The 56,908-nt window shown below is 63.8% G+C and carries 51 protein-coding genes, 1 tRNA gene and 1 pseudogene (2 of these 53 running past the window's edge); 19 read left to right on the forward strand and 34 right to left on the reverse strand.

What is annotated here, in order from left to right; translation table 11 throughout:
- A protein-coding gene (locus KUV26_RS17320; RefSeq protein ID WP_222509281.1) for an NAD(P)/FAD-dependent oxidoreductase crosses the window boundary here: on the forward strand, positions 1-688 show its 3' portion. The gene continues 653 nt to the left of window position 1, outside the view; only the last 688 of its 1,341 coding nucleotides appear in the window; its start codon lies off the left edge, out of view; it ends in the stop codon at positions 686-688.
- 330 nt (positions 689-1,018) lie between these two features.
- Here the strand turns inward: KUV26_RS17320 and KUV26_RS17325 are convergent, their stop codons facing one another.
- From KUV26_RS17325 to KUV26_RS17355, 7 genes are all read right to left on the reverse strand, one after another.
- Positions 1,019-1,930: a LysR family transcriptional regulator gene (locus KUV26_RS17325; RefSeq protein ID WP_222509282.1), complete on the reverse strand. Its 912-nt coding sequence runs from the start codon at positions 1,928-1,930 to the stop codon at positions 1,019-1,021.
- A gap of 96 nt (positions 1,931-2,026) precedes the next feature.
- Positions 2,027-2,353 carry a hypothetical protein gene (locus KUV26_RS17330; RefSeq protein ID WP_222509283.1) on the reverse strand — a complete coding sequence of 109 codons (327 nt, stop codon included), beginning with the start codon at positions 2,351-2,353 and terminating at the stop codon, positions 2,027-2,029.
- 59 nt (positions 2,354-2,412) lie between these two features.
- Complete coding sequence (ampC, locus tag KUV26_RS17335) at positions 2,413-3,567, reverse strand: class C beta-lactamase (RefSeq protein WP_222509284.1); 1,155 nt, start codon at positions 3,565-3,567, stop codon at positions 2,413-2,415.
- 265 nt (positions 3,568-3,832) lie between these two features.
- Positions 3,833-4,567 (reverse strand): SDR family NAD(P)-dependent oxidoreductase, encoded by a 735-nt coding sequence (locus KUV26_RS17340; protein WP_222509285.1) that lies wholly within the window; start codon positions 4,565-4,567, stop codon positions 3,833-3,835.
- The gene (locus tag KUV26_RS17345) at positions 4,564-5,298 is read right to left on the reverse strand and encodes an SDR family NAD(P)-dependent oxidoreductase (protein WP_222509286.1); all 735 of its coding nucleotides are present in this window, start codon (positions 5,296-5,298) and stop codon (positions 4,564-4,566) included. The genes KUV26_RS17340 and KUV26_RS17345 overlap by 4 nt, the downstream gene beginning before the upstream one ends.
- Positions 5,299-5,314: 16 nt before the next feature.
- Positions 5,315-6,418 (reverse strand): mandelate racemase/muconate lactonizing enzyme family protein, encoded by a 1,104-nt coding sequence (locus KUV26_RS17350; protein ID WP_222509287.1) that lies wholly within the window; start codon positions 6,416-6,418, stop codon positions 5,315-5,317.
- 66 nt (positions 6,419-6,484) lie between these two features.
- Entirely contained in the window at positions 6,485-8,041 is a 1,557-nt protein-coding gene (locus tag KUV26_RS17355) for a trimethylamine methyltransferase family protein (protein WP_222509288.1), read from the reverse strand.
- Between the two features lie 212 nt (positions 8,042-8,253).
- Here KUV26_RS17355 and KUV26_RS17360 point away from each other — a divergent pair, with 212 nt between their 5' ends.
- A complete protein-coding gene (locus tag KUV26_RS17360) occupies positions 8,254-10,191 on the forward strand; it encodes an FAD-dependent monooxygenase (RefSeq protein ID WP_222509289.1) in 1,938 nt (645 codons plus the stop codon).
- Between the two features lie 1,011 nt (positions 10,192-11,202).
- Here the strand turns inward: KUV26_RS17360 and KUV26_RS17365 are convergent.
- On the reverse strand, positions 11,203-12,339 hold the full coding sequence (locus KUV26_RS17365; RefSeq protein WP_222509290.1) for an acyl-CoA dehydrogenase family protein: 1,137 nt from the start codon (positions 12,337-12,339) through the stop codon (positions 11,203-11,205).
- Positions 12,336-13,508 (reverse strand): CaiB/BaiF CoA transferase family protein, encoded by a 1,173-nt coding sequence (locus tag KUV26_RS17370; RefSeq protein ID WP_261399959.1) that lies wholly within the window; start codon positions 13,506-13,508, stop codon positions 12,336-12,338. The genes KUV26_RS17365 and KUV26_RS17370 overlap by 4 nt, the downstream gene beginning before the upstream one ends.
- Positions 13,509-13,608: 100 nt before the next feature.
- Here KUV26_RS17370 and KUV26_RS17375 point away from each other — a divergent pair, with 100 nt between their 5' ends.
- Positions 13,609-14,493 (forward strand): LysR family transcriptional regulator, encoded by an 885-nt coding sequence (locus tag KUV26_RS17375; protein WP_261399960.1) that lies wholly within the window; start codon positions 13,609-13,611, stop codon positions 14,491-14,493.
- Positions 14,494-14,726: 233 nt separating this feature from the next.
- Here KUV26_RS17375 and KUV26_RS17380 read toward each other — a convergent pair whose 3' ends face one another.
- The 6 genes from KUV26_RS17380 to KUV26_RS17405 are packed head-to-tail and all read right to left on the reverse strand — an operon-like array spanning position 14,727 to position 20,152.
- Positions 14,727-15,500 carry a LamB/YcsF family protein gene (locus KUV26_RS17380; protein ID WP_222509293.1) on the reverse strand — a complete coding sequence of 258 codons (774 nt, stop codon included), beginning with the start codon at positions 15,498-15,500 and terminating at the stop codon, positions 14,727-14,729.
- A gap of 9 nt (positions 15,501-15,509) precedes the next feature.
- Entirely contained in the window at positions 15,510-16,526 is a 1,017-nt protein-coding gene (locus tag KUV26_RS17385) for a biotin-dependent carboxyltransferase family protein (protein ID WP_222509294.1), read from the reverse strand.
- A complete protein-coding gene (locus KUV26_RS17390) occupies positions 16,523-17,269 on the reverse strand; it encodes a 5-oxoprolinase subunit B family protein (RefSeq protein ID WP_222509295.1) in 747 nt (248 codons plus the stop codon). Before KUV26_RS17390 ends, KUV26_RS17385 begins: the two co-directional genes overlap by 4 nt.
- Positions 17,269-18,564 (reverse strand): TRAP transporter large permease, encoded by a 1,296-nt coding sequence (locus tag KUV26_RS17395; RefSeq protein ID WP_222509296.1) that lies wholly within the window; start codon positions 18,562-18,564, stop codon positions 17,269-17,271. Before KUV26_RS17395 ends, KUV26_RS17390 begins: the two co-directional genes overlap by 1 nt.
- A 9-nt stretch (positions 18,565-18,573) precedes the next feature.
- On the reverse strand, positions 18,574-19,122 hold the full coding sequence (locus tag KUV26_RS17400) for a TRAP transporter small permease (protein WP_222509297.1): 549 nt from the start codon (positions 19,120-19,122) through the stop codon (positions 18,574-18,576).
- A 58-nt stretch (positions 19,123-19,180) separates the two neighbouring features.
- Positions 19,181-20,152, reverse strand: a complete 972-nt coding sequence (locus KUV26_RS17405; RefSeq protein ID WP_222509298.1) for a TRAP transporter substrate-binding protein — start codon at positions 20,150-20,152, stop codon at positions 19,181-19,183.
- Between the two features lie 168 nt (positions 20,153-20,320).
- On the opposite strand from KUV26_RS17405, the gene KUV26_RS17410 reads away from it, so the two are divergent.
- Positions 20,321-20,842 (forward strand): winged helix DNA-binding protein, encoded by a 522-nt coding sequence (locus tag KUV26_RS17410; RefSeq protein ID WP_222509299.1) that lies wholly within the window; start codon positions 20,321-20,323, stop codon positions 20,840-20,842.
- Between the two features lie 323 nt (positions 20,843-21,165).
- Positions 21,166-21,759 (forward strand): ester cyclase, encoded by a 594-nt coding sequence (locus KUV26_RS17415; RefSeq protein WP_222509300.1) that lies wholly within the window; start codon positions 21,166-21,168, stop codon positions 21,757-21,759.
- 13 nt (positions 21,760-21,772) lie between these two features.
- Here the strand turns inward: KUV26_RS17415 and KUV26_RS17420 are convergent, their stop codons facing one another.
- Complete coding sequence (locus tag KUV26_RS17420) at positions 21,773-22,666, reverse strand: LysR family transcriptional regulator (RefSeq protein WP_222509301.1); 894 nt, start codon at positions 22,664-22,666, stop codon at positions 21,773-21,775.
- Positions 22,667-23,073: 407 nt separating this feature from the next.
- A complete protein-coding gene (locus KUV26_RS17425; protein ID WP_261399961.1) occupies positions 23,074-24,456 on the reverse strand; it encodes a YfcC family protein in 1,383 nt (460 codons plus the stop codon).
- A gap of 210 nt (positions 24,457-24,666) precedes the next feature.
- Between KUV26_RS17425 and KUV26_RS17430 the strand changes: the two genes are divergently transcribed.
- Positions 24,667-25,335, forward strand: coding sequence for a GntR family transcriptional regulator (locus tag KUV26_RS17430; protein ID WP_222505352.1), 669 nt, complete (start codon positions 24,667-24,669; stop codon positions 25,333-25,335).
- A gap of 316 nt (positions 25,336-25,651) precedes the next feature.
- Here KUV26_RS17430 and KUV26_RS17435 read toward each other — a convergent pair whose 3' ends face one another.
- Entirely contained in the window at positions 25,652-26,539 is an 888-nt protein-coding gene (locus KUV26_RS17435; RefSeq protein ID WP_222509408.1) for an AraC family transcriptional regulator, read from the reverse strand.
- Positions 26,540-26,808: 269 nt separating this feature from the next.
- On the opposite strand from KUV26_RS17435, the gene KUV26_RS17440 reads away from it, so the two are divergent.
- Positions 26,809-27,273 (forward strand): (2Fe-2S)-binding protein, encoded by a 465-nt coding sequence (locus KUV26_RS17440; RefSeq protein ID WP_222505351.1) that lies wholly within the window; start codon positions 26,809-26,811, stop codon positions 27,271-27,273.
- A gap of 1 nt (position 27,274) precedes the next feature.
- The gene (locus KUV26_RS17445; protein ID WP_222509303.1) at positions 27,275-29,452 is read left to right on the forward strand and encodes a xanthine dehydrogenase family protein molybdopterin-binding subunit; all 2,178 of its coding nucleotides are present in this window, start codon (positions 27,275-27,277) and stop codon (positions 29,450-29,452) included.
- 260 nt (positions 29,453-29,712) lie between these two features.
- On the opposite strand, the gene arsB is transcribed toward KUV26_RS17445, so the two are convergent.
- From arsB to KUV26_RS17500, 11 genes are all read right to left on the reverse strand, one after another.
- Positions 29,713-30,747, reverse strand: coding sequence for an ACR3 family arsenite efflux transporter (arsB, locus tag KUV26_RS17450; protein WP_222509304.1), 1,035 nt, complete (start codon positions 30,745-30,747; stop codon positions 29,713-29,715).
- Positions 30,744-32,033, reverse strand: coding sequence for an organoarsenical effux MFS transporter ArsJ (gene arsJ / locus KUV26_RS17455; RefSeq protein ID WP_222509305.1), 1,290 nt, complete (start codon positions 32,031-32,033; stop codon positions 30,744-30,746). Before arsJ ends, arsB begins: the two co-directional genes overlap by 4 nt.
- The gene (locus tag KUV26_RS17460) at positions 32,030-33,028 is read right to left on the reverse strand and encodes an ArsJ-associated glyceraldehyde-3-phosphate dehydrogenase (RefSeq protein ID WP_222509306.1); all 999 of its coding nucleotides are present in this window, start codon (positions 33,026-33,028) and stop codon (positions 32,030-32,032) included. Before KUV26_RS17460 ends, arsJ begins: the two co-directional genes overlap by 4 nt.
- A gap of 42 nt (positions 33,029-33,070) precedes the next feature.
- A complete protein-coding gene (locus KUV26_RS17465; RefSeq protein ID WP_222509307.1) occupies positions 33,071-33,901 on the reverse strand; it encodes a helix-turn-helix domain-containing protein in 831 nt (276 codons plus the stop codon).
- A gap of 195 nt (positions 33,902-34,096) precedes the next feature.
- Positions 34,097-35,470 (reverse strand): aspartate aminotransferase family protein, encoded by a 1,374-nt coding sequence (locus KUV26_RS17470; protein WP_222509308.1) that lies wholly within the window; start codon positions 35,468-35,470, stop codon positions 34,097-34,099.
- Between the two features lie 79 nt (positions 35,471-35,549).
- Positions 35,550-37,025 carry an NAD-dependent succinate-semialdehyde dehydrogenase gene (locus tag KUV26_RS17475; RefSeq protein ID WP_222509309.1) on the reverse strand — a complete coding sequence of 492 codons (1,476 nt, stop codon included), beginning with the start codon at positions 37,023-37,025 and terminating at the stop codon, positions 35,550-35,552.
- A gap of 114 nt (positions 37,026-37,139) precedes the next feature.
- Positions 37,140-37,619, reverse strand: coding sequence for an Lrp/AsnC family transcriptional regulator (locus tag KUV26_RS17480; RefSeq protein ID WP_222509310.1), 480 nt, complete (start codon positions 37,617-37,619; stop codon positions 37,140-37,142).
- Between the two features lie 13 nt (positions 37,620-37,632).
- On the reverse strand, positions 37,633-38,625 hold the full coding sequence (gene doeB / locus KUV26_RS17485) for a N(2)-acetyl-L-2,4-diaminobutanoate deacetylase DoeB (RefSeq protein WP_222509311.1): 993 nt from the start codon (positions 38,623-38,625) through the stop codon (positions 37,633-37,635).
- A 3-nt stretch (positions 38,626-38,628) separates the two neighbouring features.
- Entirely contained in the window at positions 38,629-39,816 is a 1,188-nt protein-coding gene (gene doeA / locus KUV26_RS17490; RefSeq protein ID WP_222509312.1) for an ectoine hydrolase DoeA, read from the reverse strand.
- 20 nt (positions 39,817-39,836) lie between these two features.
- Entirely contained in the window at positions 39,837-40,073 is a 237-nt protein-coding gene (locus KUV26_RS17495) for a hypothetical protein (RefSeq protein WP_222509313.1), read from the reverse strand.
- A 145-nt stretch (positions 40,074-40,218) separates the two neighbouring features.
- Entirely contained in the window at positions 40,219-41,613 is a 1,395-nt protein-coding gene (locus KUV26_RS17500) for a PLP-dependent aminotransferase family protein (protein WP_222509314.1), read from the reverse strand.
- A 307-nt stretch (positions 41,614-41,920) separates the two neighbouring features.
- Here KUV26_RS17500 and KUV26_RS17505 point away from each other — a divergent pair, with 307 nt between their 5' ends.
- The 10 genes from KUV26_RS17505 (at position 41,921) to KUV26_RS17550 (ending at position 51,699) form a co-directional block, all read left to right on the forward strand.
- Positions 41,921-43,261 carry a serine/threonine protein kinase gene (locus tag KUV26_RS17505; protein ID WP_222509315.1) on the forward strand — a complete coding sequence of 447 codons (1,341 nt, stop codon included), beginning with the start codon at positions 41,921-41,923 and terminating at the stop codon, positions 43,259-43,261.
- Positions 43,262-43,272: 11 nt separating this feature from the next.
- A complete protein-coding gene (locus KUV26_RS23720; RefSeq protein ID WP_261399962.1) occupies positions 43,273-44,586 on the forward strand; it encodes an FHA domain-containing protein in 1,314 nt (437 codons plus the stop codon).
- On the forward strand, positions 44,570-45,517 hold the full coding sequence (locus KUV26_RS17515) for a PP2C family protein-serine/threonine phosphatase (RefSeq protein WP_222509316.1): 948 nt from the start codon (positions 44,570-44,572) through the stop codon (positions 45,515-45,517). The genes KUV26_RS23720 and KUV26_RS17515 overlap by 17 nt, the downstream gene beginning before the upstream one ends.
- Entirely contained in the window at positions 45,514-46,698 is a 1,185-nt protein-coding gene (locus tag KUV26_RS17520; protein ID WP_222509317.1) for a hypothetical protein, read from the forward strand. Before KUV26_RS17515 ends, KUV26_RS17520 begins: the two co-directional genes overlap by 4 nt.
- Before the next feature lie 55 nt (positions 46,699-46,753).
- Entirely contained in the window at positions 46,754-48,814 is a 2,061-nt protein-coding gene (locus tag KUV26_RS17525) for a dynamin family protein (protein ID WP_222509318.1), read from the forward strand.
- Positions 48,811-49,746, forward strand: a complete 936-nt coding sequence (locus tag KUV26_RS17530) for a dynamin family protein (RefSeq protein ID WP_222509319.1) — start codon at positions 48,811-48,813, stop codon at positions 49,744-49,746. The genes KUV26_RS17525 and KUV26_RS17530 overlap by 4 nt, the downstream gene beginning before the upstream one ends.
- 60 nt (positions 49,747-49,806) lie before the next feature.
- Positions 49,807-50,184: a hypothetical protein gene (locus KUV26_RS17535; RefSeq protein ID WP_222509320.1), complete on the forward strand. Its 378-nt coding sequence runs from the start codon at positions 49,807-49,809 to the stop codon at positions 50,182-50,184.
- On the forward strand, positions 50,184-50,951 hold the full coding sequence (locus tag KUV26_RS17540) for a hypothetical protein (RefSeq protein WP_222509321.1): 768 nt from the start codon (positions 50,184-50,186) through the stop codon (positions 50,949-50,951). Before KUV26_RS17535 ends, KUV26_RS17540 begins: the two co-directional genes overlap by 1 nt.
- A gap of 153 nt (positions 50,952-51,104) precedes the next feature.
- Complete coding sequence (locus tag KUV26_RS17545; RefSeq protein WP_222509322.1) at positions 51,105-51,587, forward strand: GNAT family N-acetyltransferase; 483 nt, start codon at positions 51,105-51,107, stop codon at positions 51,585-51,587.
- Between the two features lie 35 nt (positions 51,588-51,622).
- A tRNA-Arg gene (locus KUV26_RS17550) sits at positions 51,623-51,699 on the forward strand.
- 163 nt (positions 51,700-51,862) lie between these two features.
- On the opposite strand, the gene KUV26_RS17555 is transcribed toward KUV26_RS17550, so the two are convergent.
- Positions 51,863-53,743: a TniQ family protein gene (locus KUV26_RS17555; RefSeq protein ID WP_222509323.1), complete on the reverse strand. Its 1,881-nt coding sequence runs from the start codon at positions 53,741-53,743 to the stop codon at positions 51,863-51,865.
- Between the two features lie 204 nt (positions 53,744-53,947).
- Positions 53,948-54,139, reverse strand: a complete 192-nt coding sequence (locus KUV26_RS17560) for a hypothetical protein (protein WP_222509324.1) — start codon at positions 54,137-54,139, stop codon at positions 53,948-53,950.
- Between the two features lie 144 nt (positions 54,140-54,283).
- On the opposite strand from KUV26_RS17560, the pseudogene KUV26_RS17565 reads away from it, so the two are divergent.
- Positions 54,284-54,445: pseudogene (locus KUV26_RS17565) on the forward strand (arsenical resistance protein ArsH); the annotation flags it as partial.
- A 101-nt stretch (positions 54,446-54,546) separates the two neighbouring features.
- On the opposite strand, the gene KUV26_RS17570 reads toward KUV26_RS17565, so the two are convergent.
- The 3 genes from KUV26_RS17570 to KUV26_RS17580 all read right to left on the reverse strand — a co-directional run.
- Positions 54,547-55,713, reverse strand: a complete 1,167-nt coding sequence (locus tag KUV26_RS17570; protein WP_222509325.1) for an MFS transporter — start codon at positions 55,711-55,713, stop codon at positions 54,547-54,549.
- A gap of 12 nt (positions 55,714-55,725) precedes the next feature.
- Positions 55,726-56,121 (reverse strand): GlcG/HbpS family heme-binding protein, encoded by a 396-nt coding sequence (locus KUV26_RS17575; RefSeq protein ID WP_222509326.1) that lies wholly within the window; start codon positions 56,119-56,121, stop codon positions 55,726-55,728.
- A gap of 105 nt (positions 56,122-56,226) precedes the next feature.
- Positions 56,227-56,908, reverse strand: the 3' portion of a protein-coding gene (locus KUV26_RS17580; protein ID WP_222509327.1) for an IclR family transcriptional regulator. The gene runs 35 nt beyond the window's last position; the window shows 682 of its 717 coding nt (coding positions 36-717); its start codon lies off the right edge, out of view — the gene reads right to left on this strand; it ends in the stop codon at positions 56,227-56,229.

The raw sequence follows: 56,908 nt of genomic DNA on the forward strand, positions 1-56,908 counted from the left end.
CACAGAGTTTGAAAAACAGGCGGATGGCTGGCTCGTCAGCACCCCCAAGGGGCGCATCAGCACCGCCCGCGTGGTCCTGGCCAACAACGGCCACCTGGAAAGCTTCGGCTTCTACCAGCGCCGCCTGATGCACATTTGCCTCTATGCCTCAATGACCGAGCGGCTGACGCCGGAGCAGATCAAACGGCTTGGCGGCGCGCCGCGCTGGTCGGTCACCCCTGCGGACCCGATGGGCACCTCCGTGCGGCGGATTTCCGGCTCCTACGGCGACCGGATCCTAATCCGCACCTGCTCCAGCTTCCATCCCGCCATCGAGACCAGCGACATGCGCCTGCGCAACGCCGGATGGGTGCATGACCGCAAGTTCAAGGAGCGCTTTCCGCATCTGGGGGACGTGCGAATGGAGCACCGCTGGGCCGGCATGCTCTGCCTCAGCCGGAACGGATCTGCGGCTTTCGGGGAGCTGGACCAAGGTGTTTATTCCGCCTGCTGCCAGAACGGCCTCGGCATCGCCCGCGGCACTTTGCAGGGTATGGGCATTGCCGAATTGGTTCTACAGGGGGGATCGGAGATCGCCAGCCACTTCCTGGCCCAGCCGATGCCGCCCAAACTGCCTCCGGAGCCATTTGCCTCACTGGGGGCCAACACCTTCCTGATGTGGAAAGAATGGCGCTCCGGGAAGGAATAGAGGCGGAAGAGGGGCGTCAGGTGCCAGCGAAGCTGACATACGTTAATTTTGTCTGCCGAAAACCGAACTGAGAGCAGCTGTGGCGTTAGCACCGGTACCGCTGCCAGCGCAGGCAGTTTGAATTTGCGTTGGAACCCGATCTTCAGTGCCCAGAGTTTTCTGTGGTATCACCAAGGAAGCACCATTTGCCCAAGCTCCGTTGATCTTTTTCCGTATTCACCCGACCAAATGATGAAGCGGTTTCAGGCGTGGTAAAAAAGATGCGCCGCGCAAAAGATCAGTGGTTGGCGCGGCACCTGGCTCCCGTAATCCGGAAAAACAAGATTACTTCTACGTCGCGACCGGGCCTGCCTTTGGGACTGACAGGCTGGGGTCCTTGGAAACACGCTTGAGAAGCCACTCCTGAAAGCTGAGCATGGCCGGAGTAGGCGGCTTATGCGCGGCGTGCGTCAGCCAGTAGCGACCGGTTTCTATCCGAGCGGGAAATGGTGCCGCCAGCCGCCCAGCCTCCAACCGGTCGCCGAACATCGCCGGGGACAGCAGCGCAACTCCACCCCCTGTTTCGGCAATGTCCGCCATGGCGATCGAACTGTCGAAAATGGGGCCACACAGGTTGGGACAGACAGCGCCGGCCTTCTCAAACCATGACGGCCACTCATCCGCACGGTAGGAGCGCAAAAGGAAGTGGCCATGTAAATCGGCAGGCTTTTTCAGGTTTTCCGCGAGCCGGGGGGCGCAGAGCGGCGTCAAAGGAGCTTCCATGAGCGGAACAGCCTCCATCCCGCTCCAGCGCCCGGCACCGAAACGGATTGCCATGTGCAAACCTTCTTTGGAAATGTCCACCCGGTTGTTGTTGGTCCAGATACGCAAGTCGATCCGCGGATGGGCGCTGCGAAAGGCGGTTAGCCGCGGCATCAGCCAGCCAACGGCAAAAGTTGTGACAACCCCCACATGCAACGTCTCCTGGTAACGGCCGTCCAGGAAACCGTCGAGAACCCGTCCAACCCGGTCCAGACTTTCATTGATCACGGGGAACAGCGCTATGGCTTCGTCCGTCAGAAGCAAACCCTTGGGCGTACGGGTAAAAAGCTGAACGCCCAGCAGGTCTTCCAGCCCCTTGATCTGGTGGCTGACTGCGGCTTGGCTGACCCGCAGCTCGATCGCCGCTTGGGTAAAGCTCCCTTGCCGAGCGGCGACTTCAAAGGCGCGCAAGGCGTTCAATGGCAGGTTGGGGCGGTCCATGCGGCGGCTTTCCTAGCTTCCGGGTCGACTGGGCAGACAGCGGCAGCCTCGCCTTTCCGGTCTGCGACTGCAATACCGACGGCCCCGCGGCGGGTGTCAGTGGCCTGCAGGAAAATGCCCGCTGCAAGCGAATGGAAGGAACGAGCCCGGCGCGCCCTCCATGACCATGATCAAGCTGAGCTGATCGGCAGTTTCGAGTTCAGTGCCACTTGCGGGGCAAGCTGATACCCGGGCCTGGCAGCCGCTCGCGATGAACGCCTCGTTTGACGCCCGGAACCTTTCGCTGAGGTCCGGGAGACCAGCAGCATAGCTGCGCCAAGCCTTGCTGTAGATGCTGCATTTTTCGAGGGACCAGGCGTCGAGTGCCGCAAGCGGGGCGGCGCAAGCCAGTTGCAGGACAGTCCCGGCAAGCAACTTTTTCATTCATGAAACCCTTCAGAATAGGCGCCGCCGCGCAACGGTTGCACGGCGGTGCAGTAACCTTACCGCTGCTCTGCAAGCACACGCTGAATGAAAGCGTATGTCGCCCGGATGCGGGCTTCGTTGGGAATGTTCCGGTTAGCGAGAACAGCCACACCCAGATCTTCGCCAGGCAGGAGAGCTACATAGGCGCCAAAACCATTGGTTGCCCCGGTTTTGTTGAGGATAACATTCTCCTCCGGCGGCAAAGGCGGATCGAGCTTCTCCATCGGCTGCGGTTTTAGGATGTAGGCGTAGCTGTTGCCCTTGATCATCTGCTCCAGTTTGACTGGCCATGGATATTGCTCCCAGATCATGTTCTGCACATAGGCATCTGTCCGCGCCAGCCCCTGCCGCGTTCTTTTCAGAGCATTTCTGAGGTCGTCCGAAGCATCCGCGTGTCCCAAATGAATCTCCAGAAACCGCACCATGTCACGCGCACTGGATTTCACACCATAGGCTTCACTGTCCAGAACCCCGGGACTGACTCGGATCGGGCGGTCGGTCTTTCGGTCGTAACCATATGCGTAGCTTTGCACGGCCTCTTCCGGGACATTTACCCAAGTGTTTTCCAGCCCCATTGAATGAAACAGATACTGTTCTAACGTATCCGCATATCCCTTGCTCAGGACTTTTGCTGTAACATGCCCCAAGAGGCCGATGCTAATGTTCGAATAGCTTCGAGCATCTGGCACGTCCGGCTGCCAGCCAGCCAGCCAGTCCACGAGCTCTTCGGTGTTGGCAGCTGTTTCAGGCACCTGCAGGGGCAGCCCGCCGGAGTGGTGCGTTGCGAGATCCATCAGCGACAGGTTCCCGAACGCGGTACCTTCAAGGTCCGGCAACTGCTGCGAAACCTGCGCCCCGAGATCCATTTCGCCACGCGTTTCAGCCAGAGCGGCCAAGCTCACGTTGAACAGCTTGCTCACTGAGCCAAGCTCGAAAAGCGTATCCGGAGACGCGGCAATGTTATCCTCGCGGGAGGCTAGGCCTGCCGCATAGAAGTAACTCTGCCCCCGGTGCGTCATACCGACAACCAGCCCGGGCACATCATACTCCTCAATCACGGAAGCGAAGCTGCTCTCGGCCAGCTCCTGCATTTGCGCGTCGGTCCAGGGTGCGGCGGAAAGCGCCGCCGGGAATGACAGCAGCGCCACCGCTGCGACTGTAGGAAAATTCATGTCTGCCTCGTAATTTGAGCCCCCAAACGGGCAGAAACGGCTCTACATCCACCGAATACAGCGCTCAAACGAGAAATTGTTACTCCAAATATTAGATTTTCTAAATCCCTAGTGCTGTTGAACTTGGCCCCGAGGCTGACTTGCAGAAGTGTAGAAAGCTGCGCGCTCTAGGATTTTAGGTTTCCAGGCAGCACATGGTTTGTTTGCGTTGGAAGCAAACGTGCTGTTCCCGCGCTCGGCACTGGAGAGCTAGCTCCCTTTCATTTTATGGCAGACTCAGCTTGGCCATCCTTCCGCCATCGACCGTATAGACCTGGCCGGTGATGAATCCCGCATCCTCGGACGCGAGGAAAGCCACTAGCGCCGCCACTTCTTCCGGTCTGCCGGTACGCGCGACCGGGTGGATGCGGGCGATATCGCGGCGGAAGGCCTCAGGGTCGGGCATCGCCTCAATGAAGTCCAAGTTCAGGTCGGTGTCGATCCACCCCGGCGCCACCGCGTTGCAGCGGATGCCCTCTGCCCCGTGATCCACCGCCACGGCGCGGGTGAGGCCATGGAGCCCGGCCTTAGAGGCACAGTAGGCGGCATGGCTGGAGTTACTGCCCAGCCCTTCGATGGAACCTGTGTTGACGATGCTGCCGCGGGACTTGCGCAAGTGCGGCAGTGCCGCCTGAATCATCAGGAAAGGCGCAGTGAGGTTCACCGTCAGGTTGCGCTGCCAGTCGGCCAGAGACATCTCCTCGACACGCGCCTCCTGCATAATGCCTGCGTTATTTACCAGAATGTCCAGGCCGCCTGCCCGTCCGGCCGCTTCCGCTACGACCTGCGCCGGGCTGTGCGGATCGGTGAAATCCGCCGGGATTGCCTCGAACTCCGCGTCCGCACCGCGCTGTGCTGTAAACACCCGCGCGCCCTCGTCGCGCAGGCGGCGGGCAATGGCCTGGCCAATGCCGCTGCGCCCGCCGGTGACCAGCGCAACCTTGCCTTGGAACCGCATCATGACACCGGTTTCCCGCCATTGACCTCGACCAGCGCGCCGCACATGTAGCGGGCGGCATCAGAGGCCAGAAACATCACCACATCGGCAATATCCTCCGGCTCGGCAATCCGGCCCAGCGGCACTGACTTGCCCAGTTCTGCCACTGCGGTATCCGGATCAAAGCCGCGTTTGGCAAAGCCGGAGCGCAGCATCGGCGTGTTCACCTCATTCGGGCAGACGGCGTTGATGCGGATGCCCTGATGGGCGTGGTCCATCCCCATGCACTGTGTCAGGGAGGCAATTGCCGCCTTGGTCATGCAATAAATCGCATGGTTCGGTCCCGGGTTTTTGCTGCCCCAGCAGGACGAGGTGTTGACGATGGCACCTCCGCCCGCACGCGCCATGATCGGGATTGCAGCGCGGCAGATGCGGAAAGGGGCCTCGACATTCACCCCAATCGACAGGTGCCAGTCGGCGTCCGAGGTCTCGGTCACCGGGCCGCGGGTGATGACACCGGCGTTGTTGATGACGATGTCCAGCCCGCCAAGCGCCAGCTGCGCGGCCTGCGGCAGCGCGTTGGCATAGTCCGGCTCCAGCAGGTCGCCCGGCAGATGCGCCTCGGCCTCTATGGTGCGGGTATCGCGGTCGGCGACCGCCACCTTGGCCCCCGCTGCCCGCAGCCGCTGGACGATAGCGGCACCAATACCGCCCGTTGCGCCGGTGACCAGCGCGCATTTTCCTTGAAATTCCATAGCTTTCGTTCTCCAGTCAGAAGGATGCCACCGGCGCGCCGAACAGGCTTTCATCCGGGGTGATGCCCAACCCCGCCCCTTGCGGCAGCGCGATATGGCCGCCTTCGAGGCATATGCCGCTTTCCGCGTCGTAGTTGCCTTCGATATACGGCGCGGCCAGCCAGACGCCCTCCAGCAGGTCCGATTTCACGGTGGCGCCGATATGGGTGCAAGCGGCCGCGATGATGTCGCCGCCCCAGCTGTCATCGCAGGTATGCGGCAGGTTACGGGCCTCGCAAATGTCGCGGAAAGCGCGCATTGGGTGCAAGCCGCCGATGCGGGTGACCTTCATGCCAAAGCCATCGACCAGTCCGGTACCGGCGGCGGTAATCACCGTGTTCAGACTGGTGCTGTTTTCATCCATATAGAGGCCATGGGCGATCTGCGGACGGATTTTCTGCAGATCTTCCAGCGTGTTGCAGGGCTGCTCCATGATGAAGGGAATCTGGGGGCATTCGCGGCTCACGCGCAGCGCATCCCGCGTGGTCCAGCCGCGGTTGCCGTCCACCGCCAGCCGCATCCCCGAGCCGCCGACCTTCTCCCAGACCTTGCGGATGGTCTCGATATCCAGCTCCACCGACCGGCCCCCGACTTTGACCTGCAAGCGCGGATAGCCCTCCGCGAGCTTCTCGGCGGCCAGCCGGGCGATGTCGTCCGGCGCGCCGACGCCGGTGGCGTAATAAGAGGGCACCCGGTCGGTCGTCGCACCGCCTAAGAGGGTGGAGACACTGACGCCCAGATGCTTGCCCAAGAGGTCATGCGCAGCAATGTCGATGGCGGCCTTGGCGTAGTTGTGGCCGTTCAGCAGCCTGTCCATCCGCCGGTGCAGGGTCACCGGTGCCACCTCGGCCCCGATCAGCCCCTCCGCCATCGCAATCAGCGCCGCGCGGGCGCCTGCGGCGTGGGATTCGGCGTAGGTCGGACCGACCGGGCAGGTCTCGCCCCAGCCCGTCTGGCCGTTGTCGGCCACCAGTTTCACCAGCGTCGTGTCCAGCGCCCAGACCTCGGCATTGGCCATGGTATAGGGCCCGTTTTTCACTGGCAGATCATGCTGATAGATATGGATTTCCGCGATTTTCATGTTCTGTGCCCTGTTGGAAAAAAGGCCCGCCCTCTATCGCAGGGCGGGCCAGTCGGGGAGGAGAGATCAGTAGCTCTGATTCAGCTCATCCGCCGCGGGAATTTCGCGCTCGCGCCGGGCGATGTAGTCGAGCAGTTCCTCGTTCTTCGCCTCGTCCAGCTTGGGCTCCTGGTATTCCGCCAGCAGCTTCTTGGCGCGGGTCAGGGCGCGTTCGGTGATCTCGACGCTGCCTTCGGCCTGCCATTGCTCGATCGAGTTGTTGTCGAACAGCTCCGGCATGAAGAAGGCTTCCTGGAAGTTCTCCTGCGTATGCGGGTGGCCGAGGTAGTGGCCGCCAGGGCCGACATCGGGAACCGCCGCAATGGCCTGGTCGAAGTCGTGCCATTTCGGGCCTTCCGCCATCCGGTAAGCCATCGCGCATTGCTCCGCATCGACGATGAACTTGGCGACCGAGCAATGCATCCCGGCCTCGTTCCAGCCCGCCGAGTGCCAGATATAGTTGGCGCCCGCATGAATGACCGCCGACAGGGTGGTTGCGGATTCATACCCCGCCTGCGCGTCAAAGGTCTTGGCGCCGCCCAAGGTGTTGGAGGTGCGCCACGGCACATCGTAATAGCGCGCCATCTGGCCGATCATGAAGTTCATCAGCGAGATTTCGGGCGTGCCCGCCATCGGCGCGCCCGATTTCATCGAAACGGTCGACAGGTAGTGGCCATAGATCGCCGGCGCGCCCTTGCGGATCACCTGGGTGTAGGCCAGCGCGCTCAGCGCCTCGGCGTTCAGCTGCGCCACGGTGGCCGGAACCGAGGCCGGGGTGTTGGCGCCGCCCAGCACAAAGGGCGAGCACAGCACCGGCTGCTTGCGGCGGCAGAAGGCGCGCATCGCACCCAGCATGGTTTCGTCCCAGACCAGCGGCGAGTTGCCGTTGCAGTTGCCGGTGGTGACCGGGTGATCCTCCAGGAAATCCTCGCCGAACAGGATCGCACACATGTCCATCACGTCTTCGGCGTTCTTGGGGCTGGTGGTCATGCCCATGAACGTCTTGTCGGAGTATTTCATCGACGAATAGGTGATGCGCAGGTGCCGCTGGCTGATCGGGTGATCATAGGGCTCGACGATGTGGTGGGCCGAGGAATGCAGAGCCGGCATCATATGCGCCAGCTTGTGGAACATCGCCAGGTCTTCCAGCTGCGGGTTGCGGCGCACATCGTCCAGGTCGCGCAGGAAGGGCGCGCCGGTCATCGGCACAAAGATCGAATGCTTGCCGCCCAGGCGCACGTTCTTTTTCGGATCGCGCGCATGGTAGGTGAAATGGCTGGGGATGGTCTTGATCAGCTCCCGCACCAGGCCGCGGTCGAGATAGACCAGTTCACCCTCGACTTTGGCGCCCGCGCGCTTCCAGTCCTCCAGAGCGATGGGATCGCGGAACTGGACGCCGACATTTTCCAGAATGTTCATCGAGGCGTTGTCGATCTTTTCGACCTGGCTGCCATCCATCACCTCGCACAGCGGGATATTGCGGGTGAGGCCCGGCAGCATATCGAATTTGGGGGCGGTGCGCAGGGCACGGCGGGCGGTGCGGCCGCCGGAGCGTGCGCGGGTCGTTGTGGCTTGCTCAGTCATCGCAGGGGTCTCCTTTGATGCCGAGTTTCACCAAGTGAATGGGGTTTCACCTGCAGGATTCCGAAATCCGGTTGCAAAAACCGACTCCTTGTCCCGCAGAACCGGCCCGGAGCGGGCCCCGGAAAGGTATGCATACATACCTTACTTGAGCCGGAGTTAGGAAATACAGTCAGCGCCAGCCCATTCGGAAACGAGGAAACAGGGAGTTGGCCATGCAGTACTACCTTGACGGTTTCAGCCCCGGCGATCCCGATGTCAAACCGCCGGCACCCGGACTTGAAGGTGCCCCCCGGAAGGCCCGCGAAGTCCCGCGAAAAGTCGATGTGCTGATTGCCGGCTGCGGTCCCGCGGGGCTGTGCCTTGCCGCACAGCTGGCCGGTTTCCCGGAAATCGCGACGATGATAGTTGAGCCGAAGCACGGGCCGATGGAAAAAGGCCAGGCCGACGGCGTCAACGTCCGCTCGATGGAGATGTTCCAGGCCTTCGGTTTTGCCGAGAAGGTGAAACGCGAGGCCTATTGGGTAAACCAGGCGGCGTTCTGGAAACCGATGCCTGGCAACCCGGACCATATCCACCGTGTCGGCTTGGCCCAGGACGTGGCCGATGACCAGTCCGAGATGCCCCATACAATCGTCAACCAGGCCCGGATCCACCAGCTGTTCCTCAACGTGATGAAGAACGCGCCGACCCGCCTGCAGCCGCATTACGGTCTCCGCGTCAAGAACCTTGAGATCGACTCCGCCGCCAGCAACCACCCCGTCACCGTGACCCTGGAACACATGGCCGGGGACGGCAGCGCAGACGGCACCGTTACCGTGCGCGCCAATTACGTCGTCGGCTGCGACGGCGCCCGCAGCACCGTGCGCAGTGCAATCGGCGGCAAGCTGCACGGCGATGCGGCGCATCAGGCCTGGGGGGTGATGGACGTTCTGGCGAACTCCGAATTCCCGGACCTGCGTCGCAAGTGCCTGATCCAGTCCGCGAAAGAGGGCAACATCCTCATCATCCCGCGCGAGGGCGGCTATCTGTTCCGCATGTATGTCGAACTCGACAAGCTCAACCCGGATGAGCGGGTGTCAAACCGAAACCTCACCGCCGCCGACATCATCGCCGCGGCAAACCGGATCATGACTCCCTACGCCATTGACGTGAAGGAGGTGGTCTGGTGGTCGGTCTACGAGATCGGCCACCGGCTCACGGACAAGTTCGACGACGTGCCCGCGGATGAGACCGCCCGCCGCGCGCCGCGCGTCTTCACGGCCGGAGACGCCTGCCACACCCACAGCCCCAAGGCTGGCCAGGGCATGAACGTGTCCATGGGCGATACCTTCAACCTCGGCTGGAAGCTGGCCCATGTCCTGACCGGCCGTTCGGACCCGGAGCTGCTGCACAGCTACTCTGCCGAGCGCCGGCTGGAGGCCGAACGCCTTATCGAGACCGATCACAAATGGGCCCGCATAATGAGCGCGCCACCCAGCCAATCCGAGCTGGACGGCAGCGAAATGCCACGCTTTCAGAAGCAGTTCATCGAAAACCTGGAATTCACCGGCGGTCTTGCCGTCCGCTACGAGCCTTCGCGGATCATCGCCAAGGAAGCGCAGCAGCCGCTTGCGACGGGCCTGATCATCGGCAAGCGCTTTCACTCGGCCCCGGTCCTGCGGCTGGCGGATGCCAAGCCCATGCAGCTGGGCCATGCTGCCGAGGCAGACGGGCGCTGGCGCATCTACGCATTTGCCGGAAGGGATGACAATGGAACCTCGGGCGGCGCGATACATAAACTTTGCGCCTATCTGAACAGCCATCCCGCTTCCCCGGTCCGGCGCTACACCCGCGCGGACGAGGACTTGGACGCACTGATCGACCTGCGCGCCATCTTCCAGCAGGATTTCAAGGCGCTGAACTTCGAAGACATGCCGCCCCTGCTGCGCCCGGCCAAGGGACGCTACGGGCTGCACGACTTCGAGAAGATCTTCTGCACCGACCACATGCTGGGCCAAGACATCTACGCGATGCGCGGCATTGACCGCGCGCAGGGCTGCATGATCGTTGTGCGGCCCGACCAATATGTGGCCCACATCCTGCCGCTTGACGGCGTCGCTGCTCTGTCAGCCTTCTTCGACGGCATCTTCAAGCAGAATGATGTGCACTAGAGAGTGGCAGCAGAACAGCGCACCGTGCGTTTTCAGCAGCAGCGAAGGCGCCTTACTGCCAGTTCCGGCCAAGCCCCTCAGCAATATACGCGCGTTCTCCTGCTCCGCCCTCCAGAGTGATCCGTCTTAAACGATGTCCAGCCCCTGATGATACCCATCTTCACGATGCGTACCAACATGCCGCCGTTTTTTGTCCTATCCGGTGTTCTGCGGCCCCCATCCAATCGGCGAAAGCGGCGGGTCGCCCTTTTTGCGGTCAAAGCCTTTCGGGGCTGTCAGTGTTCCCGTGGGCCTTGCCCATCTGTACTAAAACTGTATGCGAGAGCGCTGTACCCCACCCGCTCCCAGCAGGAACCGCGCGGTCCCATCTGACCCACTGCCGGCGGCCCCGCGGGCACCTGCATGAGGGGGCAGTCGCCGACAGCCAGATCACCAGCCCGCGGACAAAATTCTTCGGGAAGTAAGGCACAGTACCCGCCGCGACGCCGCAGAAAGTCGCACCGCTTCCGCAGAGCGACACGCCGGACGCGGTGAATAAAGGAAAGTTTCGATGCGACGCACCCAATTGCGCGTTTCGTTTGTGTTAGCTGGGAAAGAAGTAACAGCCTAACCCCTGCGTTCCAGCATAATGACAAATGAGGCCTCAAGTTACCGCGCCGTTTCGTAGCACAACGCAAAGAACTCAACGCATACGCTAATTCACCGGAAAAGAGTGCATACAGGCGGCCGTCTTTCGCGACCAGAACTGCACCGCACCTGCTCCCTTGTTTGCTGATAGAGTAAATTTCCCAGGCATTTCAATCCGTGTCCAGCGCATAATCCATCGCTGTCATCAATGCATCGCGACCGAAAAGTCAGGAAACTTACCAGAATTACCATGTATAACCCAAACGACGACACTCATGACCGCTGCCCGCAAAGTAAGCGAGGCGGATGGTCAGGGTAGTCCGGGAAGATGCCGGTAAGAAGGTATGCACGTCTGAAGCCCACAGGTTGGGAGCCGCCGGGCGATTAACTCAGCATGTCTCGGGCGATGATGGTGCGCTGGATTTCCGAAGACCCCTCGTAGATCCGGAAGATCCGCAAGTCGCGCAGGTAGCGTTCCAGCGGGAAGTCACGGGTATAGCCATAGCCGCCGTGGATCTGCAGCGCCCGGTCGGCAATGCGCCAGGCTGCCTCGCTGGCATAAAGCTTGGCAAAGGCCGAGTCCGAGGAATAGCGCTCACCGGTGCCGCGCTTGCGGGCGGCTTGCAGGCCCAGAGCCCGCGCCGCCGCCAGTTCAGTGGCACTGTCGGCCAGCATCCATTGCAGCCCCTGGAAATTGCTGATCGGCTGGCCGCCGACCTCGCGTTCCCTGGCATAGGACACCGCCGCATCCAGTGCCGCGCGGGCAATGCCGGTCGCCTGCGCCGCGACCTCAATCCGGCCGTTGTCCAGCACCTTCATCGCGGTGCGGAATCCGGTGCCTTCGTCGCCCAGCCGGCTTGCCGCGGGCACATGGCAGTCAAGGGAGACCGGGAACACATGGCCGCCGCGCAGCCCCATGGTTTCCTCGTGCCTGCCGATCTCCACCCCGTCCGTCTTGCCCGGCTCCACCACAAAGGCACTGACCCCGCGCGCGCCTGCGCTGCTGTCGGTCTTGGCATAGACCACGATGAAATCCGCGCCGCCCGCGTTCGAGATGAAGCATTTGGAACCTTTCAGCCGGTAGCCGTCCCCGTCGCGGGTGGCGGTGGTGCGCATGTCGGCCGGGTTGGAGCCGGCCATCGGCTCGGTCAAGGCAAAAGCCCCCAGCGCCTCGCCCGACGCGGCGGCCGGCAGCAGCCGCTGCTTCAACGCCTCATCCGCGCCCAGCAGCAGCGAGTCCGTGGCCAGAAAATGCGCCGTCAGCATCGACGCAGTTGAGCCGCAGGCGCCGGCGATGGCCTCCACCGCGCAATAGAGCGCAGGACCGCTGAGGCCAATGCCGCCGTAGGCTTCGGGCAGGTTCATCCCCATGATGCCCATCTCCGCCAGCGCCGGGCAGTGCAGGGTTGCAAATGTCCCCTCGGCATCGATCGCGGCAGCGGCAGGCGCCAGCACCTCGTTCGAAAACCGCTCGATCTGGCCGATGACGGCCTGTTCTTCACTGTTCAGATCACCGCTCATTTGGCCTCTCCTTTCTGCAGCTGCTGCAGGATTTCATCCGTGTGCGCCCCCAGTTCCGGGGCTGCCTGACGGCCGCCGCGCGGCGCACCGCTGAAATGAACCGGCTGCTCCGGCACGCTCAGCGTGCCGAGCGCAGGGTGGGTGACGGGCGTTGCCAGCTCCCGCGCCTGTGCCTGCGGCGACGCCCAGGCCTCCGGCACCGAACTCAGCGGCGCGGCCGGGATGCCCTCCTCGGAAAGCAGCGCGGCGACGCTCTGCACGTCCCGGACCGCGGCCCAGCTCTCGATATGCTGCGCCAGCGCCGGCTCATTCTGCCGCCGCAGGCTGTCGCTGGCGAAACGCGGATCACCTGCCAGTTCCGGCATGCCGATGGCCGCCGCGAACTTGGCAAACAGCCGGTCATTCAGCACTGCAACGGTGAAACTGCCGTCCTTGGCCCCATAGGTTCCAAACGGCGCCGACAGCGCGTGCTTGCTGCCGGTGCGCTTCGGCGTCTCACCGGCCATCAGCGCCCGGCACGCCGCCACCGGCATCATCGACACCAGCGAGTCGTAAAGCGCCAGATCGACATGCCGCCCCCGGCCGCTGCGGGCGCGGTCGAACAGCGCCACCATCGTGCCAAAGGCCGCGAACATGCCGCCGGCAACGTCGGCAAAGGCATCTCCCGCCATCATCGGCGGGCCATCTTCGGCACCGGTCATATCCATCAGCCCACTCATCGCCTGGATGATGATGTCATAGGCCGGCAGCATCCGGTTCGGGCCTGTCTGGCCGAACCCGGACACAGACACATAGACCAGCCGGGGACAGGCCGCGCACAGATTCTCCGCACCCAGCCCGAACCGCTCCATCACACCGGGGCGGAAGTTTTCGACCAGCACGTCGCACTCCGCCGCCAGCGCCCGCGCCGCCGCCGCGCCGTCCTCGGATTTCAGATCCAGAACGACGGATTTCTTGCCGCGGTTCACCGATTGGAACAGCAGGCTGTCGCCGCCCCTGAATGGGCCGATGTGGCGGTAGTCATCGCCAGCGGGGGGTTCAACCTTGATCACCTCGGCGCCCAGATCGGCCATCAGCGCCGTGCAATAGGGCCCGGCCAGAACCCGGGAAAAGTCCAGCACCCGGATCCCCTCCAGCGGCCTGCGGCCTGCCGTTTTGTCATCTTCCATCATGTACTCACCATCAATTGCTTGCTGGAGGATAGCGTCCGGCATGATATAAACAGAAATACAGGATACACATGATGGGTATACAAAATTGAATATACCATTGAACTTCCGCCAGGTTGAAATCCTGCTGGCGGTCGCGGACACCGGCAGTACCGCCGCGGCAAGCCGCGCGCTGAACACTTCTCAGCCCTCGGTTTCGCTAGCCATTGCCCGCTGCGAGGAAGTGTTTGGACAGAAGCTGTTTATCCGCATCCCCGGGCGCGGGATGGAGCTGACCCCGTTCGGGCAGCACAAGGTTGCACAGCTGCGCGAGTTGGAGAAACAGGCACGCTGGATGCTGTGCGGCGGTGAGGGCACACCGGAGTTTCTGAACCTGGGTGTTTTTTCAACTCTTGGACCGCGCTATGCGCCGCGGTTGGTGCGCGGCTTTCTAAACGCCCGGCCCGGCGCCAAAGTCTGCCTCCTCGAAGGTGATCTGCAAACGCTGTTCGACTGGCTCACCGAAGGCCGCATAGACTTGGCACTGATGTACGATTTCGGCATTCCGTCTGATGTCGTCATAACGCCTCTGATCGCCGCGGAGCCCTATGCTTTGCTACAGCAAGGGCACAGGCTGGCACGGCAGACCAGCGTCAGCGCCGAAGACCTGGCGCAGGAGCCGGTCATTCTGATGAACCTGCCCCACAGTCGCGGATATTTCCTGTCGCTGCTGCAAAACGCCCGCTTTCCAGTACGGGTCGCGCATGAAACGAGCTCAATCGAAATGCTGCGGTCAATGGTAGCTAATGGATTTGGCGTCGGCCTTCTGGCGACCGACCTGCCGGATGGACGGTGTTATGATGGAAGTCCGGTGATCCGGGTACCCCTTGCAGGCCGCCCCCCGCGGCATCAAATCGCTATGGCGCATCGCAGTGCGGCGCTCAAGCGGCCAATCACCCAGGCTTTTACCGCTTTTGCCAAAAACTTTTTCAACCCGTCATCTTGAGTGCGAAGCAGCGGCCTGCGCAGATCCACGGCATCTTGGCTTGCGTATTTCTGTCCTGACTTCAGCGTGTGACGACCGGCCCGCCAAGGCAGCTGCGCCTGCCCTGCCGGAATCGCGGATTTGAACTGCCACTACCGTCAACGGCGAACCGGCAAGCCTGTATCGCCGCCAAACCGGGGAGCAAGCTTAGGCCCGCCGGTAAACAACGGGCTTTGCTGGCCCAGTCCGGAAACCTACAATACAGACCCGCCGAATTTTTCCAGATTTACACCGTCGTCCTGCAGCGCGCTCTTAACCTCAGAAGCGATGGCCACCGCCGTCGGCGTGTCGCCATGCAGGCAAATGGTGTCGATCCGCGCCGGGATGCGCTTGCCGCTGGCGGTGATGATGGCGCCTTCGCGCACCATCTCCACCATCCGCCGCCCGGCCTCTGCCGGATCATGGATCACCGCCCCGGGCAGACTGCGGTCCACCAGCGTCGCATCGTCGTTATAGGCGCGGTCGGCAAAGATCTCACACGCCGTCCTGCAGCCCAGTTCCTGCGCCGCCTGCTGCTGCGCGGTGCCCGCCAGCACCATCACGATGATTTCCGGGTCCACCGACAAGGCCGCCTGATAGCAGGCCCGCGCCATCTCCGCGTCCTCCGAGGCCATGTTGGCCAGCGCCCCGTGCAGCTTCAGGTGCCGCACTTCACCTCCGGCAGCACGCGCCATCGCCTGCGCCGCGCCTAGCTGGTAGCGCACCATATTGGCCAGCGTCGCATTGGGCACCGACATGCGGCGGCGGCCAAAGCCCTGCAGGTCAGGAAAACCTGGATGCGCGCCGATGCCGGTACCCTTGGCCACCGCGTTTTTCATCGTCGCGGCCATCACATCCGGGTCGCCCGCGTGATAACCGCAGGCGATATTGGCCGAGGTCACGATATCCAGCAGCCCGGCATCATCGCCGAGGCTCCAGGCACCAAAGCTTTCGCCCATATCGGCATTCAGATCGACAGTTCGGGTCATGTCATCTCCTCACAAGACATCTTCTTCACCGGCAATCGCGCCGCTGATCAGCTGATAGGACAGCAGGTTCGTCATGGTGCGCGGATCCCGGATCAAAGGATAGCATTGGCCGCGCAGCCCCTCGCGCCGCTCCGCTTCGGCCCGCTCCAGCTCTACCGCCTCCTCCAGCGGAATGAAACGGAAGTGCAGCTCCGCCCCCGCCGCCGCCTGCGCCAGCAGCGGCAGGTCGCAAGGCAGCACCGTGCCGATCCGGGGATAGCCGCCGGTGGTCTGGCTCTCCGCCAGCAGCACATAGGGCGTGCCGTCGCCGGTCACCTGGATGTCGCCGGGCGTAATCACCTCCGACACCACCGTGCGCGCGCCGTCGGGGCGGAAGCCCTCGCCATCGCTCTCCACCGGCACGCCCATCCGGTTGCCGCGGGCACTGCGGCGGAAGGCCGTCCGCTCGAACCGCGCCAGTTCAGCTTGCGGGAACAGCGAAGTCTGCAGGCTCGCCACAACCCGCACGGTGCCGCCCTCGAACCGGTCGTCCGGCGCCAGCCCTAGCCCGGTGGTGCGGCCGCTGTCAGGGCCGGTTTCCAGCACGTCGCCTTCGGCCAGCGGCGCTCCGATGCCCGCCGCCAGATGCGCCGAGCGCGCGCCCAGATGCTCCGGCGTCTGGATGCCGCCGCCGACGTGCAGATAGCCATAGCTGCCGCTCTGCGCCGCGCCGATCACCAGCCGCGCCCCCGCGGGCAGCAGGTGGCTGGCGTTCCAGGCCACGGCGGCACCGTCGATGCTCGCCCGCATCGGCGCGCCGGTCAGGGCGATGCGCAGATCGCTATCCGCCTGAAACTCGCCGCCCATGCCGGCCATCTCGACCGCTGCCAGATCCGCGCCCTGCCCAAGCAGCGCCGCGCCCTCGGCCAGCGCCAGCCGGTCGGCAGCGCCGCCGCGTGACACCCCGTATTCCAGCCAGCCCGGGCGGCCGAGGTCCTGAACCGTCACCCCTGGCCCTGCGCGCAGGACAGTCAACGTGCCGGTCATGACAGATCCTCCGCCTTGGCGCCGCCCAGCGGATCGCGCCGCAAGCCTTGCAGCTCTTCCGGCGTAACCGGGGTGAATTGCACTTCATCGCCAGGGCGCAGCAGGAACGGCTCCTCCGCATCCGGGCGGAACAGCCGCACCGCGGTCTGGCCTGCGTGCATCCAGCCGGTCGGCGTCGCCACCGAGAACAGCACCAGCTGCCGGATCGCCACCGCCAGCGCACCTTCGGGAATGCGCGTGGTCAGCTGGGTTTGGCGCGGAATGTCCCAGGCCTCCGGCAGCTCGCCCAGATAGGGCTGGCCGGGGGCAAAACCGATGGTCTGCACCCGCACCCGCGCCGCCGACAGCGAGGCCACCGCCTCTGCCTCTGTCATCCCCGCGGCTTCTGCAGCCTGCGGCAGCTGCGGCGCCAGCTCGGTGCCGAACACTGCCGGGATGCGCCACAGGCGGCGCTGGCCGGGCAGCTCCGCCGCGTACCAGTCGCTCTGCGCCAGCAGCGCCCCCAGCCGCACCCGCAGCGCCGCATGGTCCAGATGCCGCAAATCAAACCGCACATAGGCCGACACCAGCGAGGTAGAGACTTCCTCGACCCCGTCCCAGCTTTCCCCGGCCAGTGCCGCACGGAACGCCAGGGCGGCGCGGTTGGCCGACTCGCTCAGGCGGCTGCCAAAGCTCACCAGCATCCCGTCCACCCCCACCGTGCGGATTTCGGGGCCAGGATTTGCTGCGCTCACCTCAGCCATCACATCTGCTCCGGCAGGAAGGTCACGATGGACGGGAACAGCACGATCAGCACCAGCGCCACCACCATCAGGAAGAAGAACGGCAGCGCCGCCTTGGCCACGGTCAGAATGTCCCGCCCGGTCAGCGACTGCAGCACAAACAGGTTGAAACCGACCGGCGGCGTGATCTGCGACATCTCCACCACGATCACCAGGAAGATGCCAAACCACAAGGGATCAATGCCCGCCTCCAGCACCATCGGCATGATCACCGAGGCGGTCAGCACCACAACCGAGATCCCGTCGAGGAAGCAGCCCATGATCACAAAGAAGATGGTCAGCGCCGCCAGCAGGGTGAAGGTGGAGAGGTTCAAGGAGCCGATCCACTCCGCCAGGATGCGCGGAATGCCGGTGAACCCCATCGCCACGGTCAGGAACGACGCCCCCGCCAGGATAAAGGCGATCATGCAGGAGGTGATCGTCGCCCCCATCAGCCCCTCGGTAAAGCTCTGCCGGGTCAGCGAGCCGCTCTGCCACGAGAGCAGCAGCGCCAGCACCACGCCAACAGCTGCAGCATCGGTGGGCGAGGCAATCCCCGCATAGATCGAGCCGATCACCCCGCCGATCAGCAGCACCACCGGCAGCAGCCTGCGGGCGCGCTTCAGCTTCTCGCGGAAGGTGGCGGCAATGTCCTCAGTGGGCAGCTGGCTGCGATTGAGCAGCGCCCAGACCACCACATAGCCCACGAACAGGCCGACCAGCAGCACGCCGGGCAGCACGCCCGCGACAAACAGCCGGGCGATGGATTGCTCGGTCGCCACGCCATAGACGATCAGGATGATCGACGGCGGGATCAGCAGCCCCAGCGTGGCGGAACCGGCCAGCGTGCCGATCACCAATTTTTCGGGATAGCCGCGCCGCGCCAGCTCCGGGATCGACAGCTTGCCGATGGTGGCAGCGGTGGCCGCAGACGATCCCGACACCGCGGCAAAGATGCCGCAGGCAAAGACGTTCACATGCAGCAGCTGCCCGGGCAGCCGGTTCATCCAGGGCGACAGCCCGGTGAACATGTCCTCCGACAGGCGCGAGCGAAACAGGATCTCGCCCATCCAGATGAACAGCGGCAGCGCCGCCAAGGCCCAGGAGTTGCTGTGGCCCCACATGGTGGTGGCCATCACCAGCCCCAGCGGCGCCTCGGTGAACAGCGCCATGGCGGCGATGCCCACGCCCAGCAGCGCAAAGGCCACCCACAGGCCGGCGCCCAGGAACAGGAACAGAAGGACCAGAAGAATGATGGAAAGCGCGGCAACCGACATGATGATCCCCTATTCGCTCAGAAGATTTTCGCCCTTGCCCTCCCAGGAGGGCAGCGCACCGCGCAGCATCGAGACCAGCTCGTCCGCCAGCGCCAGGGTAAGGATCGCAAGGCCAAGCGCCACCGGCGCCTGCGGCAGCCACAGCGGCACTGACACCATGCCCGCGCTGCGGTCGCCGAACTCCAGCGACTCCAGCAGCAGCAGCCCCATGTACCAGGTGGCATAGCCGCTCATCACCAGCGCCAGCAGGGTCACGCACAGTTCCGTTGCGCGATGCGCGGCAGCAGGCAGCCGGTTGGTCAGCAGCGTCACCCGGATATGGCCGCCCGCGCGCAGCGCATAGGCCAGCGCCAGAAAGGTCGAAGCCGCCAGGAAAAAGCCGGTGAAATCCGCATAAGACGGGATCGTCAGCCCCACTCCGGTTCCGGTCAGCGCCACCGCGATCTTGTCAGCGAGGTTCAGGCACACCTGTGCAAAGACCAGCGCCACAATGGCCACGATAAACAGTGCTGCCAGCCCGCCGGCCGCACGGTAGATGAAATCAAGCACAACCCGCATGGCTGCTCCTCCTCCCCAGGAGACCGGACGCCGCCCGCGGCGTCCGGTCAAGGTCATGTTACTGCTGGTAGGCGTTCAGCAGGGTGGCACCGGCCTCCCCGGCCTCGCCTTTCCAGTTTTCCAGCATCACGGCGCCAATCGCGCGCAGGCCTTCCATCAGCTCTTCCGACGGCTCCGACACGGTGATGCCGTTTTCCTTCAGCACTTCGATCTGGCTGCTGGTCTCGGCCCGGCTCATCTCCCAGCCACGCGCCTCGGCCTCAGCCGCGGCTTCCAGAATGGCGGTCTGGGTCGCTTCGTCCAGACGGCGGAACGCGCGCTTGTTCACCACCACGATGTTCTTCGGGATCCAAGCCTGAATATCGGTGTAATGGGTCAGGAAGTCCCAGGCCTTGGAGTTCACCCCGGTGGAGGGCGAGGTGATCATCGCCTCGACCCGGCCGGTGCTGAAGGCCTGCGGAATGTCTGGCACCTCAACCTGGGTCGGCGCAGCGCCCGCCAGGTTGGCGAACTGCTCCAGCGTCGCGTTGTAGGTGCGGAACTTCAGACCCGCCAGATCCTCGACGCTGTTGATTTCCTTGGTGGTGTACAGACCCTGCGGCGGCCACGGCACGGCATAGAGCGCCATCAGCCCCTGCTCGTCCAGCAGCCCGTCGATCACATCCTTCTGCGCCGCCCACAGCCGCTCGGCCTCTTCATAGCTGGTCGCCAGGAACGGTAGCGAGTCGGCGCCGAACGCCGGGTTGTCATTGGCCAAGAGCGACAGGAAGAATTCGCCCGCGGGCACCTGGCCGCTGCGCACGGCCTTGCTGATTTCCGGGTGCTTGAACAGCGATCCGGCCGAATGGACCTTGATCTCCAGCCCGCCCTCGGTCGCCTCGGCAACGTCACCGGCAAACTCGACGATGTTCTTGGTGTGGAACGTGGCGTCCGGATAAGGCGTCGGCATGTCCCAGGTCGCCGCCTGCACCGAAGCCGACAGCCCGGCAATCAAAACGGCCGCGCCGCCCAGCATATTCTTCATCTGCATTTTTTCCTCCCAATGCGGTTTATTGCCACTTTGTAACCATAACACTGATAATTTGTCAACGTTATGCAAATGTAGCCCTCAGCCCGCTTGATCTCTCTGATACTTTGCATTTCTATGCTCAAACGCAGATAAAACACCGGGGTTTTATCAACAAAACAGGGTCAACTGATGGCTTCTAATCAACCCGACGGCCGCCGAATCGTCTCCTCCCGTCACTTGGCAGAGGGCGAAGGCTGGGAAATGTCGGAACTGGAATACGGGCTGATCGTCGCCTTTAACGCGTTTTCACGCTGGACCACGCGCTGCATGGCCGCAGCAGGGCAGCCCGACCTCAGCCCGCTGGAAATCTTGATCCTGCACAACGTCAACCACCGCGGCAAGGACAAGCGCCTTTCCGACATCTGCTTCCTGCTGAACATCGAGGACAACCACACCGTGAACTACGGGCTGCGCAAGCTGCTCAAGGCCGGTTTGCTGGACTCCGAGAAGCGCGGCAAGGAAGTGTTTTACCGCACCTCCGCCGAGGGTGCAGCTGTCTGCTCCGCTTACCGGGACGTCCGCCGGCAGTGCCTGCTGGACGGACTGGCCGGCGCCGAGCTGCCGGGCAATGACCTGCGCGAGATAGCCCGAAGCCTGCGCTCACTTTCAGGCCACTACGACCAGGCCAGCCGCGCGGCTGCTTCGCTTTAAAAACGGCTGGATTTCAACAATCAGAGAGCCCGGGGCGTCTGTATGCTGGAAGGGAAGCATCCGGACTGAAACCATCCAGGCATTGCGTCGCGCAATGTGCCGACCATCGGTCGCCGCGCTCCCATGTATGAAATTGCGGGTCCGCCCAAAATCCCGGCCAAGCAGACATAAGCCAGTGCGGCCGGTCGCCAGCGATCTAGCGCCTTTCTTCTGCGGCCTGCACGACGCGCTGCAATATCGCAAACTGGCATTTGTTTTTCCTACGGCCTTACGAACCTGGAACGGCAGCACGGCGGAAGAATTCTGCCGGTGAACTGAGTCCAATGACGCTTGCAATCGATCCGAACCTGCCATTCAGCACCGCCGGCGAGCTTCTGCAACTTTGCAGGATCCGGCTGCAACATCGCGCCTCCCGCGGCAAAGTTTCTGATCGTATGCAGACGCCAGCAGGCGCTACGACCGCTGCGAATTCAGAGGGAAATTCAGAAATGACAAGAAACGAGCTGTGCAAGGCTGTGGTTCTGGACTACGTCGACGCGATGAACGCCGGCGATTGGAAGCGGCTGCTCGCGCAGTTTGCGTCGGATGCGCGCATCCAAGGGGTTACGGGATCAGGCGGGTTGGATTTTGCACTGCCCATCTGGAAGCAATTGCATGACGGGCTGAACATGCACCTCGACGTGCAGGAAATAATTGCCGACGGCAACCATGTTGCGGTGCGGTACTGCGAGCAGGGATGCTGGACAGCACCGTTTCTTGGCTTCACCGAGCCGACCGGCTGGACCTACGAACTCGTAGCCATCGAGTGGTTCGAGATTTCGAACGGAAAGATCGCCAGTCGCTGGGGGCACGGGACGGGGCTGCGCAAGCGCGTCAGCTCGGCTTTCCAGCCCCCGCGGCTGCCCCCGCCCGAATGACGGCCGAATAGGCCTAAGCGCCGGCAAACCGGCTTCGCATCGACAAAAACCGCTCCGATACGGCGTCGACGAACACCCGCAGATGCGGCTCATTGCGCTGCCCGGAGCGGTACAACAGCCAGATCGGGGCGCTCATTGAAAGCGCTGGCAGACAGCGCACAAACGATGGATCACCGCCAGCAAGGAAAACCGGCAATGGCGCAATGCCGTTGCCCGAGCGCACCGCCGCGGCAAGATTTTGAACCGTGTTGCAGCGCAGCGCTACCGGAGCATCTGGCGCCAGTTCGGCCAGCCACCGGTGCGCCGGAAGTTGCGTCATCGCACCGCCGCCCGCAATAACCGGATGCTCCGCCAGATCGGTCGGCGTCTCCGGTAAGCCGTTCCGTTCCGCATAGATCATCGAACAGAAGAGTGCCCAATGGCTGTCGCCGAGGCGCCGTCCGGCGAGTTCGGGTTCCGGGGCAATATCGCCGAGCCGGATTGCAATATCCGCTTCGCCTGCGCGTAAATCCAGCCTGCGATCGTCTGCCAGCAGCTCGACGTTTAGTTCCGGCCAGGTCTTGCGAATCTCCGCAACCAGCGGGGCGACAACCCCCACTGCGAGGGCTTCCGTCGTGATTACGCGCAACAGACCAGTGACGCTGCGCCGCCATTCGCCGGCTGCCTCCTCAAGCGCGCGAGCTTCGCCTTCAACGCGGCTGGCCAGTGCCAGAGCGTCGCGACCCCGCTGAGTCAGCGTGTAACCCTCTGCCCTCCTCTCGAACAGCGCAACACCCAATGCCCGTTCAAGAGCGCCGATACGTCGGGCAACTGTAGTCTGATCGACACCCAGCTTTCGCGCCGCAGCCAAGGTCGAACCCTCGTTTGCCACTGCAATCAGGAATCTGAGATCGTTCCAATTGTGCATTCTGTTTCCCCCGGCATAGTCAAGATTTTTGACGCCATCCGTTCGAATTGATGGCCCGCATATGCCAACCGCCATCGCACTGTATCGTGCTTCGGCGTTATCACTGCTGCAATGCAAGCACTCTTGCAACTTCTCTGCCGCTTAGCATTTGAAAGACTGATCCTGCACGCGCAGGTAACGCTAAGGAAAAAATGAGTGCCTTGGCTACCGAAGTGCCGGATCAGGGCGCTCGTTCTCACCTGGAACATATCGCATCCGTTCGAGGAGGGGCATACTGCAAAGCGGGTCAACTCTGGCGTGCAACTCGCAGCGTGCGGACCTTGATTTTAAGCTCAACGCAGAGGCCAAAACAAAACGGCGGCCGATATGCGGCCGCCGTTCTTCCTTCGTCGTTTTCCGCCTTTGACTCAGCCAGTCCAGTTCACCGCTTGCGCGTAGATCAGGAATACTGCGGCGATCGCTACCCAGATGGCGAACAGCGGTAGAAAGAAGCGCACCCAGCGGTCCCAGGATACTCCGGCCAGGGCCAGTGTTGCCATGAAGTAGCCGGAGGTAGGGTACAGGATGTTCGAAAGACCGTCGCCCAGCTGATAGGCCAGCACCGCATTCTGGCGGGTAACACCGATCAGATCCGACACTGGCGCCATGATCGGCATGGTAACCAGGGCCTGGCCGCTGCCCGACGGCACCACGAAGTTAAACCCGAGCTGCGACAGGAACATGCCGACCGCGGAAACCGAGCTGGGAAAGTCCCCGACCAGATTGCCCAATCCATGCACCAGCGTATCCATCACCTGGCCCTGCTCCAGCATCACCGCAACAGCGCGCGCGAGACCGACAATGATGGCGCCCACCAGCACATCGCGGAATCCTTCGTTGAAGGCATCGCAGATTTTGCCTGGCGTCAGCCCGGCAATCAGCCCCACAGTCGCGCCCATCAGCACGAACAGGCCGGCCATTTCCATCATGAACCAGCCGCGGGTCAGCACACCCCAGACCATCAGACCGAAGAACATCAGTGCGGCGACCCCGGCCCAGGCCTGGCGGGTGCTGAATTGCATCGTCGGAGCTTCCAGGTCATGCACGTAAGTATCACGCTTGGCCGCTTCCTTGGGGTCATCGGCCAGCAGGCTCGCTTCAGGCGTTTTCTGCACCCGAAGCGCATAACGCATCAGATAGGCGATCCCGGCTCCCAACAGGCAGATGAACAGAAGAGACCGCAGCCCGGCACCGGAGTAAAGCGGCAGTTCGGCAATGGTCTGGCCCAGCCCGGTGTTGATCGGGTTCAGCACTCCGGCGGTAAATCCTGCCGTTGTCGCCAGCAGCGCAGTGGCAACCGCGGTGATCGAGTCAAATCGCAGCGCGATCATCAGGGGCAGGATGACCGGCACATAGACCAGCGCCAGTTCCTGGGTGCCAATCAAGGTAGCCACCACCGCAAAGATCACCATCAGGGCCGGAATCATCATCACACTGCGCGCCGCAAAGCGCCGCGTCAGCTTGTCCACCACCACGTCGATCACGCCAGTGCGGCGGATCACCATGAACATGCCGCCAATAATGAAGGTGAAGAACACCACCGTAGAGGCATTCGCCAGCCCGTTCGGCACGGCCAGCATAAATTGCTCCCAGCCCACCGGGCTGGATTCGACATAGCGGAAAGAGTCCGGGTCAATGGCGCTGCGCCCGTTCGGCAGCGTCACCCGATCATAAAGGCCGGCTGGAATGAAGTGTGTCGCCAGCGCAGCCAGCGCCGTGAACACAAAAAGGATCACGTAGATATGTGGCATTCTGATCTCACCATTTTGCAGGTCCGTGTCTATCTCCTGTTGATGCGTTGGCATGTGTTCCTCCCTTGCCGCCATATTTAAATGTCTGTTGACATCTTCTGTAAAATGTTAGGAGCTATTTTAAGGTGAGAACAATCAGGGAATCCAAATAGATACTATCTGTATTTCTTGAAGGACTTCCGGATTCACATGGTATTCAAAGGGTTGAGCATGAAAGACGCGACCGGATCAGGACAGGAGCTGCAAGCGGATCAGGCCTTTGAAGCGCTGATCGCCGCATTGCGGCAAGGCGCACTCAGGGCCAATGAGTTTATTACCATGCCGCAGCTGGTGGAATCGCTTGGGTATCCGATTGCTGCCACCCGGGAGGCAGTCAAACGGGCAGAGACGCAGTCTTTGGTCAGTATCCTGCCCAAACGCGGCATCGTGGTGATGGACGCCAGCCCGGAAACTACACGCGCCTGCCTGGACATGCGGGCTCTGCTCGACAAAGAAGGCGCCTGCCGACTGATCCGCGCCGGGACACCCCTGCCGCTCAATAGCCTTCGCGGCGCGCATGAGGACATGCTGCAGCAGGCGCAATCGGGAAACGTCGGCGATCTGCCCGCACAGGCGCTTCAAACCGACCTAAGCCTGCATGACTTGCTGGCGAACGGGCTGGACAACCCCTTCCTGCGCTCTGTCTATGATGCCAACCGGAACCGCCTGTCGGTAATCCAGGCCGCCCGCGCCTTTCTGGTCGACCGCATTGTTAGCGCGATGGAAGAGCACCTTGCCATCATCGCTGCCCTGCGCGCCCAGGACACCGAACAGGTTGCAAGGGCTGTCGACCATCATTGCCGCCAGACAATGCGCTGGTGGGGTGTCGATGAGCGTTGAAAGCTTTCCGTACCGCAAGGATGCAGCTCCGATGCAAACTGTAGCATTTTCCCGACGGGCCGATTGAAAGGTTTACCCATGCACGGATCGCAATCATCGACAAAATGAAGATGTGCTGCAATTCTCTCCGCAACCTTCCCACAGATTTTGATTTACAGGCGGACCAAGTTCTGAATGATCCGATCTAAAGATCGGACCAGCCCATCTGACAGCCTGAACAGCTCACTGGGCGGTTATTGGCGCACCCTCCGGCCACTTGTCGCGCAAGGTGCATTGACAGCAGCACTCCGGCCTCCGGCGCCTGAAGCGGAAGAGGCTAGGATGCCAGCGCAGCCCCCAACCGCTCTTCCCGCGGCGGCAGCCCGAATTTCCGGGCGTATTCCCGGCTGAACTGGGCCGGACTTTCATAGCCCACGTCATAGGCCGCCGCCGAGACCGGGGTGCCACTCAGCAACAGACGGCGAGCCTCCAGCAGGCGCAGCTCCTTCTGATACTGCAGCGGCGTCGTGGCGGTCAGTGCCTTGAAGTGTTCATGAAAAGTCGATTGGCTCATCCCCGCGGCGGCGGCCATCGCAGCCACCGTGAGATGAGCCTTGCAGTCAGCGCGGATCAGCGAGATCACCCGGCAGATCCGGCTCGCCGGGCTTTCATGCTGCAGCAGCTGGCGCAGCATTCCGCCGTGGCGGGCGCGCAGCAGGCGGAAATGGATCTCCTTGCGGATCAGCGGGGTCAGCGTCTGCGCCTCGACCGGATCCTGCACTGCCCGGAACAATCGCGCGGTGGCATCCAGCAGCGGTGCATCCGCCTCGGCGACGCTCAGCGTTTCATGGCCCGTCTCGGCCGGCTGGCTGCCCCCGATCTCATCATGCAGGCTGCGCACGATGGCGATGTCGATCTGCATCACGAGTGAGGCATAGGGCGCCGCGGGGCTGGCCTCGGTCACGCCTGCCCTGACCGGCAGCGCATGGCTGACAATCAGCGAGGCCCCGGCGCCATAGCGGATCGTCCGGCCGCCCACATGCGCCTCCTTGGCCCCCTGCAGCACCAGACACATGACAGGTTCATAGAACTGCGACTCGATTGTGGTGCGCTGCGGGTTACAGTAGGCCAGCAGGCCAGGGATGCCGGTTTCGCAGGGTTCACCAAAGGCATTCCGGCGGCGGACAAATTCCGAGACTTCAGTGATCAACTGCTGCGGAACCATCTGCACGTTTCCCTTCTCCGCTTGCGACGATGGCCTATACTTACCCTGCCAGAGCCCCGCAATACAGCGCAATTCCCGGCCGCCTCCTGCAACCCGGAGGATCAGGCAAGTCATTCGGAGGATCAGGCAACGCGATCCGCGCCGCGGCTACTATATTGGCCGCATCCCGATCAGCAGGGCCACGGACACGGCAGCAACCGCGTTGGTTACAGCCGCACCGCCTCCGGATCGGCCCGATACCGAACCAGCTAAGGGGAGACTCCACAGCCATGGCAATATCCTTGAAACTCAACGGCCAGACGCATCAGGTCGAAGCCGAACCCGGAACCCCGCTTCTGTGGGTGATCCGGGACGAACTGAAACTCACCGGCACAAAGTTCGGTTGCGGCGTGGCGTCCTGCGGGGCCTGCACCGTGCATCTGAACGGAGAGCCAGTACGGTCGTGCCAGACCTATATCGAGGATCTCGAGGGTGCCGAAATCACAACCATCGAAAAGATTTCTGAAAGCAGGATAGGCCAGGCGGTGCAGGCTGCTTGGGTCGAATTGGACGTTGTGCAATGCGGCTATTGCCAGTCGGGCCAGATCATGTCTGCGGTCGGCCTGCTCAGCGAAAACCCCAAGCCCTCGGCAGAAGAGATCGACGACTATATGAACGGCAACGCCTGCCGCTGCGCCACCTACCAGCGCATCCGCGCCGCGATTCTGCGCGCATCCGAGATTATGGAGGCCTGATATGACCGTAAACACTTCCCGCCGCGGCTTCCTCAAGTCCGCCGCCGCCGCTGCTGCTGTCCTCTACATTGGCGCCCGGCCCAATGGTGCACTGGCCGCGGGCGCAGCACCCGCACAGCTGAACCCCTTTGTCAGGATCGACACCAGCGGCACCGTCACGGCCATCATCAAGCACTTCGAGACAGGTCAGGGGCCGGCCACAGGCCTCAGTACCCTGATCGCCGAGGAATTGGGGGCAGCGCTTGAGCAAGTTCAATATGAATTCGCACCCTCCGACCCGCAACTGTTCAACAACCTGGCCTTCGGCCCCTTCCAGGGCACCGGCGGCTCCACTGCCATGGCCAACTCATTCATGCAGTACCGCCAGGCCGGTGCCGCTGCACGTGAAATGCTGATCGCTGCAGCCGCGCAATCCTGGGATACTGATCCGTCGGCTCTGGTGATCGAGAATGGCATCATCAAGGGAGCAGGCCGCACAGCCCCGATGGGCGAGTTCGTCGCCGCGGCAGCGCAGATGGAAGCCCCGGCAGAGCCGCGGCTGAAGGAGCCCGGAGAATTCCGGCTGATCGGCAATACCGCTGTGCGCCGCAAGGATTCATTGATCAAGACTAACGGCAGCGCGAAGTTTGCGATGGACGTGCATCTGCCGAACCAGATGGTCGTGGTGATCGCCCGCAGCCCGCGCATGGGCGGCTCCGCGGCCGGCATTGACGATAGCAGTGCAAAGTCAGTCAAGGGCTTCATCCGCGCCGCCATTCTGCCGAACAAGGCAGGTGTGGCCGTCTATGCCGAAAACACCTGGGCCGCTTTCCAGGCCCGCGAAGCGCTGTCGGTCGACTGGGATTTCTCGGCCGCCGAAACCCGCAGCTCGGACCAGATCCGTGAGGAACTGCTGGCCGCGGTCAACAGTGCGCCCCAGTACAATGTCAACGGCGCCGATCAAGCCGCCACCGCCGCGCTGATCGACAGCGCAGACACGGTCCTGGACCGCACATTCTACTTCCCTCTGTTGGCCCATGCGCCGATGGAGCCGCTGACCTGCACCATCGAAGCAACCGAAGACGGCGGAGTGCTGCTGCACGACGGCTGCCAGATGCCAACTGTGCCGCACATGGCCGTGGCCGAAATCCTGCAGCTGCCGCAGGAAAAGATCCGCGTCAATACAATGCTGGCAGGCGGTTCTTTCGGACGCCGCGCCACACCGACCTCGGACTATCAGGCAGAGGCGGCAATGGCCTTTGCCCTGACCGACCGTTCGCGGCCGGTGAAACTGGTCTGGTCGCGCGAGGATGACATCACCGGCGGCTACTACCGCCCCGCCGTGGCGCACCGCGTTCGTGTCGGGCTCGACGCCGAAGGCAGCATCACCGGCTGGGACCACCGCATCGCAGCGCAGTCGATCCTCAAAGGCACCTTCTTTGAGTCCGTGCTTGTGCATGACGGTGTCGACGCCACCTCTGTCGAAGGCGTGGCGGACAGCGACTACCGGATCCCGGGCATGTTTGTCGGCCTCACCGACACCGCCAAGGCCACCACCGTTCTGTGGTGGCGCTCGGTCGGCCACACCCACACGGGCTATGTGATGGAAACCATGATCGACGAGGCCGCCCGCATAGCCGGCCGCGATCCGGTCAACTACCGGCTTGCCATGCTCGAAGGCGGCAGCAAGCATCAGGACCGTCTGGCAACCGTGCTAAAACTGGCCGCCGAAAAGGCTGGCTGGGGCAAGGCCACCGAAGGCCGCAGCCAGGGCATCGCGGTGCACAAGAGCTTCGGATCCTATGTCGCCGAGGTAGTGGAGATCTCCGGCACTGCCGAGGAGGGCGTCAGGATCGAAAAGATCACCTGTGCCGTGGATTGCGGCATCCCGGTCAACCCGGATGTGATCAAGGCGCAGATGGAGGGCGGCATCGGCTATGGCATTGGACATGCCATGCGCGACCAGATCACTTTGACCGGCGGCGAGGTAGACCAATTCAACTTCCCTGATTACGAACCGCTGCGCATCGGCGATATCGGCGCCATCGAAGTGCACATCGTGCCTTCCGCCGAAGCCCCGACCGGCGTAGGCGAACCCGGCACCCCGCCCTCAGCCCCGGCGCTGGCCAATGCCATCGCGGTGTCCGGCCCGCGTATCACCGAGCTGCCAATGAGCGAGAACGGCGTCAGCTTCGCCTGAGCCTTTGCCTGGGCCGGTATCTCTCCGGCCCAGGCGTTCCCACTAGGCCAAGGCGCGTTACACGCAGGCAATCAGTCAGCCCGCAGGCCGGAGCAGCATCCGCTGCGGCTGAATTGGGTAAACAGGGCAAGCAAGACGCATCAACTGCTCCCTCCGTTTGGAGGTGCTTTTGCCGGCAGCCCCGCATCCAATGGGGGAAAGCAGAGACAGTTAACCGCACCGGCTCATCAGGTCATGCGCTGCCGCCGCCAGAAAGTCCCTTAGGCCTGCCGCCGGGATGCCGGTGCCACGTCGAACCGTCCGCGGGTCCGGTTTGCGAAAGCGACCAGCGTCAGCATGACCGGCACCTCGACAAGGACACCCACCACTGTTGCAAGCGCCGCACCTGAATGGAGGCCGAACAGGCTGATTGCCACAGCCACGGCCAATTCAAAGAAATTCGAGGTACCAATCAGGGCGCAGGGGGCCGCAATCTTGTGCGGAACCCGCAGGGCATAGGCCGCGCAATAGGCAACAATGAAGATTCCATAGCTCTGGATCAGGATCGGCACTGCGATCATGGCAATCACCGCCGGGCGGTCCAGGATCACCCCTCCCTGAAGGCCGAACAGAATCGTTACCGTTGCGATAAGGCCGATAACCGACAGCGGTTTGACCCGGGAAAGAAATCCCGCAATCCGCGCCTCGCTGACCAGACGATTCCGCGTCCACAGCCCCGCCGTCAGCGGCAGCACAACAAAAAGAACCGCAGACAGGATCAGCGTGCTCCAGGGCACTTGGATATCGGTGACCCCCAGCAGGAAGGCAACGATCGGGGCAAACGCAAACACCATGATGAGATCGTTCAGCGAAACCTGCAGCAGGGTGTAGCTTTCATCCCCCTTGGTCAGTTGCGACCAGACAAAGACCATCGCGGTGCAGGGTGCGGCGCCCAGGAGGATCAGCCCGGCGATATACTGCTGCGCATTGGCTGGCTGCACGTAAGGGGCAAAGACCACTTCGAAGAACAGCACGCCAAGCGCCGCCATGGAGAAGGGCTTGACCAGCCAGTTCACAACCAGCGTAATGGCCAGCCCCTTGGGCTGGCGGGCCACGTCTTTAAGGCTGGAGGGGTTCACCCCGATCATCATCGGGTAGACCATGGCCCAGATTAGCACCGCCACCACAAGGTTGACGCCGGCAACCTCAGCCGAAGCGATAGTATCAACCACCGCGGGCGCTGCATTGCCGAGGACTATGCCCGAAACCATGGCCAGTGCCACCCAGACACTAAGGTATTTCTCGAAGATGCTCATGACAGGGCTTCCTTTCCAGTGCCCGAAGACAGGCGCCCGACGGCCAGCGCGCTGAGCGCCACCATAGCTGCCGCGGTGCCAAGGCAAGCGGGCACGCCGCCAAGCTGGTACGTCAGACCGGAAAGCACAGTGCCGACAAGGCGCCCGCCCGCATTGGCCATATAATAAAATCCCACGTCCATGGTGACCCGCTCATCCTTGGCGAAGGCGAGGATCAGATAGGAATGCAGCGATGAGTTCACCGCGAACAGCCCGCCAAAGACCAGAAGCCCGACCACCAGCACCACCGTGAGCCAAAGAGCGGGCGCACCTGCCACCATTGCAGCGGCGGCCAGAACGGCAGGCACCAAGGCCAGCACCGCAGCCCAAGTACGGGCGGCGGCGATCAGGTCGCTCTCGCTGCGGTCGGCAGCCTTCAGCAGTCGCGGAGCGGACGCCTGTATGGCGCCGTAAAAAATAATCCAGACCGCCATGAAGGTTCCGATCAGGAAAAAAGCCGCACGGTTGCTTGCTTCGCTGCCATCCGAAAGTACGGCATAGAAATAGACCGGGATGCCGACCACGAACCAGACGTCCCGGGCGCCGAACAGGAACACCCGTGCCGCCGACAGCCAGTTGATGTTGGCGGATTTGGAGAACACCTCGGAGAACTTGGCGCCCTTTCGCCCGCGCGGCAGGCCTGCGGGCATGGCCAGCAGAACCGCGGCCAGGATCACTGCCAGCACCGCCGCCATGGCCAGCGTCGCCCAAGTAAAGCCCGCGGTTGCCAGCAGCCCTGCCCCCAGCAGGAAGCCCAGCCCCTTGACCGCGTTCTTCGAGCCGGTCAGCAGCGCGACCCAGCGGAACAGCCCGTCGCCTTCCTTGGGCGCCAGCAGCTTGACCGCGGATTTCGAGGCCATTTTGGCCAGATCCTTGGCCACGCCCGACAGCCCCTGCACCCCCATCACGAAGACGACCGAGGTCGCGATCTGCCAGCCGGGATCCAGCTGCGCCAGCGCAACCAGCGCCACCACCTGCAGGCCAAGGCCCGCATAGAGCGTCGAGGTCAGCCCGAAACGGGCCGCGATCCAGCCCGCCGACAGGTTGGTGGCCATGCCCGCAACCTCGTACAGGACAAACAGATAGGCCAGCTGCACCGGGCTGAAACCCAGCGTGTGGAAATGCAACAGCACCAGCATCCGCAGCGCGCCGTCGGTCAGCATGAAGGCCCAGTAGGCTGCCGTCACCGCCGCATAGGCCGCCAGCCCGCTGGGCGGCGCGGCGCTGGTGTCAGGGCGCGGTGTCACAGGCTATCACCGACCATGCGGGCCACATCCACCAGCCGGTGCGCATAACCCATCTCATTGTCGTACCAGGCATAGACCTTCACCTGGGTGCCATTCACCACCATGGTCGAGGGCGCATCCACAATCGAGGAGCGCGTGTCATTGGTGTAATCCGCCGACACCAGCGGCCGCTCCTCATAGCCGAGGATCCCGGCCAGCGGGCCTTCGGCGGCCGCCTTGAACAGGGCGTTCACCTCTTCGGCGGTGGTTTCGCGCTCCAGTTCGAACACGCAATCGGTGATCGAGGCATTTAAGAGCGGCACCCGCACCGCGTGACCGTTCAGCTTGCCCTTCAGCTCCGGATAAATCAGTGTGATCGCTGTGGCGCTGCCCGTGGTGGTCGGGATCAGCGAATTCAGCGCCGAGCGCGCGCGGCGCAAGTCCTTTGCAGGGCGGTCGACGATGGTCTGGGTGTTGGTCACATTATGGATCGTGGTGATCGAGCCGTGCTTGATGCCGTATGCCTCGTGCAGCACCTTGACCACTGGAGCCAGGCAGTTGGTGGTGCAGCTAGCCGCAGTCACGATGCGGTGGCGCTGCGGCTCATAAATCTCGTGATTAACGCCATAAACGATATTGGCCGCATCACCGTCCTTAACGGGCGCTGAGACCACCACCTTGTTCACACCCGCCTCGAAATACGGCGCCAGCTTGGCCTCGGTCTTGAAAGCGCCGGTGCAGTCGATCACCACATCCACACCGTCTAGCGGCAGATCCTCGATCCGGCGGGAGCAATGCACCGGCACGCGGGTTCCGTCGATGGTGATGCCGCCGTCATCAAAGCCGAAACCCGCCTGCCAGCGGCCATGCACCGTGTCGAACTCCAGAAGGTGGGCGTGCATTTCGGGCGAGCCGACAGCGTCATTGATCCAGGCGATCTGCGCACCACTTTCCAGCAGCGGTTTCAGGGCAAGCTTGCCCATGCGGCCCAGGCCGTTCAAAGCGTATACAGTCATGGTGTTTCCTTCTTGTTCAGGATGGCCGGGTAACGGAACTGGTCAATGATTCAGGGCAATATCGTCCACTGCCTTCTGCAGCGAAATGCGGTCCAGCTCGGCGATGGGCAGGGCAGAAAAGGCCTGGATCCGGTTCTTGAGGGTGCCATAGGCCTGCTGGAACGCGAGGCTCCTTTCCGCTTCGCTGCCTTCGGCCTTGACCGGGTCCGGCATGCCCCAGTGACCCGAAATCGGCTGCCCTTCCCAGGCCGGGCATTCCTCGTTTGCAGCCTGGTCACAGACCGTGAAGACAAAATCGAATTTAGGCGCAGTGCTGCCGGTGAATTCGATTACATTCTTGGCGCGCAGACTGCCCACCGCGTGGCCCTTGGCACGCAAGGTTTCGACGGCGAACGGGTTGAGCTCGGAAGAGGGTTTGGTGCCTGCCGAATAGACATTGAACCGATCACCGCCAATGCTACGCAGAAGCGTTTCGGCAAAGATCGAGCGGGCCGAGTTACCCGTGCAGATAAACAGAACATTGTAGCGCGGGTCTGTCATGGATGAATCCTCTGATTGCAAGCCGGGCCGGACAGGTAGGCACAATTCCGGGCGGCCACGGCAGCAGTCGAAGAACAGCGCCTCCATCGTGTCGCGGATGCCGCCCATATCTGCCTGGTAGTAGAGCCAGGTCCCTTCGCGGGCCTGCGTCACCAGCCCCGCCTGCATTAAAGCAGAGAGATATGACGACAATGTGCTGGATTTCACATCGAGCGCTGCCCCGATTTCACTGGCAGGAACCCTGTCCGGAAACCGGCGCATCAGCAACCGGAACACCGAAAGGCGCTGAGGGTGCCCAAGAACGGAGAGGCGGAGGGGAATCATTGTTTCCATATTTCGAGTTTTATCGAAATATAACCCTTGCGCAAGGGGTAATGGTCTGCGGGCAGTCCATTTTCCCGCTCTTAACTGAGTACTGGTCTTTTTGGGCAGCGTCGGCAGGCCACCCCATCTAGGCTACTGCAGGCGCGGATTGCGCGCCTGCCTGAAGATCTGCCGCAACTGAGCGCAACACAGCCCGGCTGGCGGTTAGCCCAGCACAGACTTCACCGCGCGCAGTGTGGCGTCCACCACCTGATCGGCCTCGGCACGGTTCAGGCAGAAGGGCGGCGCAAAACCCAGGATATCGCCCTGCGGCATGGCCCGGGCAATCACCTTGTCCTGCTCCAGCAGCTTAGCGGAGACCTGCGGCCCGATCTTGTCGGCGGCGTCAAAGAAGGTGCGGCTGTCCTTGTCTTGGACGAACTCCACCGCACACAGCATCCCCTCGCCGCGCACCTCGCCCACGTTGGCATGGCCCGAAAGCGCCTCTGCCATGGTGGCGTTCAGATAGGCACCTACCTGGCCGGCATTGCTGATAAGGTTCAGCTCATCTATCAGCTTGAGGTTGGCCACCCCGGCGGCGGCGCCGATCGGGTGCGCCGAATAAGTCCAGCCGTGGCCAATCGGGCCATTTTCGTCTGCGCCTTGCTCCAGCACTTTCCAGACCTTGTCCGAGACGATGGAGCCCGACAGCGGCGCATAAGCCGAAGTGAGGCCCTTGGCGATGGTGATGATATCGGCCTCGATGCCGTAGCGATCAGAACCGAACATGGAGCCGAGCCGCCCGAAGCCGGTCACCACCTCATCCGCCACCAGCAGAATGTCGTGTCTCTTCAGCACCGCCTGAATGGCATCCCAGTACCCGGCCGGCGGCGGCACGATGCCGCCAGTGCCCAAGACCGGCTCGCCGATGAAAGCGGCGATGGTGTCCGCCCCCTCGCGCTCGATGAGCGCTTCCAGCTCAGCGGCGCAATGGGCCACGAACTGTTCCTCGCTTTGATCCAGATCCTTGCGGCGGTAGTAATAGGGCGCCTTGGTATGGATCACCTGCTCCACCGGCAGATCGAACTTCCTGTGGAACAGCTCCAGCCCGGTCAGCGAGCCGGTGACCAGCCCTGAGCCGTGATAGCCGCGCCAGCGGGAGATGATCTTCTTCTTCTCCGGACGGCCCAGGATGTTGTTGTAATACCAGATCAGCTTGACGTTGGTCTCATTCGCGTCCGAGCCGCCGAGGCCAAAATAGACCTTGGACATGTTTGCGGGCGCGCGGTCCAGGATCATCTTGGCCAGCGTGATCGACGCTTCGGTGCCGTGGCCCACATAGGAATGGTAATAGGCCAGCTCCCGCGCCTGATCAGCGATGGCCTCAGCGATCTCCTGGCGGCCATAACCTGCGTTCACGCAATAAAGCCCGGCAAAGGCGTCCAGCAGCTTGTTGCCGTCGCGGTCTTCGATGAACACGCCGGAGGCGGTCTTGATCACCCGGTTCGGGCTGTCGCCGCGGGCGTGCTGTGCCAGATGGGTCGAGGGGTGGAAAAAGTTCTCGCGGTCCCACTGGTCAAGCTGGTCGTTCTTCAGCATTGAATTTTCCTTCCGTTTGCGTTCTGCGGCCAAAAGTCTTCGAAAACTCTTGGCAGAAATCTTCGAAGATTTTGGTCCGTCACGCCCAGTCGCGGCAGACGTATTTGACCTCGGTGAATTCCTCCATGCCGAGACGCGCGCCCTCGCGGCCAAGGCCGGATTGCTTGGTGCCGCCAAAGGGGATCGGCGCGCCGGTGACCTTGGTGCGGTTCACCGCCACCATGCCGTATTGCAACGCCCGGCTGAGGCGGTAGATGCGGCGCGGGTCCTGGCTGTGGACATAGGCGACCAGCCCGTATTCGCTGTCATTGGCGCGCGCCACGGCCTCCTCCTCGCTGTCAAACGGCGTGATGGCTGCGACGGGGCCAAATGTCTCCTCCATCATGATCAGCGCCTCCGCAGGCACATCGGTCAGCACGGTTGGCTCAAAAAACAGCGGTCCCAAGGGGTGCCGCCTCCCGCCGCAGGCCAGCGTTGCGCCCTTGGCCAGCGCGTCGGCGACGTGCTCCTCCTGCTTTTTCACCGCACTCTCATTCATCAGCGGGCCGAGGTCGCAATCCTCCATGCCCGGGCCGAGGGTCAGCGCCTTGGCGGCCTCGGTAAACCGGGTGCAGAATTCCGCATAGACCGGGCGCTCCACGAAGATCCGGTTGGCGCCGAGGCAGTCCTGGCCGGAGGTGGCGAATTTGGCCTTGATGGTTTCGCGGACAGCCTTGTCCAGATCGCAACCCTTGAAGACGAGCACCGGCGCGTGGCCGCCCAGTTCCATCACCAGATGCTTCACCGTGTCCGCCGACTGGCGGTAGAGCAGCTTGCCCACCTCCGTTGAACCGGTGAAGGACAGCGCCCGCACGCGGGTGTCGCGGGTCCAGGGTTCGACGACGGTAGGCGCGTTGCCGGTCACCACGTTGAACACCCCCGGCGGAAAGCCCGCGCGCTCCGCCAGCTCTGCCAGCGCCAGCGCGCTGAACGGGGTTTCGGCCGAGGGGTGCGCCACTACGGTGCAGCCCGCCGCCAGCGCTGCGGCGGCCTTGCGGGTCAGCATGGCAGAGGGGAAGTTCCACGGCGTGATCAGCGCTGCCACGCCTACGGGTTCCCGCCAAAGCTCCACCTCGGCATCGGGCAGATGGCTGGTCACGCCTTCGATGTTGGGGCGCTTGGCTTCTTCTGCGTAGAACTCCACAAAGGCAGCGCCATAGTCGATTTCGCCGCGCGCTTCGGATAGCGGCTTGCCCTGTTCCAGCACCATGATGCGGGCGAGGTCTTCTTTGTGATCCAGCTGCAGCTCAAACCAGCGGCGAAGGATGGCGGCGCGCTGTTGCGGCAGCATCCCGGCCCAAGCCGGAAAGGACGCCTGTGCCGCATCCACCGCGGCAGAGGATTCTTCTGCTGAAAGGCTGGCCACATGGCCTAGTTCCGCTCCGTCCGCTGGATCGCAAACCGGGAAGGTCTCGCCATTGGCGGCGGCGCGCCATTTGCCGCCTATGTAGGAAAAAGAGCGTACCAGAGCCTTGTCGGCAATCCCGGTCCGGGCTGAGAGCGCTTTCTCTGTCATGGCTGTCCTCCTCATGTCTTACAGAGGAATGTGCCTGACGCGGGCAGAGGATGTGACTGAAGTTCAGGGGAGGCGCAGAAGAAACAACTGTGCGGCACGTGCTTTGGCGCGGGATCACCCCTGCCCCAGCAGAATATCCAGTGGCGGCGCGCCTGCGCCCTTGACCGGCTTGGTCACCACATAGGTGAAATAGCGGGAAAGGCCGATGCGGGCGTCCAGCATCTCGTCGATCAGCCGCTGATAGGCGTCGATGTCGCGGGTGACGATCTGCAACAGGTAGTCGAAGCCGCCCCCAAGCGCCCAGCAGGCGGTAACTTCCTCATAACGCTGCATCGCGGCCTCAAAGGCGCGGAAGCTGGCGGCGGTGTGATCGGCAATTTCCGCCGCGACAAAGACCGTCACATGCGGCGCCAGTTTCCGCAGGTTGATGCGGGCGCCGTAACCCTCGATCAGCCCGGCCTGCTCCAGCTTCTTCAGCCGGTCCCAGCAGGGTGTCGGCGACAGGCCGATCCGGTCGGCCAGTGCGGCCTTGGTGATGCGGCCCTCGGTCGAAAGCACACGCAGGATATCAAGGTCGCGCTGATCCAGTTGCATGTCTTCCGCCCTATCAGCCGCCGGTGACGCCGACAACCGCGACACAGTCGCCGGATTTGATTAGTCCGGGGAAATGGCGGCTGATCACCAGTCCGGCGCGGCGGGCGCGGTATTCCACCGGCGGCTGACCGGTACGGTCCAGCGGCCAGACCCGCGCCAAAAGATCGCCCTTGGCCACGGCCTGACCCAGATCGGCCATGACCTCAAACAGCCCGTCGCCCTCGCTGAACAAAAAGCAGTCATCGTCCGGCATGGTCAGGTTCACGGTCTCCTCCAGCTGCATCTCGCCTTGCAAGATGCCCGCATAGATCAGCACGTTGCGAAGCCCCTTCTTGGCAATCGCATTGCTGCGCGCGGTCGATGACCCGCCGCCGCCCAGTTCGGTGGTGACCAGCACCTTGCCCATCTCTTCGACGGCGGTGTCATACATACCGCCGCTGTCGATCTCCAACAGCTCCACCGAATAGGGCGCGTTGAACGCCTTCATTGCGGCAAAGCAGGCTTCCTGGATGGCCTTGTTCTCCAGGATGTGCGCCGCGGCAAAGGGCACGAAATCCAGCGTCTTGCCACCGGAATGGAAATCCACCGCCAGATCCGCCATCGGCAAGAGCGTGCGCTGAAAGTAGTCTGCAATCTTCTCGGTCACGGTGCCGTCCGGGCGGCCCGGGAAGGAGCGGTTCATGTTGCCCTTGTCGATGGGCGAGGTGCGGGTGCCCGCCCGGAATGCCGGGTAGTTGAAGGCCGGCACAATGATCAGCCTGCCGGTCACATCCTCCGCGCGTGTGGTGGCGGCCAGCTCATGCAGGGCAATCGGACCTTCATACTCATCGCCATGGTTGGCCCCGGTCAGCAGCGCTGTTGGTCCATCACCGTTCTTGATCACCGTCAGCGGGATCATTACCGATCCCCAGGCCGAGTCATCGCGGCTGTAGGGCAGTTTCAGAAAACCGTGATGCACCCCGTCCCGGTCCAGCGGAATAGTGGGGGAAATTGGATTTTTCTTCATGGTTCAATCCTTCACGAACATCTTGCGCGGCACATCGGACAGGCACTCCGGCCCGTTTTCCCCGATGCGGATGCTTTCGGTGATCTCAAAACCCCAGTCCTCCATCCAAAGGCCGGTCATGAAGTGGAAGGTCATGTTTTCCTGCAGGACGGTGGTGTCACCCGGGCGCAGCGACATGGTGCGCTCGCCCCAGTCCGGCGGATAGGACACGCCGATCGGATAGCCGGTGCGGTTGTCCTTTTCGATGCCGTATTTCTTCAGAACCTTGAAGAAAGCCTTGGCGACGTCCTCGCAGGTGTTACCGGCCTTGGCCATTTCCAGGCCCGCCTCCATACCCTCCAGCACCGCCTGCTCCGCACCCAGGAACGTCTGCGTCGGCTTGCCCAGGAACACGGTGCGCGACAGCGGGCAGTGGTAGCGGTGGACCACGCCCGCAATTTCGAAAAACGTGCCCTCGCCGGATTTCATCGGCAGGTCATCCCAGGTCAGATGCGGTGCGGCGGCATCAGAACCTGACGGCAGCAGCGGCACGATCGCAGGATAGTCGCCGCCAAAACCCAAGTCCGCGTCGTACCGCAGGCCGGCGTCATAGATTTCCGCCACCAGATCGCATTTGCGCATCCCGGGCTCGACTTTCTCGACGATCCGCCGGTGCATCCGCCCGACGAGCTGGCCCGCTTGCCTCATATAGTCCAGTTCGGCCTCCGATTTAACCGCCCGCTGCCAATTGACCAGCACATTGGCGTCGGCAAACTGCGCGTTGGGCAGGTGCTTTTGCAGCGACAAAAAGGCGGCGGCGGAGAAATAGTAATTGTCCATCTCGACCCCAATCACACCGCCGTCCAGCCCGCGGTCCTTCAGCTGCGCCGAAAGGTAGTCCATCGGGTGGCGCTCAGCTGACTGCACGTAATGGTCCGGATAGCCGATGATGCTGGCCGGGTTCATGTAGCAGGTGCGCAACGCCCCATTCGCATCCTGGCCGCGGCCGTACCAAAGCGGCTCTCCGTCCCTGCTGACAATCACGCATTGGTGCACGTAAAAGGACCAACCGTCATAACCGGTCAGCCAGTTCATGTTCGACGGATCGGTGACGATCAGAACATCAAGCCCGCGGCGGGCCATCTCGGCCCGGGTCTTGTCCAGACGCGCCTGGAATTCGGCACGGGTGAAATACAGCGTGGGATTAGCCATATGCGTTGATCCTGGATTGGTCAGCTGATGAAGGTGGCGCCGGCATGGGCAGCCTCTGCGCGGGCGCCGGCGATTGAGGTGATGGCAGTGTCCCGCAGGCCGGTAGCGGTGACGCCAGCAGACCTCTGGTCCGCAGCGGGGTGTCTGCCAAACAACCAGCTGGGCCTTTGCGTTTCCATCAGCGCCGACCGGGAGATGCGGCAGCCAACCGGTGCCCGGACGGCGCAATTGTCCAGCAGGGTAAGTTTCTCTGTCATCCGGCTCTCATCCTGCCAGGTTTCTGTACGGAAAGGTCCGCCGCAGCCTGCACCGGAACTTCTGATTCCGGCCCAGTCCGGGCGCCCTGAGCCAGCCTTGGAAAGACTTGTCCTGCGTGTCAATTTTTTTATTGTCGCGTGACAATCAGAATGCCAGTGCCGAAACCCCTTCCGGCGGCTGGCGCAGCATCCCCGCCAGCAGTTCCAGCGCCTGCCGGAAGCGGAGCGGATCCTGAATGCTTCCCAGCGAAATCCGCACTGCGTTCTGCGGGAGTGTCCGTGGTGTCAAAAACGGAGTGTCCGGGGCCACCGCCACGTTCAACTCCCGCGCATAAGAGACAAAGCCGCTGCTGGTCCAGCCGCCTTCCAGCGGCAGCCACAGATGCAGCGCCGCGGGATGGCCCTGCCAGTTCCAGCCCTGCAGCACCTCCGCCGCTATGGCATGCCGCTCCGCCAGCGCCCGGCGCTGCCATCTAGCCAGCTCCAGCGCGGTGCCGTCGCGGACCCAGCGGCTGGCCAACTCGCAGATCAGCGGCGTCGCCATCCAGCTGAACACCACGATCCGCCCCGTCAGCGCCGGCAGCAGATGCTCCGGTGCCGCCAGATACCCCGCCCGCAGCCCGGACACGGTGCATTTGGTAAAGGTGGTGAGGTATACCGTGCGCTCCGGCGCCAGCGCCGCAACCGGCTCCGGGCGATCTTCTGCCACCGGGCCGAAGGCATCGTTTTCGATGATCAGAAGGTCATGTTTACGGGCCACTTCCACCAGCGCTTGGCGCCGATCCTCCGGCATCATCCCGGCGGTTGCATTGGCAAGAGAAGGCAGCAGAAACAGCACCTTGGGAGCACTCTTTCGGCAAAACTCCTCCAACGCATCAGGCAGCATGCCATCGCCATCCATGTCCAGGCCGGCCAGGGTCAGCCCCAGGCAGGCACAGGCCGAGACCAGCAAGTGATGCGTGACCTTGTCCGCCACCACTGTATCGCCAGGGCGGGTCAGCGCAGTCAAGGCGGCGGACAGCCCGTGGCTGGCACCGTTGGTCATCAGAATCCGCTCGGCCGACACCTCCAGCCCGCAAATTTTCAGCCATTCCGCACCTGCCTCCCGGTGCGCGCGATGGCCCGCATTGGGACGGCTGGACAGGTAGCACCCGGGGTCGAGCCCCTCAGGCAGTTGCCGCAGTGCCTGCTGAAACCTCTCCGCGTGCATCTGCGCAAACACCGGCCGCGAGATTGACAGGTCATAACCGCCGCCGGTTTCCGACTCTAGCCGGTAGGGCTGGCCGCCGGCGGCATCAGGGCCGGTCACGAAGCTGCCGCGCCCGACCTGGCCGTCAATCAACCGCTGCCGCCGCAAGCTGTCATAGGCCTTGCTGACGGTATGCACGCTCAGGCCCAACTGCTCGGCCATCCGGCGATGGGTCGGCAGCTGCGCCCCCTGAGCCAGGCGGCCATCAGAAATCGCCTTGGCTAGCGCCTGCGCCAGGCTGGCGTGCAGCGGAGAGGAGAGGGAATCGGGGTCGGGATACCAGATTGTCATGCGTCAATTCTACCGACGGCCGCCGGAAAATCCTATCCCCTCGCCGCGGCCCCTGCGGCGGCGGAAACCGGGAACCGCCAGCCTCTCTTGGCCGGATAGCGCCCCTGTTTAACTAAGTTCAACGCAACTGGTGAGCGCGCCGTTAACCCAATGTTTGCTGAGCCTTAGCTGCAAATGCGGCAAGATTATGGCGGAATTGCCACATTTGCCCGAATGGGGCCGCGAACATTCCCCATTCCGCCGGCAGCGTTAAGGCCTGCCCGCGCCCTTCCGGCCTGGGACCGAGCTGCCAGGAGGAAATGACGCCGTGCCGCACGATCGATCTTCCGCCGATCCGGCGCAGATCTGCGAACTGCCTTGCGGTTTCAAGCTGCTTCAGGGCCAGTACCAGATCGAGCGCCCGCTGATCAGCGGCGGCTTCGGCATCACTTACCTCGCCCGCGACAGCCTGGAACGGCGGGTGGTGATCAAGGAATGCTTTCCCGCGGGCCTGTGCCGCCGCAACGGCCCGCAGGTAGAGCCCGCCGCGCCGGAACACGCCAAATCCTGCCGCAACGTGCTGCGCGCCTTCCTGCGCGAGGCGCATCTGCTGGCCCGCGCCGAACACCCGGGCATCGTTGGCGTGCATCAGGTCTTCAAGGAAAACCAGACCGCCTATATCGCGATGGAGTTCATCGACGGACTCGACCTGCTGACGGTGCGCGAGGATCAGCCGGAGCGGCTGACCGCGCCGCTGCTGCGGCAGATCCTGGATCAGGCGCTGGAAGCGCTTGGCTGCCTGCACGGGCTGGGCATCCTGCACCGCGACATCTCGCCGGACAATCTGCTGCTCGGCCAGGACGGCACCCTGACCCTGATCGATTTCGGCGCCGCGGCCGGCAGCACCCCCTTGGATGACACCGCACTGCCCGCCCTGCTGGCGGTCAAGGACGGCTACTCAGCGCATGAGCTCTACAAGCCCGACCTGCCACAGCGCCCGGCCTGCGACATCTACGCACTCGGGGCCACCTTCTATTACCTCATCACCGGCGAAACCCCGGCGGGCAGCCAGCAGCGGCTGACCGCGGTGATGGCCGGCAACCCCGACCCCTGCCCGCCGCTGCTTGGCGGTCCCTGGGCGGCGGATCCGGCCTTGTTGGCGACAGTGGATCAGGCGATGTCGGTGCTGCCCGCTGAACGCTTCCAGTCCACCCGCGCCTGGGCGGAGATGCTGGCGGACTGCGATGCTGCGGATCCGGCGCCGGCTGCCGCCTCCCAGGATCAGCCCGGCCCCCTTCCCGAAGCGGAGGCTGTCCCCGCGCCCGCCGGCGGCGGCGCGCTGGACGCGGCAATCGCCGATCTGGTGGCGGCCACCAACTCCAGCCTCACCCCGGGCCAGCCGCGCCCGCCCCGCAGGGAACCGGCGCCCGCCCCGGCCGCAGACGCGCCCCGCCAGATGGTCAACCTGTTTGGCGAGCCGGTCAGCGACCTGGAGGCCTGGCTGGCAGAGGAAGATGCCCGAGCGCGGCGCAGCCGCAACGCGCCTGCCGCCGAACAGTCCCCCGCCGCCGGGGACGGAGGAGCCGAGACGCGCAAACCCACATTCGCAGGCCGCCTGCGCAGGATTTTCGGGTTTCAGGACGGCAGCCCGGCAACCGTTAAGAACTGAAGGATACGGTTATGAAGTTCATCAAGGATATCATCGGAGAAAAGCGGGAACGGGTGCGGGCGGAAGCCGCGAGCCACCCCGGGGCACCGCTCAGCCTGGACAGCGGCTTCCGCCTCGACACTGAGCCTGAGAGCGCCGGGGAGGACTATGGCCTGCCGGAGGATTTCCTGCCGGATGAATACCCGGAAGAAGACACCCCGGAGGCCTGTGCCGAACCCGCTGCCGCCCCGCAGGACAGCGTGGAGGATTTCCTGCACAGCTTGGAAAGCGCCGCACCGGAAGATGATGCCATCGCCGCCTTCTTTGCCCGCGAGCAGGCACAGGCGGCCGCACCCGAACCGGCCCCCGCTCCGGCCGCGCCGGGCGACCCGGAGGCCGAAGACCCCTTTGCCGCCTGGGAAGAGGCGGAGTACGCGGAACCGGACACCTATGCAGCCGAAGAAGAAGAGGAGGGCGGCCCGGACGCCTTTGCCGGGGAGCCGGACTTCAGCCGCCTGCAGCAGCCGGAGCCTTCAGAGGAGCGGTCCGGAGGTTACCGGATCTTCCACCGCAATTCCGCTGCTGCTGCCCAGCCACAGCCGGAAGCGGAGGTCCAACCGGACCCCCAGCCGGAGCCGGCCCCTGAGCCGCAATACAGAATGGACAAACCGGCGCAGCCGCAGGCAGACGCGCAGCCCGCGTCCGCACCGCAGATGCGCCCGGAAACAACGCCAGCCCCCATGCCCGCCTCCGCGGCGCCGCAAATGGCCCTCGCCGCCCCGCAACCGGCGGCCCCGCAGGAGCCGCCGGCATCCGCCGCGCCGATCGACGTGCCCGCCCCTTCGATGGGCCGTGGCGGCAGCCGCGCGGGCCGCGTCAAGACCCGACTCTTGGGCTTCAGCCCGGCGCAGGCGCCCGGCAGCGACCCGTTCTCGCGCAGCGCCGAGGGTACCGCGCCCGGCTACACCCAGTTTCCGGTCGGCTGGCTGGCAGTGGTGGAGGGTCCCGGCCGCGGCGCTGCCTTCACCCTGTTCAGCGGCGTCACCGTGATCGGCCGCGGCGAGGATCAGACCGTGCGGCTGAATTTCGGCGACAACAGCATCTCCCGCGATAACCACGCCGCAATCGCTTATGACCCGGAGCAGAAGACGTTCTATATCGGCCACGGCGGCAAGGCGAACCTGGTGCGCCGCAACCGCCGCCCGGTGCTCAGCACAGAGGAACTGACGGCGGGCGACGAGATCCGCATCGGCGAAACCACCCTGCGCTTCGTGCCGCTCTGCGGCGCCGATTTCGGCTGGGACCAGCCGCAGCAAGGCGATGCCTCCCATGCTGCATTCAGCTGAGCTCGAATACGACGCCGCGACGGCCATCAGCCAGGGCCGCCGCGAGCGTCAGGAGGACGCGGTGGCCGCCGATTTCCCGGCCGGCACCGGCACCGGCTTTGCGGTGCTGGCCGACGGCATGGGCGGCCATGCGGCCGGCGACATCGCCAGCCGGATTGTGGTGACCGAGGTGTTCAGCGAGCTGAAACTGCAGGCCGGGGACCCTGCGGCGCTGGAGCAGGCTATCGGCGCGGTGCTGCACCAGGCCGCCAGCGGCGCCGACGCCTGTCTCGGCGAATATGCCAGCCACCGGCCCCAGGCCCGCGGCATGGGCGCCACCCTGCTGGCTCCAGTGCTGTTCCACGACCGAATGTACTGGATCTCGGCCGGCGACTCGCCGCTTTACCTATTCCGCGATGGCCGGCTGATCCGGCTCAACGCCGATCACTCGATGGCGGCGGAATTCGACGGCCTGGTGGCGCAGGGCCGCATGGACCCGGCAGAGGCCGCCAGCCACCCGGACCGCCACTGCGTGACCTCGGTGCTGACCGGCGCCGGTATCCCCCGCATCGACTGCCGCAGCGCTCCGGTGCGCCTGCAGGCGGGCGATATCGTGCTGGCTGCCAGCGACGGGCTGCAATTCCTGCCCGAGGCAGACATCGCTGCCGTTCTGGCCGCCGAATGCCGCAGCCCCAGCGCCCGTATCGGCGCGGTGCTGATGCAGCGGCTGGAGGAACTGAATGCGCCGGAGCAGGACAACGCCGCGCTCTGCGTCATCAAACCCTTCGACCCGCACGCCGCGAACCCGGCCCCGCCACAGCCCGCAGCGCCGCAGCAGCAGCCCGCAGCGCCCCGCCCCCGCGCCGGCCGCCGCGTGATCACCATGCTGGCCTCTGCGACGTGGTCCGCCGCGCCTGACGCCCGCCGCAACAAGACGGATGCACCGGTGTGAGCCTGCCCCAGAGAGACATAACCCCGCTTGCCGGCCAGCTGGAGCACACCCTCAGTTCCGGGCTGCTGCCATCAGATGTCACCGGCTGGGGCAGTCAGCTGCTGCAGCGCCTGCGCCAGCCGGTGCAGGTGGCCGTCACCGGCGCCCCGGGCAGCGGAAAATCGGCGCTGATCGACATGCTGCTGGGCCGGGTGGTGATCGGCAGGAACGCTGCCGGTCTGCTGACCAATATCTGCCACGGAAATGAGGAGCGGGTGGAGTTCGAGACGGCCGCGGGTGAGCGGCTGCAGCAGGCGGGCCGCCTGGCTAACGCGGCCGTGCCGCCGGGTACGGTGCGGGTGCACCAGTATCTGCCCGATCCGCGGCTGTGTACCCACAGCTATACCGAACTCCCGCTGGCAGGCCCGCCCGCCAGCCAGCAGAACACCCTGCAACAGGCCTCCGCCGAGGCGGACATCATCCTGTGGTGCAGCGAGACTTTCTCAGGGGCCGAGCAGGACTTGTGGTCGGCCGTGCCCGACAGCACCAAGGACCACAGTTTTCTGGTCCTTACCATGGCCGACCGCCAGATCATGCGCGGCGCCCTGCCCGGCCTGATCGAGGCGCTGGAGCCGGTGGCAGCAGAGGAATTCCTCGGCGTCTACCCTGTGGCCGCAATCCAGGGCCTGACGGCGCAGGCGGCAGAAACCCCGGCAGAGGACCTCTGGCGTTCCAGCGGCGGCAAGCAGCTCGCGGATGATGTGAAACGCCAGATCGAGCTGGGCCGCGCCTCGGATGCCGACCAGGCTGAGCTGCTGATCCGCCAGTTTGGCGGCGCGCTGCTGGCTGACACGCCCGCTGCCGCGACCGCTGAAGCCCCGCAAGCCCCCGCCGCCAGCCTGGCCGCCGCGCTGGATCAGCTGCAAAGCGGCGCCGAGGACATGCTGGCACAGGCGGAAGCCGCAGGCGGCCCCCAGGCCGGTCCCGTCCTGGCCCAGTGCATGGATCTGATCCTCGGCCTGTCTGCCTCGCTGGAGACCCTGCCCGGCAGCGCCGCGGTGTCGGCCGCCCGAGAGGCCGCCCAAGACGGCGAGGAGCTGTTGATGCTCTGCCAGCTGGAACAGGATGAGGACGCGGCCATCGACGCGGTGACGCTGCTTTTCCAGCTGAAAAAGGAGCTTGCCGACGACCCGCCCGGATAAAGCCGCCCGGAAACGCGCCCAAAAACAAGCCAATGCAGGAACAGCAGATTCAACCATGAACATGGAAGCCCAGATCGAGAGTGCAACCGATATCCGCGCCTCCGCGCGGCCGACCAACCTGAACGCCGGGCTGGAGCCACTGGCGGCGTTTGCCCGCAAGGCGCAGCGGCTGGACACCGCGCTGGACATCCTCGCTGATGTGTCGGGCGAGCGCGTCCGGCGCAGCCTGGCCCGATTGCAGGCGGAGCTCGGCACTTTTGAACCCAGCGTAACCCTGCTGGGGCAAGTGAAATCCGGCAAGACCTCGCTGGTCAACGCAATGGCGGGCTGGGCCGACCTGCTGCCGTCAGACGTGAACCCCTGGACCTCGGTTGTCACCTCGCTGCACTTGGAACCGGGCGAAACCCGCACCGAAAACAAGGCCTGCTTTCAGTTCATGACCGAGGAGGAATGGGACCGGCTGCTGACCAAGGGCGGCCGTATCGGCGAGATGGCGGGCCGCGCGGGCGCCGGCAGCGAGCTGCAGAAGATCCGCGCCCAGATCGAGGAGATGCGCGAGCGCTCCCGCCAGCGGCTGGGCCGCAAGTTCGAGCTCTTGATGGGGCAGAAGCACGAGTACGGTTATTTCGACAAGAACCTGATCGAACGCTACATCTGCCTCGGCGACGACTTCGGCGATGATGAGCCGGGCGCGGTGGACGAACAGGGGCGCTTTGCCGACATCACCCGCGCCGCCGATCTCTACCTCAATTGCCAGACGGTGCCCCACCGCCTTTGCCTGCGCGACACGCCGGGCGTCAACGACACCTTCATGATGCGCGAGCAGATCACCATCCAGGCGATCCGCGACAGCCGCATCTGCGTGGTGGTGCTGTCGGCAGGCCAGGCGCTGACCTCGGTCGATATGGGGCTGATCCGGATGATCTCCAACCTCAAATCGCGCGAGGTGGTGATTTTCGTCAACCGCATCGATGAACTGGCCGACCCCGCAAACCAGATTGCCGAGATCGAGGCCAGCATCCGCCAAACGCTGGAAGCTCATCATGGGCCGCAGGAGGCGGAAATCATCTTCGGCAGCGCCTACTGGGCCAACAAGGTGCTGACCGGCGGGCTGGAGGATATGGACCCCTCCAGCTCCGCCGCGCTCTTGAACTGGGCCGAGGCTTCGGTCAACGCCTCCCACGCCAAGGCCACGCCGCAGAACATGGTGTGGGAGCTGTCGGGCATCCCGGCCCTGAACCGCGCCGTGTCCGAACGCATCGTCACCGACCTCGGCACCCCGCTGCTGGCCCGCATTGCCGCCTCAGCCACCACAGCCGCCACCGGCCAGGAGGCCGCCAATGCAGTGCTGGTTCAGGGGGAGGGCAGTGGCGGCGGCGCCAATATGCATGACGTCCGCAACGTCTTCGAGGACATCTGCCAGACCCATCTGGAGGCCCTGGAGGCAGAGGTGGGCCAGGTGCTCGACGCTTTCCGGGACCGCGCCGACCGGGCGCATGCCACCTTCACCGACCGCGCCACCCATGCGCTGATCGACCATCTGGAGAAATGGGGCGAGGACTGCCATTGGGAATACGATCCCGCCGGGCTGCGGATGCTGTTGCGCTCCGCCTATTCGGTGATGACCAGCCGCCTGCAATCCGCCGCCCAGAAACGGTATGAAGCCGCGGTGCGGGATGTGGCCGAACTGCTTTATGACGGCTTCGGCCCTGCGGTGGAGGGCATCCAGCTGGCGGTGCCGGAGGTGCCCCAGCCCGCCTCGCCGGTGGCGCTGGCGCAGTCCATCGCGCTGGATTTCAACGAAAGCTGGTGGGCCTCCTGGTGGCGCCGCACCCGCGGCTACAAGGCCTTTGCCAAGCAATTCCGCAGCCTGATTTCAGGCGAGACAGAGGATTTCATGACACAGCTCAAGACCGTGCAGACGGCGGACGCCCGCGCTGCCATCCTCGCCCGGCTGCAGGGCTTCTTGGACGACCAGCGCGACATCCTGCTGGAGATCGCCGACTGCCGCCGCGGCGGCGGCGACATACAAGCGCTGTTCGCCGGGGACGAGGCCCGGCACCGCCAGACTCAGATTGCTACTGCCATGGAAACACTCAGGAGTTTCACAGCATGACTTATCAGACTGCCCAGTACGCCCCGGCCCGCAAGCCGCGGCTGGCGCTGATGGGCGAATTCAGCGCCGGCAAAAGCACCCTCACCAATCTTCTGGTAGGCCGCCAGCCGCTGCCCACCCGCGTCACCGCCACCCGCCTGCCGCCGGTCTGGATCTCTCACGGCGCCGAGTGCGCCCGCCTGATCGGCCCCAGCGGCAGCGAAGTTCCGGTGCCGCTGGAGGATCTGGCGGGCGCGCCGCTGGAAACCACCGCGCTCATCCGCCTGACGCTGCCCGCCGAAGCGCTGGAGCTCTGCGATCTCATCGACATGCCCGGCATCTCCGATCCCAACATGCCCGCCAGCGTCTGGCAGAACCTGCTGCCGGAGGTCGACAGCGTGATCTGGTGCACCCATGCCACCCAGGCCTGGCGCCAGTCCGAGGCCGCCGCCTGGGAGGAGATTTCCGCCCGGCTCGACGCTCCCAGCACCTTGCTGATCACCCATTTCGACAAGCTCATGACCCCGCGCGACCGTGACCGGGTGCTGCGCCGGGTGCGGAAGGAAACAGGTGATCGCTTCAACGCAGTGTTTCCGCTGTCGCTCAGCCAGGCGCTGGCCGCGGGCGAGGACATGGAGGCCTGGAAGACCAGCGGCGCCGATGGGTTCATCGAATATCTGGTCGACCTGCTGCTGAACTGGTCGCAGCCGGGCCGCCCCCGCCCGCCGGCGCAACCCGCGCCCGCCGCCGCACAGGTACTGCAGCCCGATCAGCAGTTGCGGGCAGAGGTTCTGGACATCGGCGGCCTGCGCGACAGCACTGCGCAGCCCAAGCCGCAACTGCAAGAGGCCATTGCCGCGGAGGCCAGTGGCGGCCCCCGCGTTGTCCCGCGCCGGGTCTCTGCCCCGTCCCGGCGCAGCCAGCGCCCCGAACCCCCTTCTGCCGGAGACTGACACCGAAATGCTGCCAACACCCGCGCCATGCACTGCACAGGCCCGCTGCGGGGGCCGTAAATGACCCTGACCCGCCAGCTCGACGCCCTGCGCCATTTTGAGCCCGGCTGCCGCCTGGCCGCCTTCGGCGATCTCGGCGCAAGCATCGTGCTGCGCAGCAGCAGCGCAGGCGGCCACCCGCAGGAATACCTCGACGATCTCTGCCAGCAGGCCCGCCGCGGCTTCCTGGCGCTGGATGCGGCGGTTCAGGCCGGCGGCGTGGCGACCGCGCTGGCCGATGACGTTCTGCTGCTCGCCCCGGGCGAGGCGCGCCTGTTCCTGCGCTCCGGTGCCGGCTCCGGCGACGCGGTGCTCTGCGTCTGCACCGATGCAGAGGCCGCCGCCCGGCTGGCCGCCCCGGCCCGGCAGCTGCTGGCACAGTTGGACGGAGGACTGTGATGGCAGAGCCCGCGCATCAGTCCCCGCGGCCCGGCGCCTCCGCCGCCTCAGCCCTGCATCAGGCGCTGATCCGGCTGGCGCAGCCCGCTGGCGCGCCGCCGCACGGCAAGCCGGACACGCTCAGCGCCGCGGTGCTGCGCGAGATCAGCGAGACCGTTCTCCCGCGCGAAATCACCCTCTGCATTGGCGACCGGCCTGCCGCCGTCCTTACCGTGGCGCAGCGGAGGCTTGCCGGCCTCAGCCTGGGTGGTGCCGCGGCTGGCACCGCCGCCGCCGAGAACCCAAAGACCGCAGCGCAGCTTTTTGCCGCCGGCCTGCGGCGGCTGGAGAGTGAAGGCCTAGGACAGGAAGTCAGCTTCCGCCGCCGCCCCTGCGCCGCGCCGCAAGGCGCAAGCAGTTGCTCCGTCCGCAGGCTGGCCGAAGCCCTCACTGCCGCCGGCGGCGGGCGGCTGGACCATTTCCGGGCCCAGGCGGCACCGCAGGCAGCCGCCTGGCTTCACTGCCCGCGAAACGGTGGGCAGGCACAAGGCAACGGCCCGGCGGAACTGCGCACCCGGCTGGACGCGGTGCGCCAGGCGCTTACCGCTAAATCCACCCGCCCCGCCTCGGCCCGGATGCCGGTGCCGAAACCAGACTGCCTGCTGCTGCCGGTAACACCGCAGCTGCACATCCTCACGGCCTCCGACAGCGGCGCCCTGCTGCTCCTGGCTTTGCCACCGGATGAGGCCCGCACCCAGGCGGCCGTCTGGCGCGGCATCTACGGCTAAACCCAACCTTCGCCGCCTAAAAAACAGGCATAGACCGCGCGGTCGGCGGCGGCGCAGCGCCTGAGTGATTGCCATCCGCCGCTGGCCGGGCCAAAGTCCAGGCAAGGCGGCCGCCCCGTGGTGGACCGCAGCCAGCTTGAACGGACCCCGACGATGACAGCCGCAGACTTCGACATCACCGCCGCCCGCCCCTCCGATCCGGAAGCCGCCGCCCTGATCCACCGCCACCTGTCGCAGATGGCAGCGCAATCGCCCGAGGCAAGCTGCCACGCCATGGACATCAGCGGGCTGGAGGGGCCGGAAGTGCAGTTCTTCGTGCTCCGCCGGAACGGCCAGGCGCTGGCCATGGGGGCGCTCAAGGATCTGGGCGATGGCAGCCGCGAACTGAAATCGATGCACACCCTGGCTGAGGCCCGCGGCAGCGGCGCCGGCCGCGCCATGCTGGCCTTCCTTCTGGACCTTGCCCGCCGAGAACGGGCCGCTGCGGTCTACCTCGAGACCGGCTCCACCGAGGATTTCCTGGCCTCGCGCAGGCTCTATGAATCCTTCGGCTTTGTCGCCTGCCCGCCGTTTGGGGACTACGCCGAGGATCCCTGGTCGGTGTTTATGCATCTGGATCTGCGTGCCGCGGCTTGACCCCCGGCGGCAGCCTGTCATAACTGGCGCCAAGCGGTCCCTTAGCTCAACTGGATAGAGCAGCTGACTTCTAATCAGCAGGTTGAGGGTTCGAGTCCTTCAGGGATCGCCATTTTCTCCTTTAGTGCCAATAAGGCATAACCTTGCACACTTTGGGGGTTTTGATGCACACCCTGTGTCAAGTGGTAAGTGCCAAGTGAAGTTGAGAGCAGTAAAGGCTTAGATAGAAAACGCTTTCGCTCCTCGACTGGCCCCGGGGCACCAGCAGGCAAATGTCAGCTCTTGAGCGTGTTCAGGACGGGAGCAACCTCCTTTAGGAGGTAGATCGGTCCGACAGCCACTCCATTCAGACGGAAAGCTTCAATCCCGTGAGCTGCAAAAGCCGCCAAAATCGTGTTCCGGTGAAGCCCGGTCTCCTTAACTATTACCGTCGGCGTGGTGAACTTGTCATAGAAAGCAGCGATGTCCGCACCGGACATCCGCCACTGGGAGCGCTTTGTCACCGGGTGCAGAACCTCCATTGCAGGAGTATGGCCACCTTCGATCAATGCTTGGAACGCCCCCTTCTCCCGCACTCCGATTGAGCGGGCAAAGGCAGCTGCGTTGATCTCCCCTTCCATGGCCGCCATTTTCTGCTCGCGGGGGCGAAGTAACTCCGACTGATCAACTTCGGCAACGTTGACGACGAGTCCGTGATACCCAAACGCCTCAGCGCGCTTGCCGACCCTCAATCTGCCGTCCCTGATCGCAGCGATAACCTGGCCGACAGAAAGGCCCACTCGCTTGTGAACATGCCGGATCGTTTCCCATCCTGGCGTACCAGCCTCAAGCAAAATAGCCTTTCGCTCCAGCTCCTCGAGCAGGAACAGCCCATCAGACACCCGCCAGGGAGACTTGATCGTTGCAACTTTCGTCCTGGGCGACAGCACGCCGTCAGCTTCTAGAGATTTGAGTTCGACTAGCGTCGCGCCCATAGCTTTGCGCATCGCAAACGGCCCGACCAAAGTCGGGATCTCCTCCAGAAGGGGTTTGTATTTCTTTGCGTCGAAGGTCTTGCGAGCATCGGCGCGCGTGTCATCAGGAGGGAACGCTCCAGCCTCGGTCAGGAAGCCGTTGAGGACCGACTTGCCGACCCCGGTTTCCCTGCTTGCCGAGGCAAGAGAATGGAGGCGTCGTTCAGGCACGGTTTGACCGAGAACCTCATCTCCCGCCTCGACCGGCCAGATCCTCAATAAATGCCGACGTACAATATCGCGAAACCCATCAAAGCTATCATCGCTGCGATAGAGGCGACCAAGTGCCTCGAGCAGCATCGGCAATGCCTGTTTTGACCCAAAGTACCCCCCATCCCCCGCCTGCAAAATGCGATCGAGCGCACACGTGATTGTCTCAGGCCCTCTCGATGCGGCATCAAAGCCTTTGGCCTTCGCAGCACGGTCGTCAGCTTCAAGTTCCTGAGCACGGAGGAGTTCCCTCCCGAGCAACGCACAGAAGGTCATGGCGGCAAACAAAGGCTGAGTTGCCAGCCACGTTTTGTCCTTACCTTGCGACAGGCGCCGATCAAGCCAGACGTCATAGGCGGACGGCTCAATCAGATCGCAGTCAAATTTGCCCGCCTGAAGGTCTGGCAGGATCTCATCCAATCTGGCACCAACATCATCACGATTTACAAGCCGCGAGCTTTCCCAAAGTGGCATCAAAAGTGGCATCAGAGGATGGCAGTGCCGCAAGCACACATCAACACCGCGGCACAGCCAGTCTCCCGCCATGGCCATGTGCCTCAGCGGAAAGGCTTGTTTTTCTGCCGCCTCACGCAGGCAGTGAGGGCAGCCGCGGATGATAGGGTTGCGTACGGCGCGGGAGACAAAAACTTCCCCGCGAAATTTCATGCGTACGCCCCCGATACGCTCACCTGTCCATGACAGCATGGTGGCCAGCTGATCGGGCGCCAAACCGGATCGGGTGGCAAAAATGTCAATCGCCTCCTGCTCCTGGTTCAGGATCCGCTTAAAACTAACGCCAAGATCAAGGGCAAATCCGGTGGCGTCGGTACCATTGATCGCAGCCATGCGCGAAAAGAAGGAGGGAAGTGTCTCCCGCTCCGAAGGTTCGACCGCCAAGGGCAACGTTTCTATCAACGGTGAACTCCGTCTCATTCTTGCATAACTTTAGGGCAAGATCGCTTATGCAAGCGCGAGTGTCCAACCCGTGAGGCCCCAGGATAGATTCAGGATGGTATCAACCCCACCGTTGGTTGCGAGTGTGCTTCAAGGTAAGTTTGAGGCCATTGCCCTGTCTGTGTGAAAATTTTGAGAAGTTTGTAACCCCAGGATTGGGAACAGACATTCGTGTCTGCTCCTTTACAGTAGACAGGACAATATCTGTCTTGCCTCAGGTAGGGCCAAGGTCAGGAATGCGCAGGAAGTGACCTTGGCAAAGTCGGGCATTTGGCGCACCCAACCGAGGTTTTGCGCTGCGACGCAGACCGCCGTTTCTGCCGTTCGCTGCAACTGCACGTTTCTGGAGCCCGTGAACTCTTTCAGCGAGGACATTTATGCCGATTTAATCAAGTGTGCGAAGGCCCGCATTCAAAATGATCGCGGCAAAACCGGTACGTTCCGAAGCGCCTGCAAACTAGGGAGTTCTTGAACATCCTGCAGCGCTGGGTAAGTCTGCCGCCGACCAAAATGCAGGTGAGTTATTACAATCGCATCGTCGACGTGATGGAAGAACTGGTGAAGTTCACCCTGTTGACCCGAGACATGAAGGATCATCTGGTTGATCGATACTCCGAACGGGTCGAAAGCCGTGCAGAGCTGTCCCAACGGGTCAACCAGCCAAAGGCGGTCGGCCAGTGACTGCAGAGCGTTTGGGGGCGGCAACCGGCAAAACCATTGGCGCGCCGCAATTGTGACTATGCACTGCCAGGCCTCGGGGCCGGGCAGTGCATGATTGCGCGTCAGGCGTGGCTTTCCTGTGCTTTCGCTGTGATCAGTGACACGATGCCGAGGGCGATCACACCCGAAAGGGCCGCGGCCACGGGGGTCATCCCGACGCCAGGGCCGGCCACGATTAAACCGCCTACCCCTGATGCACCCGAGATCCCCAGGTTGAAGGCCGCGATGTTGAAGCCCGAGGCGATGGCGCCTGCGCCAGGGCTTCCGGCCTCGGCCGTTTCGACCACTGCCGATTGCACGATCGGCGAGATGGCGAAGGCAAAGACCCCCCAAACAGCGAGGTTGACCGAGATCGCCCAGATGCTTCCCTGGGTCGCCAGCAGCATGGCAAGCGATGCCACGAGGCCGATCAGCACGATACGCAGCGCGCTTGTTGCGCCAAGCCGGTCGGAGGCCGCGCCGCCCGCGAGGTTGCCGACCACGGTCGCCAGTCCAAAGAGCATGAGCGCGAGACTCACCGATGCAGGCGCGATGCCAGTCACATCGGTCAAAAGCGGCGTGAGGTAGGTGAAGACGACGAAGGAGCCGCCAAAACCGAAGACGGTGACGAGATAAAGTGCCAGCAGCCGCGGGCTGGCGACAAGTGCCAGTTGCCGCCACAGCGGCAGCGCCGCGCCAATGCGCAGGTTGCCCGGCAACAGCAGAGCGAGGCCGGCAAAGCTGAGGACCCCGAGCACACCGACAAGCAGGAAGGGCGTACGCCAGCCGAAAGTCTGGCCGATTAAGGAGCCAAGCGGCACGCCCACGACCATGGCCACGGTGAGGCCCGCGAACATCAGCGACACCGCACGGGAGGCCCGCGAACGGTCGACCAGAGAGGTGGCGATTGCCGCGCCGATCGAGAAGAATACGCCGTGGGCGACCCCTGTCACCATGCGGCCGGCGAGAAGGGTGCCGAAACTCGGCGCAAGCGCCGCCGCGAGGTTGCCCGCGGTGAACAACGCCATGAGGCCAAGCGCCAACGGCTTGCGGGGCAGGCGTTGGGTCAGGGCGGTAATCGTGGGTGCGCCGAGCGTGATCGCCAAAGCGTACATACTTACGAGAAGACCGGCCGAAGGCACGGTCGCGTCGAGGTCGCCGGCAATCTCGGGGATGAGGCCGATGATGACGAACTCGGTCGTGCCGATCGCGAAGGCCGCGATGGCCAGGGCAAAAACTGCGATGGGCATGATAACCTCCTCTTACCGTAGAGCCGCGGCGGCGGCTTGCGCGATGTCTTCATCGTCCTCGACCGTGGCACCGGCCACGCCGACCGCGCCAAGGAAGGTGCCGTCCGCGTCACGGAGTACGACGCCGCCGCCGAAGCTGATCAGCCCGCCGTTGGTGTTCTCGATCGTGTAGATCGCGCCCGACGGGCGCGCCTCTGCGCCAAGCGCGATGCTGTCGTTCTGGAACAGGGCCGCGGTGCGGGCTTTTTTCTGTGCCACGTCGATGGCGCCGAGAACCGCGCCTTCCATACGCTCGAACCCGGCGAGCTGGGCGCTGGCATCAACGACAGCGATATTAATCGCAAAGCCATCCTGTGCAGCCTTGGCGCGCGCCGTGTCGATGGCGGTGCGAATGATGTTCTGATGCATGGGATCGTCTCCTTGTCCTGCGGGGCGCCGTGCCCGCTTGCAAGGACCCACTTCGGACGTGACAGCCTTGTTGGAAAGGGGCGCCCATGCGAGAGCGCAATCTATTCAATGTTGCTGAACTTCAGCCGAAATTCTCAACATTTTCCACGCCGCATCGCGCATCCTGGCTTCGGTAAGTTCGCCTTTGGGACCGGCAATGGCGAGTGCAGCTCGAACCTCTCCCTGTTCCCTGACCGGGATCGAAACGCAGTGACGACCAGGCGTGAAGAATTCGAGGTCAAGTGCGAAGCCCAGGCGGCGAACCTTCAATAATCGCGCGTCGGTCACTCCATCCTGCGACAGATCACGGCGATGCCGCACGCGTGTCTCCAACGCAGGCATGAAGGCAAGGAAGACAAGACCCACAGCCGTTCCTTCAAGTGGTTCCCGTCGGTCCACCGGCGAGTTCATGTCGTCAGCGCCCGGGCCGCACACATCAAGGTACAACGCTTGATCTCCGCTGGGAACCGCAAGATAGGAGGCAAATCCCGTCAACTCGGTGATCCGCACAAGCGCAGGTCGCAGCGATGCCCGCAAACGGTCGTCGTCGCCCGCGATCCGCGCAAGGTTGAGGATGCGCGCCCCGAGATAATAAGCACTGTTACCGGAGCGGCGATGCAGGTAGCCGAGGTTCGAAAGCGTGCGAAGGATGTTATGCACTGTGGTTTTTTTAAGACCAGTGATGTCGGAAATCACGGCGAGCTGGGCACTGCCGCCCTGGCGGGCGATGACCTCAAGGATCGCCGTG

The sequence above is a fragment of the Leisingera daeponensis genome, assembly GCF_019801465.1.
GTDB lineage: Bacteria > Pseudomonadota > Alphaproteobacteria > Rhodobacterales > Rhodobacteraceae > Leisingera > Leisingera daeponensis_A.

Bases quoted from the DNA above. Each gene is read 5' to 3' on its own strand.
- KUV26_RS17555 (WP_222509323.1), bottom strand. From the start codon at position 53,743: ATGAGACGGAGTTCACCGTTGATAGAAACGTTGCCCTTGGCGGTCGAA.
- KUV26_RS17430 (WP_222505352.1), top strand. From the start codon at position 24,667: ATGAAAGACGCGACCGGATCAGGACAGGAGCTGCAAGCGGATCAGGCC.
- KUV26_RS17560 (WP_222509324.1), bottom strand. From the start codon at position 54,139: ATGTCCTCGCTGAAAGAGTTCACGGGCTCCAGAAACGTGCAGTTGCAG.
- KUV26_RS17325 (WP_222509282.1), bottom strand. From the start codon at position 1,930: ATGGACCGCCCCAACCTGCCATTGAACGCCTTGCGCGCCTTTGAAGTC.
- KUV26_RS17540 (WP_222509321.1), top strand. From the start codon at position 50,184: ATGGCAGAGCCCGCGCATCAGTCCCCGCGGCCCGGCGCCTCCGCCGCC.
- KUV26_RS17530 (WP_222509319.1), top strand. From the start codon at position 48,811: ATGACTTATCAGACTGCCCAGTACGCCCCGGCCCGCAAGCCGCGGCTG.
- KUV26_RS17420 (WP_222509301.1), bottom strand. From the start codon at position 22,666: ATGCACAATTGGAACGATCTCAGATTCCTGATTGCAGTGGCAAACGAG.
- ampC (WP_222509284.1), bottom strand. From the start codon at position 3,567: ATGAATTTTCCTACAGTCGCAGCGGTGGCGCTGCTGTCATTCCCGGCG.
- KUV26_RS17475 (WP_222509309.1), bottom strand. From the start codon at position 37,025: ATGACAGAGAAAGCGCTCTCAGCCCGGACCGGGATTGCCGACAAGGCT.
- KUV26_RS17345 (WP_222509286.1), bottom strand. From the start codon at position 5,298: ATGGAATTTCAAGGAAAATGCGCGCTGGTCACCGGCGCAACGGGCGGT.
- KUV26_RS17330 (WP_222509283.1), bottom strand. From the start codon at position 2,353: ATGAAAAAGTTGCTTGCCGGGACTGTCCTGCAACTGGCTTGCGCCGCC.
- doeB (WP_222509311.1), bottom strand. From the start codon at position 38,625: ATGAAGAAAAATCCAATTTCCCCCACTATTCCGCTGGACCGGGACGGG.
- KUV26_RS17370 (WP_261399959.1), bottom strand. From the start codon at position 13,508: ATGGAAGATGACAAAACGGCAGGCCGCAGGCCGCTGGAGGGGATCCGG.
- KUV26_RS17355 (WP_222509288.1), bottom strand. From the start codon at position 8,041: ATGACTGAGCAAGCCACAACGACCCGCGCACGCTCCGGCGGCCGCACC.
- KUV26_RS17390 (WP_222509295.1), bottom strand. From the start codon at position 17,269: ATGGCTGAGGTGAGCGCAGCAAATCCTGGCCCCGAAATCCGCACGGTG.
- KUV26_RS23720 (WP_261399962.1), top strand. From the start codon at position 43,273: ATGAAGTTCATCAAGGATATCATCGGAGAAAAGCGGGAACGGGTGCGG.
- KUV26_RS17480 (WP_222509310.1), bottom strand. From the start codon at position 37,619: ATGCAACTGGATCAGCGCGACCTTGATATCCTGCGTGTGCTTTCGACC.
- KUV26_RS17405 (WP_222509298.1), bottom strand. From the start codon at position 20,152: ATGCAGATGAAGAATATGCTGGGCGGCGCGGCCGTTTTGATTGCCGGG.
- KUV26_RS17415 (WP_222509300.1), top strand. From the start codon at position 21,166: ATGACGCTTGCAATCGATCCGAACCTGCCATTCAGCACCGCCGGCGAG.
- KUV26_RS17385 (WP_222509294.1), bottom strand. From the start codon at position 16,526: ATGACCGGCACGTTGACTGTCCTGCGCGCAGGGCCAGGGGTGACGGTT.
- KUV26_RS17365 (WP_222509290.1), bottom strand. From the start codon at position 12,339: ATGAGCGGTGATCTGAACAGTGAAGAACAGGCCGTCATCGGCCAGATC.
- arsB (WP_222509304.1), bottom strand. From the start codon at position 30,747: ATGAGCATCTTCGAGAAATACCTTAGTGTCTGGGTGGCACTGGCCATG.
- KUV26_RS17470 (WP_222509308.1), bottom strand. From the start codon at position 35,470: ATGCTGAAGAACGACCAGCTTGACCAGTGGGACCGCGAGAACTTTTTC.
- KUV26_RS17400 (WP_222509297.1), bottom strand. From the start codon at position 19,122: ATGCGGGTTGTGCTTGATTTCATCTACCGTGCGGCCGGCGGGCTGGCA.
- KUV26_RS17465 (WP_222509307.1), bottom strand. From the start codon at position 33,901: ATGGAAACAATGATTCCCCTCCGCCTCTCCGTTCTTGGGCACCCTCAG.
- KUV26_RS17380 (WP_222509293.1), bottom strand. From the start codon at position 15,500: ATGACCCGAACTGTCGATCTGAATGCCGATATGGGCGAAAGCTTTGGT.
- KUV26_RS17410 (WP_222509299.1), top strand. From the start codon at position 20,321: ATGGCTTCTAATCAACCCGACGGCCGCCGAATCGTCTCCTCCCGTCAC.
- KUV26_RS17340 (WP_222509285.1), bottom strand. From the start codon at position 4,567: ATGATGCGGTTCCAAGGCAAGGTTGCGCTGGTCACCGGCGGGCGCAGC.
- KUV26_RS17570 (WP_222509325.1), bottom strand. From the start codon at position 55,713: ATGCCCATCGCAGTTTTTGCCCTGGCCATCGCGGCCTTCGCGATCGGC.
- KUV26_RS17350 (WP_222509287.1), bottom strand. From the start codon at position 6,418: ATGAAAATCGCGGAAATCCATATCTATCAGCATGATCTGCCAGTGAAA.
- KUV26_RS17575 (WP_222509326.1), bottom strand. From the start codon at position 56,121: ATGCATCAGAACATCATTCGCACCGCCATCGACACGGCGCGCGCCAAG.
- KUV26_RS17460 (WP_222509306.1), bottom strand. From the start codon at position 33,028: ATGACTGTATACGCTTTGAACGGCCTGGGCCGCATGGGCAAGCTTGCC.
- KUV26_RS17545 (WP_222509322.1), top strand. From the start codon at position 51,105: ATGACAGCCGCAGACTTCGACATCACCGCCGCCCGCCCCTCCGATCCG.
- KUV26_RS17500 (WP_222509314.1), bottom strand. From the start codon at position 41,613: ATGACAATCTGGTATCCCGACCCCGATTCCCTCTCCTCTCCGCTGCAC.
- KUV26_RS17495 (WP_222509313.1), bottom strand. From the start codon at position 40,073: ATGACAGAGAAACTTACCCTGCTGGACAATTGCGCCGTCCGGGCACCG.
- KUV26_RS17440 (WP_222505351.1), top strand. From the start codon at position 26,809: ATGGCAATATCCTTGAAACTCAACGGCCAGACGCATCAGGTCGAAGCC.
- KUV26_RS17360 (WP_222509289.1), top strand. From the start codon at position 8,254: ATGCAGTACTACCTTGACGGTTTCAGCCCCGGCGATCCCGATGTCAAA.
- KUV26_RS17395 (WP_222509296.1), bottom strand. From the start codon at position 18,564: ATGTCGGTTGCCGCGCTTTCCATCATTCTTCTGGTCCTTCTGTTCCTG.
- KUV26_RS17445 (WP_222509303.1), top strand. From the start codon at position 27,275: ATGACCGTAAACACTTCCCGCCGCGGCTTCCTCAAGTCCGCCGCCGCC.
- KUV26_RS17535 (WP_222509320.1), top strand. From the start codon at position 49,807: ATGACCCTGACCCGCCAGCTCGACGCCCTGCGCCATTTTGAGCCCGGC.
- KUV26_RS17525 (WP_222509318.1), top strand. From the start codon at position 46,754: ATGAACATGGAAGCCCAGATCGAGAGTGCAACCGATATCCGCGCCTCC.
- KUV26_RS17515 (WP_222509316.1), top strand. From the start codon at position 44,570: ATGCTGCATTCAGCTGAGCTCGAATACGACGCCGCGACGGCCATCAGC.
- KUV26_RS17425 (WP_261399961.1), bottom strand. From the start codon at position 24,456: ATGCCACATATCTACGTGATCCTTTTTGTGTTCACGGCGCTGGCTGCG.
- KUV26_RS17435 (WP_222509408.1), bottom strand. From the start codon at position 26,539: ATGGTTCCGCAGCAGTTGATCACTGAAGTCTCGGAATTTGTCCGCCGC.
- doeA (WP_222509312.1), bottom strand. From the start codon at position 39,816: ATGGCTAATCCCACGCTGTATTTCACCCGTGCCGAATTCCAGGCGCGT.